This window comes from Streptomyces sp. NPDC033174 (genome assembly GCF_055577795.1).
In genome coordinates, this window is the sequence record NZ_JBVIPQ010000003.1 from 689093 (window position 1) to 739451 (window position 50359).

General features: G+C 69.9%; 43 protein-coding genes and 4 pseudogenes (1 of these 47 only partly in view). 23 read left to right on the top strand and 24 right to left on the bottom strand.

Going from position 1 to position 50359, the window contains the following annotated elements:
- Window positions 1–301, top strand: the 3' portion of a protein-coding gene (locus ACZ5VC_RS13255; protein ID WP_469120156.1) for a hypothetical protein. 65 nt of this gene lie to the left of the window's left edge; 301 of the gene's 366 nt are visible here — the last part of the coding sequence; its start codon lies off the left edge, out of view; the stop codon is at window positions 299–301.
- Window positions 302–313: 12 nt separating this feature from the next.
- Here ACZ5VC_RS13255 and ACZ5VC_RS13260 read toward each other — a convergent pair whose 3' ends face one another.
- Together ACZ5VC_RS13260 and ACZ5VC_RS13265 are read right to left on the bottom strand one after the other, a co-directional pair.
- A complete protein-coding gene (locus tag ACZ5VC_RS13260; RefSeq protein WP_469120157.1) occupies window positions 314–724 on the bottom strand; it encodes a VOC family protein in 411 nt (136 codons plus the stop codon).
- A gap of 210 nt (window positions 725–934) precedes the next feature.
- Window positions 935–1702 carry a dienelactone hydrolase family protein gene (locus ACZ5VC_RS13265; RefSeq protein ID WP_469120158.1) on the bottom strand — a complete coding sequence of 256 codons (768 nt, stop codon included), beginning with the start codon at window positions 1700–1702 and terminating at the stop codon, window positions 935–937.
- Between the two features lie 109 nt (window positions 1703–1811).
- On the opposite strand from ACZ5VC_RS13265, the gene ACZ5VC_RS13270 reads away from it, so the two are divergent.
- From ACZ5VC_RS13270 to ACZ5VC_RS13285, 4 genes are all read left to right on the top strand, one after another.
- Window positions 1812–2174 (top strand): transposase, encoded by a 363-nt coding sequence (locus tag ACZ5VC_RS13270; protein ID WP_469120159.1) that lies wholly within the window; start codon window positions 1812–1814, stop codon window positions 2172–2174.
- A 127-nt stretch (window positions 2175–2301) separates the two neighbouring features.
- A complete protein-coding gene (locus ACZ5VC_RS13275) occupies window positions 2302–2664 on the top strand; it encodes a MarR family winged helix-turn-helix transcriptional regulator (protein ID WP_469120229.1) in 363 nt (120 codons plus the stop codon).
- Entirely contained in the window at window positions 2661–4094 is a 1434-nt protein-coding gene (locus tag ACZ5VC_RS13280) for an MFS transporter (RefSeq protein ID WP_469120160.1), read from the top strand. The genes ACZ5VC_RS13275 and ACZ5VC_RS13280 overlap by 4 nt, the downstream gene beginning before the upstream one ends.
- 33 nt (window positions 4095–4127) lie before the next feature.
- A complete protein-coding gene (locus ACZ5VC_RS13285; RefSeq protein WP_469120161.1) occupies window positions 4128–4457 on the top strand; it encodes a DUF1330 domain-containing protein in 330 nt (109 codons plus the stop codon).
- Here ACZ5VC_RS13285 and ACZ5VC_RS13290 read toward each other — a convergent pair.
- Window positions 4382–6508, bottom strand: a complete 2127-nt coding sequence (locus ACZ5VC_RS13290) for an FUSC family protein (protein ID WP_469120162.1) — start codon at window positions 6506–6508, stop codon at window positions 4382–4384. The two genes, ACZ5VC_RS13285 and ACZ5VC_RS13290, sit on opposite strands and share 76 nt — an antisense overlap.
- Window positions 6509–7002: 494 nt before the next feature.
- Between ACZ5VC_RS13290 and ACZ5VC_RS13295 the strand changes: the two genes are divergently transcribed.
- The 3 genes from ACZ5VC_RS13295 to ACZ5VC_RS13305 all read left to right on the top strand — a co-directional run bounded on the left by ACZ5VC_RS13295 (window position 7003) and on the right by ACZ5VC_RS13305 (window position 9839).
- Window positions 7003–7554: a YciI family protein gene (locus ACZ5VC_RS13295; protein WP_469120163.1), complete on the top strand. Its 552-nt coding sequence runs from the start codon at window positions 7003–7005 to the stop codon at window positions 7552–7554.
- Between the two features lie 1125 nt (window positions 7555–8679).
- Window positions 8680–9267: a hypothetical protein gene (locus tag ACZ5VC_RS13300; protein ID WP_469120164.1), complete on the top strand. Its 588-nt coding sequence runs from the start codon at window positions 8680–8682 to the stop codon at window positions 9265–9267.
- A gap of 2 nt (window positions 9268–9269) precedes the next feature.
- Window positions 9270–9839 (top strand): OmpA family protein, encoded by a 570-nt coding sequence (locus ACZ5VC_RS13305; protein WP_469120165.1) that lies wholly within the window; start codon window positions 9270–9272, stop codon window positions 9837–9839.
- A 61-nt stretch (window positions 9840–9900) separates the two neighbouring features.
- Here ACZ5VC_RS13305 and ACZ5VC_RS13310 read toward each other — a convergent pair whose 3' ends face one another.
- Window positions 9901–11271, bottom strand: coding sequence for a (2,3-dihydroxybenzoyl)adenylate synthase (locus ACZ5VC_RS13310; RefSeq protein ID WP_469120166.1), 1371 nt, complete (start codon window positions 11269–11271; stop codon window positions 9901–9903).
- Between the two features lie 410 nt (window positions 11272–11681).
- Here ACZ5VC_RS13310 and ACZ5VC_RS13315 point away from each other — a divergent pair, with 410 nt between their 5' ends.
- Window positions 11682–12152: a hypothetical protein gene (locus tag ACZ5VC_RS13315; protein ID WP_469120167.1), complete on the top strand. Its 471-nt coding sequence runs from the start codon at window positions 11682–11684 to the stop codon at window positions 12150–12152.
- 833 nt (window positions 12153–12985) lie between these two features.
- Window positions 12986–14542, top strand: coding sequence for a M4 family metallopeptidase (locus ACZ5VC_RS13320; RefSeq protein WP_469120168.1), 1557 nt, complete (start codon window positions 12986–12988; stop codon window positions 14540–14542).
- A 123-nt stretch (window positions 14543–14665) separates the two neighbouring features.
- On the opposite strand, the gene ACZ5VC_RS13325 is transcribed toward ACZ5VC_RS13320, so the two are convergent.
- From ACZ5VC_RS13325 to ACZ5VC_RS13340, 4 genes are all read right to left on the bottom strand, one after another.
- Window positions 14666–15283, bottom strand: coding sequence for a hypothetical protein (locus ACZ5VC_RS13325; RefSeq protein WP_469120169.1), 618 nt, complete (start codon window positions 15281–15283; stop codon window positions 14666–14668).
- A 249-nt stretch (window positions 15284–15532) separates the two neighbouring features.
- On the bottom strand, window positions 15533–16294 hold the full coding sequence (locus ACZ5VC_RS13330) for a bestrophin-like domain (protein WP_469120170.1): 762 nt from the start codon (window positions 16292–16294) through the stop codon (window positions 15533–15535).
- Window positions 16295–16364: 70 nt separating this feature from the next.
- Entirely contained in the window at window positions 16365–16937 is a 573-nt protein-coding gene (locus tag ACZ5VC_RS13335) for a hypothetical protein (RefSeq protein ID WP_469120171.1), read from the bottom strand.
- Window positions 16938–17442: 505 nt separating this feature from the next.
- On the bottom strand, window positions 17443–17988 hold the full coding sequence (locus tag ACZ5VC_RS13340; RefSeq protein WP_469120172.1) for a MarR family winged helix-turn-helix transcriptional regulator: 546 nt from the start codon (window positions 17986–17988) through the stop codon (window positions 17443–17445).
- Window positions 17989–18149: 161 nt separating this feature from the next.
- Between ACZ5VC_RS13340 and ACZ5VC_RS13345 the strand changes: the two genes are divergently transcribed.
- Both ACZ5VC_RS13345 and ACZ5VC_RS13350 read left to right on the top strand, forming a co-directional pair.
- Window positions 18150–18803, top strand: a complete 654-nt coding sequence (locus tag ACZ5VC_RS13345) for an SgcJ/EcaC family oxidoreductase (protein ID WP_469120173.1) — start codon at window positions 18150–18152, stop codon at window positions 18801–18803.
- Window positions 18800–19591 carry an SDR family NAD(P)-dependent oxidoreductase gene (locus tag ACZ5VC_RS13350; protein ID WP_469120174.1) on the top strand — a complete coding sequence of 264 codons (792 nt, stop codon included), beginning with the start codon at window positions 18800–18802 and terminating at the stop codon, window positions 19589–19591. Before ACZ5VC_RS13345 ends, ACZ5VC_RS13350 begins: the two co-directional genes overlap by 4 nt.
- Before the next feature lie 297 nt (window positions 19592–19888).
- On the opposite strand, the gene fabV is transcribed toward ACZ5VC_RS13350, so the two are convergent.
- Window positions 19889–21103, bottom strand: a complete 1215-nt coding sequence (gene fabV / locus ACZ5VC_RS13355; RefSeq protein WP_469120175.1) for an enoyl-[acyl-carrier-protein] reductase FabV — start codon at window positions 21101–21103, stop codon at window positions 19889–19891.
- Window positions 21104–21415: 312 nt separating this feature from the next.
- Entirely contained in the window at window positions 21416–22456 is a 1041-nt protein-coding gene (locus ACZ5VC_RS13360) for a vWA domain-containing protein (RefSeq protein ID WP_469120176.1), read from the bottom strand.
- Window positions 22457–23509: 1053 nt separating this feature from the next.
- Between ACZ5VC_RS13360 and ACZ5VC_RS13365 the strand changes: the two genes are divergently transcribed.
- Window positions 23510–24280 (top strand): hypothetical protein, encoded by a 771-nt coding sequence (locus ACZ5VC_RS13365; protein WP_469120177.1) that lies wholly within the window; start codon window positions 23510–23512, stop codon window positions 24278–24280.
- A gap of 332 nt (window positions 24281–24612) precedes the next feature.
- Here the strand turns inward: ACZ5VC_RS13365 and ACZ5VC_RS13370 are convergent, their stop codons facing one another.
- Entirely contained in the window at window positions 24613–25077 is a 465-nt protein-coding gene (locus tag ACZ5VC_RS13370) for a hypothetical protein (protein WP_469120178.1), read from the bottom strand.
- Window positions 25078–25204: 127 nt separating this feature from the next.
- Window positions 25205–27271: an ATP-binding SpoIIE family protein phosphatase gene (locus ACZ5VC_RS13375; RefSeq protein ID WP_469120230.1), complete on the bottom strand. Its 2067-nt coding sequence runs from the start codon at window positions 27269–27271 to the stop codon at window positions 25205–25207.
- A gap of 877 nt (window positions 27272–28148) precedes the next feature.
- Between ACZ5VC_RS13375 and ACZ5VC_RS13380 the strand changes: the two genes are divergently transcribed.
- The 3 genes and pseudogenes from ACZ5VC_RS13380 to ACZ5VC_RS13390 all read left to right on the top strand — a co-directional run bounded on the left by ACZ5VC_RS13380 (window position 28149) and on the right by ACZ5VC_RS13390 (window position 30068).
- Window positions 28149–28355, top strand: a complete 207-nt coding sequence (locus ACZ5VC_RS13380; RefSeq protein ID WP_469120179.1) for a hypothetical protein — start codon at window positions 28149–28151, stop codon at window positions 28353–28355.
- Window positions 28356–28533: 178 nt separating this feature from the next.
- A pseudogene (locus ACZ5VC_RS13385) lies at window positions 28534–28760 on the top strand (lipase); the annotation flags it as partial.
- Window positions 28761–28844: 84 nt separating this feature from the next.
- Window positions 28845–30068, top strand: a complete 1224-nt coding sequence (locus tag ACZ5VC_RS13390) for a serine hydrolase domain-containing protein (RefSeq protein ID WP_469120180.1) — start codon at window positions 28845–28847, stop codon at window positions 30066–30068.
- Window positions 30069–30097: 29 nt separating this feature from the next.
- Here ACZ5VC_RS13390 and ACZ5VC_RS13395 read toward each other — a convergent pair whose 3' ends face one another.
- A complete protein-coding gene (locus ACZ5VC_RS13395) occupies window positions 30098–30490 on the bottom strand; it encodes a hypothetical protein (protein ID WP_469120181.1) in 393 nt (130 codons plus the stop codon).
- 103 nt (window positions 30491–30593) lie between these two features.
- Window positions 30594–31529: a LysR family transcriptional regulator gene (locus tag ACZ5VC_RS13400; protein ID WP_469120182.1), complete on the bottom strand. Its 936-nt coding sequence runs from the start codon at window positions 31527–31529 to the stop codon at window positions 30594–30596.
- 135 nt (window positions 31530–31664) lie between these two features.
- Here ACZ5VC_RS13400 and ACZ5VC_RS13405 point away from each other — a divergent pair, with 135 nt between their 5' ends.
- Window positions 31665–32978 (top strand): MFS transporter, encoded by a 1314-nt coding sequence (locus ACZ5VC_RS13405; RefSeq protein ID WP_469120183.1) that lies wholly within the window; start codon window positions 31665–31667, stop codon window positions 32976–32978.
- A pseudogene (locus ACZ5VC_RS13410) lies at window positions 32951–33519 on the top strand (HTTM domain-containing protein); the annotation flags it as partial. The gene ACZ5VC_RS13405 and the pseudogene ACZ5VC_RS13410, both read left to right, overlap by 28 nt.
- Before the next feature lie 24 nt (window positions 33520–33543).
- Here ACZ5VC_RS13410 and ACZ5VC_RS13415 read toward each other — a convergent pair.
- On the bottom strand, window positions 33544–34401 hold the full coding sequence (locus tag ACZ5VC_RS13415; RefSeq protein WP_469120184.1) for a helix-turn-helix domain-containing protein: 858 nt from the start codon (window positions 34399–34401) through the stop codon (window positions 33544–33546).
- 808 nt (window positions 34402–35209) lie between these two features.
- Between ACZ5VC_RS13415 and ACZ5VC_RS13420 the strand changes: the two genes are divergently transcribed.
- Complete coding sequence (locus tag ACZ5VC_RS13420) at window positions 35210–35551, top strand: hypothetical protein (RefSeq protein ID WP_469120185.1); 342 nt, start codon at window positions 35210–35212, stop codon at window positions 35549–35551.
- Between the two features lie 1279 nt (window positions 35552–36830).
- Here the strand turns inward: ACZ5VC_RS13420 and ACZ5VC_RS13425 are convergent.
- From ACZ5VC_RS13425 to ACZ5VC_RS13445, 5 genes are all read right to left on the bottom strand, one after another.
- On the bottom strand, window positions 36831–39083 hold the full coding sequence (locus tag ACZ5VC_RS13425) for a TerD family protein (protein WP_469120186.1): 2253 nt from the start codon (window positions 39081–39083) through the stop codon (window positions 36831–36833).
- Between the two features lie 470 nt (window positions 39084–39553).
- Window positions 39554–39961, bottom strand: coding sequence for a hypothetical protein (locus ACZ5VC_RS13430; RefSeq protein WP_469120187.1), 408 nt, complete (start codon window positions 39959–39961; stop codon window positions 39554–39556).
- 56 nt (window positions 39962–40017) lie between these two features.
- The gene (locus ACZ5VC_RS13435; protein ID WP_469120188.1) at window positions 40018–40917 is read right to left on the bottom strand and encodes an RNA polymerase sigma-70 factor; all 900 of its coding nucleotides are present in this window, start codon (window positions 40915–40917) and stop codon (window positions 40018–40020) included.
- A 132-nt stretch (window positions 40918–41049) separates the two neighbouring features.
- Window positions 41050–42159 (bottom strand): NAD(P)/FAD-dependent oxidoreductase, encoded by a 1110-nt coding sequence (locus ACZ5VC_RS13440; protein WP_469120189.1) that lies wholly within the window; start codon window positions 42157–42159, stop codon window positions 41050–41052.
- Window positions 42160–42734: 575 nt separating this feature from the next.
- Window positions 42735–43163 carry a MarR family winged helix-turn-helix transcriptional regulator gene (locus ACZ5VC_RS13445; RefSeq protein WP_469120190.1) on the bottom strand — a complete coding sequence of 143 codons (429 nt, stop codon included), beginning with the start codon at window positions 43161–43163 and terminating at the stop codon, window positions 42735–42737.
- A gap of 129 nt (window positions 43164–43292) precedes the next feature.
- On the opposite strand from ACZ5VC_RS13445, the gene ACZ5VC_RS13450 reads away from it, so the two are divergent.
- The 4 genes from ACZ5VC_RS13450 (at window position 43293) to ACZ5VC_RS13465 (ending at window position 47874) form a co-directional block, all read left to right on the top strand.
- Window positions 43293–44177 carry an MBL fold metallo-hydrolase gene (locus ACZ5VC_RS13450; protein WP_469120191.1) on the top strand — a complete coding sequence of 295 codons (885 nt, stop codon included), beginning with the start codon at window positions 43293–43295 and terminating at the stop codon, window positions 44175–44177.
- Between the two features lie 190 nt (window positions 44178–44367).
- Entirely contained in the window at window positions 44368–45795 is a 1428-nt protein-coding gene (locus ACZ5VC_RS13455) for an MFS transporter (protein WP_469120192.1), read from the top strand.
- Window positions 45796–46328: 533 nt separating this feature from the next.
- Window positions 46329–46850: an SMI1/KNR4 family protein gene (locus tag ACZ5VC_RS13460; RefSeq protein WP_469120193.1), complete on the top strand. Its 522-nt coding sequence runs from the start codon at window positions 46329–46331 to the stop codon at window positions 46848–46850.
- A 202-nt stretch (window positions 46851–47052) separates the two neighbouring features.
- The gene (locus tag ACZ5VC_RS13465; protein ID WP_469120194.1) at window positions 47053–47874 is read left to right on the top strand and encodes a hypothetical protein; all 822 of its coding nucleotides are present in this window, start codon (window positions 47053–47055) and stop codon (window positions 47872–47874) included.
- Between the two features lie 318 nt (window positions 47875–48192).
- Here the strand turns inward: ACZ5VC_RS13465 and ACZ5VC_RS13470 are convergent.
- The 4 genes and pseudogenes from ACZ5VC_RS13470 to ACZ5VC_RS13485 all read right to left on the bottom strand — a co-directional run.
- Window positions 48193–48778, bottom strand: a pseudogene (locus tag ACZ5VC_RS13470) (transposase); the annotation flags it as partial.
- Window positions 48779–48867: 89 nt separating this feature from the next.
- Complete coding sequence (locus tag ACZ5VC_RS13475; RefSeq protein WP_469120195.1) at window positions 48868–49644, bottom strand: alpha/beta fold hydrolase; 777 nt, start codon at window positions 49642–49644, stop codon at window positions 48868–48870.
- Between the two features lie 184 nt (window positions 49645–49828).
- Window positions 49829–50200 carry a hypothetical protein gene (locus tag ACZ5VC_RS13480; protein WP_469120196.1) on the bottom strand — a complete coding sequence of 124 codons (372 nt, stop codon included), beginning with the start codon at window positions 50198–50200 and terminating at the stop codon, window positions 49829–49831.
- A gap of 59 nt (window positions 50201–50259) precedes the next feature.
- Window positions 50260–50359: pseudogene (locus ACZ5VC_RS13485) on the bottom strand (IS481 family transposase); the annotation flags it as partial.

The window sequence follows — 50359 nt, forward strand, 5'->3', positions numbered from 1 at the left end:
CGAGCAACTCTCCGACGAGCACCTCTCCGACGGCGGCGGGACGGAGGCCGGTGGTGGGCTCGGGAAGAGGATGTGGACGGCGGCCTTGCGGGCCCCCGGGGCGGCCTTGGCGCGCCCCATTCGGGCGCCCGGCACGACTGGTCGGCGTGCGCGCCTCGGCCTCGGCGGCCGACATCGCGCGCACCTGTGCGAGGGGCCGGCCGCCGAGGCGGTGGTCGAGGGCAGCGGCTGGGAAACGCCGGCCGCCGTTTCTTTTCGGGTCGTCGTGACGCCGGCCATCACGGCCGAATGGATGACCTGACGGCTCAGCGAATCAGCGAAGCTCCTGGATGCGGACCATGTTGCCCGCGGGATCGCGGAAGGCGCAGTCGCGGATGCCGTACGGCTGCTCGGTCGGCTCCTGGACGACCTCGGCATTGCTGGCCTGCACCTTCTCGAACGTACCGTCGAGATCCCGGGTGGCCAGCAGGATCCATCCATAGGTGCCCTTGGCCATCATCTCGACGATGGTGCGGCGCTCGTCCTCGGTGACCCCGGGATCGGCGGCCGGCGGCGCCAGAAGGATGGACGTGTCGGGCTGGCCGACGGGGCCGACCGTGATCCAGCGCATCTTGCCCTGTCCGACGTCGCTGCGGACCTCGAAGCCGAGGGTGTCGCGGTAGAAGGCCAGGGACGCGTCCGGGTCGTCGTGCGGGAGGAAGCTCGTGTGAATGGTGATGTCCATGACGGTCAGGCTAGGTGCGGCCCCCTGACCCGCGCTTCTCGATTCCTGACCGATCGGCGGCCCCTTTCGGGGTGTGACCGAGATACGCGCCAAAGGGGCAACGGGATGATCTTGAAGCACTGATCCGCTCGGATTCACCTGTGAACGTCTCCGCGATCGAGTAACCGCCCGAATGCGTTTCTGCTGTGCTGACTTGAGGGGAGTGGACTGTCAGTGCCCGGGGCCAGCATGCTTACCTGGGTCATGCCCCAGATCCTCTGTCACGGGCAGGCACTCGGCGAGCAGGTCGACGACGTCGCGCCAGGCTCGCTGCGCGTGCCGTGGGTGGTAGCCGACGCCGGGGACCACGGGGTGGTCGACCGTCGGGTGGTGGAAGGCGTGCAAGGCGCCGCCGTAGACCGCGAGGCGCCAGTCGACGCCCGCGGCCTGCATCTCGGCGGTGAACGCGTTCCGTTGCGCGGGCGGCATGATCGGGTCTTCCGACCCGACCCCGGCCCACACCGGGCAGCGGATGCGCGCCGTCTCGCCCGGTCGGCCCGTGGTCAGTGCGTTGACTGTCCCGATCGCGCGCAGGTTGACGCCGTCGCGCCCGAGTTCCAGCCCGATGGCGCCCCCGGTGCCGTAGCCGACGGCGGCGATCCGGTCGGGGTCGGTCCGCGGTTCGGTGCACAACACATCGAGCGCCGCATGGCCGATGCCTCGCATCCGCTCGGGGTCGGCGAGCAGCGGCAGGCAACGGGCCAGCATCTCCTCGGGGTCGCTCAAATAGCGCCCGCCGTGGAGGTCGAAGGCCAGCGCTATATATCCCAGCTCGGCGAGCGCATCGGCCCGGCGGCGCTCGACGTCGCTGAGCCCCATGCCCTCTGGTCCGAGCAGCACCGCGGGCCGGCGGTCGACACCGGCCGGGAGCGCGAGGTGCCCGATCATCGTCAAACCGTCGGCCGGATACTCGACCGTACGCGTCGTAATCGTCGTCATGAGACTGGACTGTAGTGATCGTCGAGCCCGGTCCGGCCGGTGTTCTGCCGCTGGCAGAACAGCGCGGGTATCCCTCGCCCGGGCCGGCAACCCCAACGGCACCACTGCGATGTGGATCCGCGACCGCCTCGACGGCCTGTTCAGCGACGAGGACTTCACCGCCTGGTGCCCGCGCGACGGCCGCCCCGGGCTCTCGCCCGCGCAGCTGGCCACCGTCTGCGTGCTGCAGTACGCGCTGAACCTGTCGGACCGCCAGGCCGCCGAGGCGGTGCGCTGCCGCATCGACTTCACGTACGCCCTCGGCCTGGAACTGGAAGACCCCGGCTTCCATAACAGCGTGCTGTCCGACTTCCGCGACCGGCTCGCCGAGGGCGACCGCGCCGACCGGCTGCTGGGCCTGGCACTGACCCGGATCCGGCGGGCCGGCCTGCTCAAGGGGTGTGCCACCCGCGCCAGTCGACCATTTCCATAAGCTATGAATATAAAAATGCTATGCTTCGGGCATGAGTCGTCAAGACACCGCTCCTGGCGCGTCCGCCGCCATCGGGGCAGCCCTCTACGGCCTGGCCACCAGGGCCGCGAGACGCCTGCCCCGGGACATGAGCCTGACGTCCGCCGCCACCCTGGCCACCCTGGACCGGACCGGCCCGCGGCGCATCACCGATCTGGCCGCGGTCGAGGGCGTCACCCAGCCCGCGATGACCGCCCTGGTCCGGGTGATGGAGGAGTCCGGCCTGGTCGAGCGGCGGGGCGACGCGTCCGACAAGCGGGTCACGCTGGTGTGCCTGACCGAGGCCGGCGCCTCCTATGTCCGGACGCGGCGCCAGGCGGGCGTCCACGCGTTCGAGCGGTTGATCGGCGAGCTCACCGGCGACGAGGTCGAGGCGCTGGTGGCGGCCCTTCCGGCGCTGAAGCATCTGGCAGAGCTCGAAAGCCAGGACCGCGAAAGGTCGAAGCAGTGACCGGACAGCCGGTCGGCGGGGTCGTGGTGAAGGCGTTCCCGGTGGCGCGTTCCGAGGCGCGGCTGCTGGTCCCCGCCCTGATGTTCATCGCTCTGGTCGTGGCGGCGGTCGCCAGCCTCGGGACGCCGCTCATCACCAGCGTGGCGACCTCGTTCCACGTCTCGCTCGGCAGCGCGCAGTGGACGCTGACCCTCGCGCTGCTCAGCGGCGCCGTCGCCACGCCGGTCCTGGGCCGGCTCGGAGCCGGCCGGCACCGGCGGGCCACGATCCTCGCCACGCTGGCGGTCGTCGTCGCCGGCAGCGCGCTCACCGTGCTGCCGCTGCCGTTCGCGTGGCTGCTGGCCGGCAGGGCGGCCCAGGGCGTCGGGCTCGGGCTGACGGCGCTGATGATGGGCGTGGCCCGGGACCACCTCCCCGAGGAGCGCAGCGCGGCCGTGATCGCCCTGATCTCGGTGGTCTCGATCATCGGGTCCGGCGTCGGCTACCCGCTGGCCGCACTGCTCGCCGAGCTCGGCGGGGTACGGGCCGCCTACGGCCTCGGCCTGGTCGTCACCGCCGCCGCCCTCCTGACCGCGTGGCGCTCCATTCCCGAAGCCCCCGAAGGCCGCTCCGCCCACGTGGACGTGGCAGGCGCGGTCGTCCTGGCCGCTGCGCTGCTCCTGGTGCTGTTCCTCGCCGGCGAACGGAATCTGTGGAGCCGGCACCTCGCCGTGGCGACGGGCCTCGCCGTCGTCGCGGTGGTGCTGCTCTGCGTCTGGGCCGTCATCGAGCTGCGCAGCACGACGCCCCTGGTCGATGTGCGGGCGGTGCGGCACCCGGCGGTCGCCGGGGCGAACCTCGCCATGTTCGTCGGCGGGATCGGCATGTACCTCCTGCTCACGCTCATCACCCGGTACGCGCAGACGCCGCACGGCGCCGGCTACGGCTTCGGGCTGACGACCTTCGTCGCCGGGCTGGTCCTCATCCCGCTCTCGGTGCTGGGGTTCGTCGCCGGCAAGCTCACGCCGCGGGTCCGGACGCGGATCGCCGACCCCCTGCTCCTGGCCGGCAGCGCCGTCGTTGTCGGCGGCGGGTTCGCCCTGTTCGCGGCGGCCCGGTCGGACCTGGCCGAACTGTTCGCGGCGATGGGCGTGCTCGGCTTCGGCGTCGGCGGCTTCTCGGCCGCGATGCCCGGCGTCATCCTGGCCGTCACCCCCAAGAGCGAGACGTCGAGCGCCATGAGCTTCAACTACGTCGTCCGCAGCGTCGGGTACTCCCTGGGCAGCGCCATCGGCGGCCTGATCCTCGCCGCGGGCACCGGCCCCGGCCACCTCTTCCCCGACGACAGCGCCTACACCACCGCGGCGCTGGTCGGCATCGGCGCCATGGCGATCACGACGCTGACAAGCCTCGCTCTCGCCCGCCGACGCTCGTCCGAGACCAACCCGTAAGTCAGATGCACTCATCCCAACACTGGAGGTTCCATGCCCAAGGGCTACTGGGTCAGCGCCTACCGCACCATTTCAGACCCTGAGAAGCTGGCTGCTTACAACAAGCTGGCCGGTCCGGCCGTCGAGGCCGGGGGCGGTCGGATCCTCGCCCGTGGCAGTCGGGTCGTGGCGCATGACGCCGGAATCGCCGAGCGCACCGTCATTCGATTGCCGTACGGATGGGGCGGGGGCGGGCAAACGTACCACCCGCTCCTGCTTATCCGTTCCCGTACCTATCCGTGCCAGACCTATCGCTTCCCGGATGTGCCGGTGATCCGCTCCAGGTCGCTCATCAGCGAGTTCAGCCACGACACGGCCGCGTAGTACAGCCGCGGCGCGCCCGGCGGCTCCGTCGCGAAACCGTCGAAGGTCGGATCCCACCGCAGCACCGGCGCCTGCAGGGTGTCGCCGCGCGGGTCCAGGAACGCCGAGACCAGCAGCATCCTCCCGGCCACCCGGTCTCCGAGCAGAGTCAACGCCGCCGCCGGCTCCTGCCCCAGGGGCGGTGCGACGAGCTGTTCGGTAGGTACGAGCAACCGGCCCGCCCCCCACAGCGTGTGATGGCCGGCGATCAGCGTCGCCTGCCAGTCCTGCCTGCCGGGCGCCACCGCCAGCCCCTTCGGCTCGCTCTGGTACTGCGCGTAAGCCGACTCCGCCAGGATCAACGCGTGCTTCAGCGACCGGTGCCCCGGCGCGGTGAGCGACGGCTCCCGCACCCCGCCGGCGGAGACCTGGGCCGTCGTCGCCACCACGGTCTCCGCCGCGCCCCGCATCAGTACCGCCACCGACCGCCGCAGCTCGTCCTGCGCGCCCCGCGGCCAGGCGAGCAGCCCGAAAAGGGCGCCGACCGCGCTGCCGGTCAGCACGTCCAGCAGACGGAACTCCGCGAGCTGCCACGTCGCGGGCGCCAGCTGTGCGAACACCAGGGCGATCACCACCGTGAACATCGCCTGGGCCCATCCCACTCCCTTGACCGGCCCCAGCGTGAACGTGACCAGCATGAGCGGCGGCAACGCCGCCGCGTACACCGCGATGTCCGTCCCCACCAGGGCCAGCAGCCCGGCCGTGAGCAAGGCACCGACCAGGGTCCCGGTCAGCGCCACCCGCACGGTCGACCGGGTCTCCCGCGCGGTCGTCCGGGTCAGGGTCAAGGTCGCCAGCAGGACCCAGAACCCGTGCGGCAGCGTCTCCGCCCCGGCGATCGCCCGGGCCGCCGCCAGCGCCAGACCGATCCGCACCGCGTTCTGGAAGAACACCGACCGTTGACCGGCATGCCCCGACAGCCGCCACCACCACAACCGCGGCGCACGCATCCTCGCGTACCAGAACGGTCCCGGCGCCGCCCGCGCAGCTCCTGCCCGGCCCCGCACGGCGATCACTGCCGCCGTCGACATCGCCAGCGCGGCGTCCGCCACTTCCAGCAACGCCGCGTCCCGGCGGAGTACCGCCGGGGAGGCGTCCTCGGCCGGGCCGGCCGCCAGGGCTTTGCGGGCCCCGATCAGCCGGGCGTGCGCGTCACCGGCCGCCGCCCGGCCGCGCAGACGAGCGGCCGTCTCCTCCGCCACCTCCCGCACCGCGCACAGAACGTCCAGCGCTGTCCCGCGCGGCCGCGAGCGCACGAGGACCGGCGGCAGCAGCGCCAGCCTCGCCAGCAGGGTGCGGGTCGCCAGGCCGGTGTGGGCGAGGGACCGGTCCCGTACGCTCGGCCCGGCCGGTCGCTCGGCCGCGGCCACCTGGGAGGACCGCAGCCCGGTACCAGCATCCCGCGCCGCCCGCAGCGCCTCCTCGGACAGCGCGTACGGCGCCCCGGCCAGCTCGCCGGCGCAACTGCCCGCGATGTCGCCGGCCCGCGCGGCCAGCTCCCGGTACGGGACGGTCGGCGGATCGGGCAGCAGGAACATCTCCGCGAGTACGAGGAGCGCGACGCCCAACGTCGCGCCCGCCAGCCGTTCGCCCAGTGAACCGGGCTCGTAGGGCGGGAAGGACGGCAGGATGTACATCAGCTGCAGCCCCGGCGCGGCCCCGGCCGGGCGCGGCCCGCCCACGGCGACGAAGGCCAGTGCGAATCCGATCACCAGCATCCCCACGGTCGCGCTCCAGGTCCGTACGGACAGGTAGGTGCCGATCGTGATGAGCACCCAGCAGGCGGGCATCAGCCGCAGCAGCACCGCGGCGCGCTGCCGGCCGGTGCCGGGGATGTGTGACAGGCCCGCCAGTGCCACCGCGGCGAACAGCGCGTAGGTCGCGGCGACGGCCGAGCCGAAGCCGTACAGGAGCAGGTAGAACCCGGCACTGCCGGCCAGCGTGACCCGCACCGACCCTCGGGCCGCCGCCGCGTAGGCGGCCGGCAACCGCACCCCGGGAACGCGACCCATGCCACCAGGATGACCCGGCAACGGCCGCCCGGCACGCGGCGGACGGCGCAGCGTTCCTGCGGGGCCGGACGGACGGCCTGGTGCCCGCCCGCTCGGGTGGCGGCGGAAGTCACGGCCTGGGCTGCGGGGGCAGACCTGAGCGCCTGCGCGAAGACCACCTGAAGGCACGCGATGGCGAGGTGCGTGGCATCACTGGTTACGCGCTGCCGTCATGCCGGCCGCGCTGCGCGCGACCCGCGCACGATGCGCGCGAGGCGATCCGGAGTGGCCTGTCGGTGACACTGAAGGGCTCCGGACTCGAGGCGGACCGGAGCGCCTGTCTGCCGCCGGGGGAAGCGAAGGCGCAACCGATCCGTCGGCGTCCAAGCAGCGCCGGTGGACCGCGCAGTCCTGCTCATCCGGTCATCTGGTCATGCGGCCATCTGCTCATCCGGGCGAGAAGTAGCCCTGCACTATTGGATGGTTGCTCGAATGGTGATCGTCCATACTGTGGCATGGAGTTCTTCTGCTACCACCGCGATCGGCCCGACTCCATGGAGCTGCGCAGCGACATGGTGGAAGAGCACTGGTCCTACATGGACCGGTACGAGAAGGAAATGATTGCCCGCGGCCCGACTCTCACCAGCGACGGTGACGCGCCCACCGGCAGCGTGCACATCGTCGACCTGCCAGATGCCGCCGCCGCGCGCGCGTTCGTCTTTGACGAGCCCGGATACCAGGCCGGCGTGTACCGGGACGTGCTGCTGCGTCGATGGCGCAACATGCTGGGGCGCACCATGTGGGACTTCCCCGGTGGCCGGACCGGCGGCAACCGGTACCTGGTGCTCGGCCTGGGCACGGGGCAGGCCGTCGACCTCGCCGTGCCGCCCGACCAGGACGAGCTGATCGCGTACGGGCCGCTGCTTTCCGACGACGGCACCACCTGGCTGGGTACCGCGGTGCTGATCCGCGCGCCTGACCCGGAATCGGCACGTGCCGTCCTGACGCCGGACGGGTATGCGGACGTCGAGGTCCACAACTGGCAGTTCGGCGGCCGACCGTCCTGAATCGCGGACCTGTCGGTAGTGGGGCCGTGGGGGAGCGGTGCCCGGGGCTCGCCGTCGCGCAGGACCCCGTCGCGCAGGACCCGGAGCCACATGAGGTGTTGTCGGCCCTGGGACCGGCAGGACGACCATGACTGCCGCGGAGGTCAGTTCTCGCAGCGGAACCCCCGCGTTACGAGCCCACCGGCCAATGTCTTCCATTCCACGCCCGGAGGACGCTGAGACGAGCAGGGCTGCAGGGGTTCAACGGCGACTGGGTCGGGTCGCCTTGGTGATCCGGTTCGCCGCGGGCCCGTCGTGTGCCCCGTGCACGAAGCAGCGTGCGGGACGCGCAACCCGCCAGGTCAAATGGTCAGAACATGTCGTGGCTACTCCGGTCGCGGTTGCAGCGGGCGGGACAGGTCCACCCGCGCTTGTCCAGACCATCCCCGGATGACCCCGTGCCGAGGACGAAGGAGCTGGGGCCACGCACAACAACTGCCGCGCAGGTGATCGCGCCGGGATCGGACAGGGCTACGATGGCTCGGCAAACCGCTGGACTTTCGCTATGCAAACGTTCTATGTTTGCTGCAATGGGAGGTCGGCCGGACAACTGGCCGAACATTTTCAGGACCGGGGGGTCGTCCATGTCCGAGGCGTGTGCCGAGCGTTGGCGCGAGAGAAGCGTTGACGCCGACGGCGAGGGAGGGGCCCCGCCGACCACGCGGCAGCCGACGTCCCGTGGCATCAGCGACGACGTCGGGATGGCACCCCTCACCCGACCCAGCCCAGCCCAGCCGCAGGCCTGGCCGCCCCGCAGGCAGAAGGTCCGGCGCCACGGTTCCCTCAACTGCCCGCGCGAGGCCGCCACTTCAGGAGAGTTCTTCGCCGTCTGGGATCTCTCCACCGGCACATCACTCCCAGGAAGCTGACGTATCACTGTCTCGGCCAACACTGGACAGCACGTCACCACCCACCACAACCGACTGGTCGCCCGCGCGACACCCCTGGACCTCTGGGACGGCACCGCCGTGCGCGCCGCCAACCCGGGCCGCTTCGTCAGCAATAACGGCAAGAGCCGTGACGGCGAGGCCAATCACTCTGCGACCCACGACCGTTGACCCATCCGACTGCACCTCAAGGAAGCCGATGAACAGCACTACGCCCCGCCGAGCCCTGCTGGCCGCCGCAGCCGCCGTCCTCACCCTCATAGGCGCCTCCGCCTGCACGGCTGAAGGCACCGACAAGTCCACCGGGAAGGGCGCCCCATCCGAGAGCACCGCCCCGAACCAGGTCTCTTCCGACGGCAGCGTCGACCAAGCGCGGGCCGGAGGCCAGCCCCTGGCAACCGTCAAAGGGGCGGACGACCTGACCCTGCGCGTCACCGCCGCCCAGCGCAGCCAGCAGGGCAAGTGGGTGACCGTACGCGGCACCGTCACCAACGACGGCAGCAAGGACTTCTTCGGCGTCTCCTATTGGCACGGCGACGTCTTCGAGATGCGCAAGAGCCCCGACTCGGTCGCCGGCGCCACACTCGTCGACGAGGCGAGCATGAAGCGCTACTACGTTCTGCGCGACACCGCCGGTCTCTGCCTGTGCACCACCAACATCTACAAGGTCGAAGCAGGCAAGACCATCTCCTTCACTGCCCAGTTCCCCGCCCCACCCAAGGAGTCCACCGAACTCGGCTTCCAACTCCCCACCTTCCCCGTCGCCACCTTCCGGCTCGGAGGCTGACCATGACCCGCCGAACCGCCCTCCTCAGCGCCGCCCTGCTGCTCACGCTCACCGCCGGCTCCAGCCTCGCTCACGCCGACGAAACCGCCGCGCCCGATGTCAGCCTTCTCCAGCCGGGCGCCACACTGGCCCCTCCCGTCATCGAAGACCTGCGCATCGTCACCGCCCCCATCGCCACCGTCTCGGGCACCGATTCCGACCGCCGAGAAGACACCGCCGATCACGTCAAAGTCACTCTCGGCGCCAAAATCCTGTTCGGGAAAGACAGCGCCCAGCTCACCCCGGCGGCCCGAGCACGCATCCGCGACATCGCCCGCGAGATGCGCGGCCAGCACGTCCCCAGCGCCGCCATCGCCGGCTACACCGACAACCTCGGCTCGGCCGCCCACGGTCTGACCCTCTCCCGCCAGCGCGCCGAAACCGTGCGCGACGCACTCCGCGCAGAACTCGGCGCCGCCACGACGTACACAGTGCAGGGCTTCGGAGAAGCCAACCCCATCGCCGACAACAAGACCGAGGCCGGCCGGGAGAAGAACAGGCGCGTCACCATCACCTACCCCCGCCGGCGGTAACCGCTGGTCCATGGCGCAACGCGTAAATACGGCCATGTCGTCGGACCGGATCAAAGCCCGGTCAGCCTGCAAGCGGGACGTCCCCGAGCCGACCGCGGCCGGTCACCACCAGGTTGCCGTCCGGGGTGCGCCGCGCGAGTTTGCCGGTGCGGAAGTAGCCGTCAGTGGTGAAGGAGCGTGCGTTGAGTTCGGGGGCCCGGTAATAGCCTCGCAGGGTATATGGACCGCGGGCGAGGAGTTCGCCGGTCTCCCCGTCGGGTACGTCCTTGCCGTCGTCGTCGACAATGCGGATCTCATCGTCGGGCGAGAGCGGACGGCCCTGCGTGGTGAGCACGGTCTCGTCCGGATCGGTGGGCCGGGTGAGAGTGAGCAGCCCCTCGGGCATGTCGAAGACCTGCTGCAGGCGACAGCCCAGTTCGGGACCTACTCGTTCGGCGGTCGTCCGGTCCAAGGGCGCGCCGGCGATCTGCGTCAGCCGCAGACTGCTCAAGTCCACCTGGGTCGTGGGAAGTACGCCGAGCCACAGCTGGGCGACGGCGGGCACCGCCGACGTGATGGTGACCCGCTCACGTTCGATGACCTGAAGGCATTCGGCGGGCCCCGGGTCGTCGACCAGGACGACGGTGCCGCCGACGGAGAGGGTGCCGACGATGCCGGGGCAGCCGAAGGTGAAGTTGAACTCGGGTGGTAGCGCGGCGAGATACACGTCGTTCTCGGTGAGCGACACCAGCTCGGCGGCAGCCCGTGCCTGATAGGCGTAGTCGTTGTGGGTGCGCGGAATGAGCTTGGGCGCCGCGGGGGTGTCGCCGGAGGGAAGGAGGAACGCCACCTGGTCGGCGCTTTGCGCAAGCGCCGGCTCGGGCGCGGCGTCGATGGAGCCCAGCGGGGAGTACTGGCAGCCCGACGGGTCGGTCGTCAGGCCGCCGTACGGGGATGAGGCGCCCGGCGCCTCAAGTGTGAACACCCGCCGCAGGAAGGGCCATCGGGCCGCGATGTCCGCGGTCATCGCCGTGAGGTCGAAGCCCTCGTGCGTCGAAGGACCGACGTAGCCGACGGCCTGAGTGACCCGCACGAGGTAGGACACCTCGGACGCGCGGTACGAGAGCGGGCAGAGAACGGGGACCGCGCCGGCGCGCATCAGCGCGAACACCGTTGTGACGAACTCGGGAACGTTCGGTAGCTGGACGACGACCCGTTGCCCGAGCCGAAGGCCGCGCAGCCGGAATCCGGCGGCCATGCGGTCCACGCGCCGGTTCAGGTTCGCGTAGGTGATGCGGGTGCCGCCGTGCACGAGTGCGGTCCGCGGTCCGTACTGCAGGGCCCAACCGCGCAGCAGGTTGTCCAGCGTATTGCCACGCCAGTGCCCGACCGCCCAGTAGCGGTCGACGAACACCTCGGGCCAGGGCGTGCAGCCGTCGAGCATGGATGTCATTCGCTTCCTTCTGTACCAGTCTCTGAAGCGGAAGCCGCGCGCCGCGTGTTTCGCCGTGGCCGGGGGCGGGGCTGCGGCCAACTCGGCGACGGCGACGGCGACTGCGACTGGGGCTCCGTTCTCCATATCCGGCGCAGAGGCCACCGCCGGGATGCGGAAGCCGGTGTCGCCCCTTCTCAATGCCGGGGAGCGACCCCACCGTCTTGATCTTGGCAATCCAATCCGTCAACGCCCGCTATACGCAATGTGCTTTCCCAACCAGGGACGCCGAGTTCCATCAGCGGAATGTCCAATGAGCGCCGCTGGCCAGGAGCAGGCCGTGGTTTCCGGCCGTTGTCGGCGTCGCTGTCCGGACCACGACTGGCCGTTTCCCGGGCAACGGGAGGCCGTCCGGTGGCGTCTTCATGGGCATGATCGAGAACTTGGATCCCTCCAACCCCGGAAACTACGAAGAGTACGACGGCGAGGTGCGGCCCGGCCCCTGGTGGCGCCATGTGCTGTGGGTGGCCGGCGTCACCCTCCTGGGCGTCGGCCTCGGGTGGGCGACCGCCCTGTTCCGTATCACCCCCGAGGAGTACGGGCTGCCCCCTGCCGCTCCCGGAAACGTCTGGCCCTATCTGGCTGCCTGGACCGCGACTGGTGTGGCGGCGGCATCCGTGTTGCGCGCTGCCGCGGCGAGGGTTGCGGTGTTCGCCCCTGGCCGGATCGCCGCTCTCCTCACCGCCCTTGGCGTACGGCTCTCGCTGGGGTGGAGGCCGGAGGCGCCGGTCACGGTCGCCATGGTGGCTGCGGTCCTTACGGCGACGGTCGTCTGGGCCGTCCTCGCGCTGCGTTCCGCCTCCCGGGATGCCGGCGAGGGCCAACTTCCGTCCGTGGGCTGAAGCGACGGGGACGCCAGTCCGGAAACATCCGCTGCCGCAGCGCGTCCCGGGCATCCGGACGTGCGCCGCGGCAGCGCATCCCAGTTTCCTGCCGGTCCGACGTCGATTCACGAGGCGGGGGGCCGGCGAGCGCGTGAGCATCTCCTCCACTCGGTCGTCGGACAGCCCGGGCCAAGTGGGCGGGGCTTGTCGTGGCCCTCCACCTCCACCACGAAGGCCGGCACCATCTGCACACCGTCCCCTGACGTCCTCCACGGCCGCGACCGCGCCGTGCGCCGGATCGGGGCGCCGACCGGTATGGGGCCGGGGAAACGGCCCCGTCACCCACGCTGCCGACCTCGTCCGCCCGCGCGCACAGCGACCCGAACGCGGTCGGCCAGCGTGTGAACCGCAGGAATCGGCAGGAGTTCCTCGACCCCGCCGCCCCGCCGCCCGCCGCACGTACCCGACGTGGAACTGACGCCGCGCGTCCTGTTCCTGCTGACCCACGGCTACTTCATCTCCGCCGCCGGACGACCCCGGCTTCTGGACGGCCGAGGCCGAGCGGGCCGAGGGCCGGGCTGCCCGAGTACGCCGCCGTCGATGCGCTCATCGGGACTGACTCGGTCGCCACGGGCACGGGCCCGGCTGCTGCCGCTGCGCCGCAACTGGGCTACCGGAGAGGCAAGTTGCGCAAGTCGCCAGAGTCCGCCGGATAACGAACATCAATGTTTCCCAATCGGACAGAAATCGTCAGAGACTTGTGAGGTATTTGTTGGCACTCCGTCAAATTCGTTCATTTGGTGGGACGCTCGCTGCCGTCAACCCCCCACAGGACGAGCGATGGAGATCGCATGACTCCCCACAAGTACACCCGGCGCAGCGCTGCCCTCGTAGCCACGGCCGCCATGGTCGTCGTCGGCGTACAGACCGCTTCCGCGAACCCCGCGCCCGCGCGGGCGGACGGTCCCGGCCTCACCCCCACGAGCGCGTCCGCGCGCGCCGAGGCCATCAAGTCGGCCCAGGACGACGCTCCTTCGGCCGCCGGAAAGCTCGGCCTCGGAGCGCAGGAGAAGCTGATCGTCCGTGACGTGATCAGGGATGCCGACGGCACGGTGCACACGCGCTACGAGCGCACCTACGCCGGGCTGCCCGTGCTCGGCGGCGACCTCGTGACGCACACCGCGAAGAACGGCTCGCTCAAGGGCGTCGACAAGGCGAACGACGCGCGCATATCGGTGGCCACCACGGCCACCGAGCGCCGCGCCGCGGCCGGCGCCCGCAAGGTGATCTGGGCGCGCCACGGCAAGCCCGTCCTCGCCTTCGAGACGGTCAGGACCGGCGTGCAGAAGGACGGTACGCCCAGCAGGCTCCACGTCATCACGGACGCGGCCACCGGCCGGAAGCTGCACCAGTACGAGGCGATCGAGACCGGCAGCGGCACCAGCCAGTACAGCGGTGCGGTCACGGTCGGGAGCACCAAGGGCGGTTCCGGCTTCGACCTCGCCGACGGCGAGCGCGGCGGCCACAAGACCTACAACCTCGACCACGGTCAGAACGGCACCGGAACCCTCTTCAACGACGCCGACGACACCTGGGGCAGCGGCAAGGCGGACGACCCGCAGACCGCCGGCGTCGACGCCGCCTACGGCGCCGCGCTCACCTGGGACTTCTACAAGGCGGAGCTCCAGCGCAACGGCATCGCGGGCGACGGCAAGGCCGCCTACTCGCGGGTCCACTACGGCAAGGCGTACGTCAACGCCTTCTGGGACGACAGCTGCTTCTGCATGACGTACGGCGACGGCGACGGCGACAAGAAGCCGCTCACCTCGATCGACGTCGCCGGCCACGAGATGACCCACGGCCTGACCGCCGCGACCGCCAAGCTCGAGTACGCGGGCGAGTCCGGCGGGCTCAACGAGGCGACCAGCGACATCCTCGGCACCTCGGTCGAGTTCTTCGCCGCCAACAAGGAAGACGTCGGTGACTACCTCATCGGCGAGAAGGTCGACATACGCGGCGACGGCACGCCACTGCGTTACATGGACAAGCCCAGCAAGGACGGGCAGTCCCTGGACGCCTGGAAGACCGGCGCGGGCGACGTCGACGTCCACCACTCCTCCGGCATCGCCAACCACTTCTTCTATCTGCTGTCCGAGGGCAGCGGCAAGAAGACGATCAACGGCGTCGAGTACGACTCCCCGACCGCCGACGGCTCGACGGTCACCGGGATCGGCCGGGAGAAGGCCTACAAGATCTGGTACAAGGCCCTCACCGCGTACATGACCTCGACGACCGACTACAAGGGCGCCCGCGAGGCGACGCTGAAGGCCGCCGGCGACCTGTACGGCGCCGACGGCGCGGAGGCCAAGACGGTCGCCGCGGCGTGGGGTGCGGTCAGCGTGAAGTAGCCGGTCACAACCCACGGACCTCTTCCCGGCGCGGGCCGGGAAGAGGTCCGTGGTCGTTGCGCCGGCCGGCCCGCCGGTGAGGCGCCGACGCAGTGGGTCCGCAGTGGGTCCGGGGCCGGACGGTCAGTTCTTGACCGGCCACTCCAGCGGTTCCTTGTAGAAGCCCCGGGTCAGTTCCACCGCCGCCGCCTTCTGGCCCTCCGGGATGAGGAAGGCGGTGCAGATCTTCTCCGACTGGCCCGGGTTCAGCTGCTTCTCGCTGTCCGACGGCGGGCAGCCGGGCCACTTCGCCTCACCCATCAGGACGATGAGCGCACGGGTGCGCTGGCCCTTGTCCGTACGGACGACCAGGTCGTCGTCCATGTCGCCGACCTCCATGGCCTTGCCGCTCTTGTGGGTGAGCGTCGACCAGACGTAGACGGGGATCTGGGGCCCGTCCTTCTCGTCCTTCTTCAGGCCGGAGTTGTCCATGTCGGCCTTGGTACCTGTCTCCACCTTGGTGGGTGTGACCGTGTACATGGCGCCCGACGACTTCTGCATGTCGCTTTCCCGCTCCGGACTGGCCTCGCCCAGACGGAAGGTCCTCTTCTCGTCCGACTCGTCCGACTCGTCCGACTCGTCCGAACGGGCGCCGGAGCTGCCGCGCTTCTTCCCTGAGTCCATGTCATTGCAGCCGGTCAGTGCCACGGCCAGCGCCAGAGCGCCCGCCACCGCCGGAACGGCGCGCGTCCACGTACGCATCTCATCCTCACTTTCCCCGTTGCCATCACCGTCGCCCGGCCGGGGCGGGTGCCCGCACGGCCGGATCCTCGACGTGACGACGATCTTGCCAGAGCTGGATCGGCCGACGGCGACGAGGGGCGGACCGGCTTTCCCCACACCTCCTGAGCGCACGCCGCCGCCGTACCTCGGAGCTCTTTCGGCCCACGGAGCGATTCCCGCCGGCTCGCGCGGCCGACAGGATGCCCGCGACGCCCAGAAGAGGTGGTGTCAGGAGTCGGCGGTGAAGAGCTGCTGCAGAGGCTGGGCGGTGTCGTTGCCCGCGTGCCCGAAGGGGGCGTCGAAGCTCCACACCAGGAACAGCAGGAACACGATCAGGGCGCTGAACGTCGTGGCCAGGAGCAGTTCTCGTGGTGAGCGCCGGATCTGCAGGGTGTAGATGAGTCCGAGGGTGACCGCGCCTCCGGCGATCAGGCCGAACCACACCACCCCCGGCAGGGTCGACCCGCCCGTGTCCAGGCGCTGGTGACGGGCGTCGTCGGCAGCGGCGACCTGGTCCAGCAGTGGCTGATAGGCCTGGGCCTGCAGTTCGTCGCTGGGCGTGTGGTGGGCGAGGTCCGTGCGGATCTCCTTGAGAAGACCGGCTCCCTTGGCGTCGACCTCGTCGTCGTTCTTCAGTGCCGGCCACTCGCTGGTGACGGCGTGGCGGGCGTAGGCGTGGATCCGGTCCCGGACGTGCTCGCGGAATGCGGCGGGGTAGACGTCCAGGCGCTGGTCGATCTCGTACAGCGCCTGGGCCTCGCGCTGGACGGTGTCCTCCGCCGCGCCGCGGGCCTCCCAGACACCGGCGATGGCGAGCCCCAGGACGATGGCGTAGACGACGCCCACCATCATCACCATGTACTCGAGGACGTCCGGGGTCTCGGAGGTGTCCTCGTCGACGGCGGCCCTGCGGTGACGCATGACCGTGGCGGTGACCACGAGGGCGCATACCAGGACCGAGGCCAGGGTGTAGATCAGCCATTCCGGCACAGCACAACTCCAAAGCGGACGCGGGGGGATGAGGGGAGGAGGAGCAGTCGTTCAGCCGTTCCGACCACGTTCAGCCGTTCTGGCCGCGGCGCCGGGAGCCGGGGCGCAGGGCCGCGGCCGCCAGGATCGCCGGGATGGTCACGACGGTGGCCGTCGTCGTCATCGGCAGACCGACGGGCGCCGGGCGCGACGAGCGACCGCCGTAGCGGAAACGCGGAGTCCAGCGGAACCCCGGCGCCGGGCCCGCGGGCTGCGGCGCTACGGCTCGTGGCGGTACGTCCGGTGACGGCGTGTCAGCGCGGGCGACCGGCGGCGGCGCCGTGTGCGGGGCCAGTGCACGGCCGGGTGTGGGAGCGGCGGCCGGCGGCGCGGGTGACGCCACCTGGTGCCCGGCCGGCGCGGTCGGTCGTACGGAGGGCGCGAGGGGCGGCGACGGATCAGGTGTCGGGGGTGGTGTCGCCGGGGGTGCCGTGGGTGTGGGCTCGACCGATGCGTGATCGACAGTGACCCAGGCGTTCCCCGCACACACCACCATGTGCGACGCGGCGTGCGAGTGGTCGACGACGACCAGCGCGCCGGAGTGGCCGGATACCGGGCACAGCACGGCGGCGGCCCCGAGACCGATCGTCATCCAGCCGCTCACCAGGGTGTTCCTCTCCGCAACGGCACAACGCCCGCCGGGTAAGAGCAGGACCTGCGCCGGATGTGATGTCTGGATGTGTGGGCCGTCGAACCGGACGCCGACGTTGCGAGAAACGATCAAGGCGGTGCGTGGTTACGGTGCCACGCCCCATGCGCGCGGCACAGGCAGCCCCGGTAGCGCGCTTGCGGGCGCCGAGGTGGGACATCGGTGGAGGACTGAGCCCGGGCCGGTGAGCCGCGGCCGGCCTGCACCGTGCGCTGGTGGGCGACGGCTTCCGCGGCCCGCCGCCCACGGGATCACGTGCCTGCGGCAGGCGGCGATGGGGCGTCCGCGGTGGGCGGGGCGTCGTGGTCGCCGGTGACAGCCCACCGTGCGCGGGTGGCGGGTGCTCGAACGGGCAGGGCCGATCTGCGGGCAAGGCGCAGCGGCAGGGGGTGTTCGAGGGGTCGGGGAACGGGGCTCCGCGGGAGTCCCGGGCCGTCGGTGTTGCGCTGCGCTTCGAGGACTAGGAGCCGGGCTGGTTCTGCCGGCCGCGTGACGCGGTCCGGATCTGCTCTGTCGCCTCGCGGAAGGCGGGTGTCGCGCGGGTGAAGTAGTCGAAGAGCAGGTCGAGTTGTTCGGGGGTGTAGTCGGCGAGAACGTCGGCAACGCGGCGGCGGGCGGGTGCCACCACGCGCTCGATGGCCGCGAGGGAACCGGGTACGGCTTCGACGACTACCTTGCGCCGGTCGGCGGGGTCGGTGGTGCGCCGTACGTAACCGGCGCGTTCCAGGCGGTCGATGAGGCGGGTGGTGGCACCCGTCGTCAGACCGGTTCCGACCGCCAGTTCCCCGGAAGTCAGCCCGCCTGCCAGGGTGATTCGGCTGAGCGCGTACCACTCCGATGCCTGAAGCCCGGCCGCTTCGGCCCCGGCCAGACCGTGGAGTCCGACAGCGTCGATGTAGTCGCGGAAGACGGCCCGGCGGGCGTCCCGCATTGCCGATTCACCTTCCGGGCTCGCCGCGGCGTCCGCTCCGGCGCTCGTCTGCTTGTCCTGCCGCGCATCAGTCATGGTCCGTCCCTCTTCATCACCGTGGTGCCGTTGATGCTCCAAGGTTACCTGCCCTTGCACATTATCTGCGCGTGTGCAGATAATGCATGTGTGCAGCTATTGCACGGCCTGGTCAACGGGCGGCGCTGTCGCCTGTTATCGAAACGAGGAAGAGGCACCCCATGACCCTTCGGACTCCCACTGCCGCCCCCTCCAAGTCCGGCACCGTCGCGCCCGGACGCCGGCGCACGATGAAGCGTGTTGCGCTCGGGGCTGCCGCTGTTGTCGCTCTCGGCGCGGCAGGTACCTACCTTTATCTCGACACCACCTCCGGGATTCGGCACGTCGGCGAGTCCTCCTGCGCGGAGGTCGTCCCCGCCGGCGCCAACCCGGCCGACGGCGCGGCGATCTGCGCCACCCTCGAGGCACTCACCGGCGCATGGAACCGCGGCGACGCCGACGCGTACGGACGCCAGTTCACCGAAGACGCCACCTACACCACGTACGTCGGCAGCCACTACGAGGGCAGGACCGACATCACCGAGGGCCACCGCGCGCTTTTCCAGGAATTCGTCAAGGGCACCAAACTGGCGGGCACTTACCTCAACCTGCGATTCCTCGGCAAGGACGCGGCGATACTGACCGGCCGCGGCGACGACTACACCGGCAGTCGGCCCGCGGACGGCGAGCTGTCCAAGGTGCAGACGTACACCCTGGTCCGGGGCGTCGACGGCGTGTGGCGTATCGCCGCCTTCCACAACACCAAGCGCCAGAACGTCATGGAACGCCTCTCGTTCCTGTACGCGCCCGCGACGGCGCCGAAAGCCGAGCAGTGAGCCCGGCCCGCCCCCGCGCCCTGGTCACCGGCGCCACCGAAGGCATCGGCCGCGCCCTGGCCTTCGCCCTCGCCGCCGAAGGGCACGCCGTGACCGCCGTCGCCCGCACCCCGCACCGCCTGGACGAACTGATGGTCGCGCTGACAGCCGGCCAGCGGGAAGGGGATCGGGGCCACCGCTCCGTCACCGCCGATCTCGCCACACCTGCGGGCCTGCGCAGGGTCGCGGCGGAGCTCACCACCGGCCCTCCCTACGACCTGTTGGTCAACAACGCCGGCACCATCCGCCACGGTCCCTTCCACGACGTTCCGCTCGACGAGCATCTCGCGGTGACCCGCCTCAACTGCGAGGCGGTCATCAGCCTCGCCCACGCCTTCCTCGGCACGGCACAGCCAGGCGCCGCCCTGCTCAACGTCTCCTCCACCCTTGGCTTCAGCCCCAAACCGGACGAAGCCGTCTACAGCGCGACCAAGGCATTCGTCACCTCCTTCTCGCAGACCCTGTGGTACGAGCACCAGGAGCGCGGCGTGTACGTGGCCGCCCTCTGCCCGGGCCCCACCGCCACCCGCCCCGGCCTGCACGACGCGACCCCCTCCTGGCTGGTCCAGCACCCCGACGCGGTCGCTGCCCGAGCGCTGGCGGCTCTGCGCCGGCGTCACCGGCCGGCGGTCCTGCCCGGCTTCGCGAGTCGCGTCCTCACCGCGGCCCTCCGTACCCTGCCCCGCCGGACGGCACTCGCCCTGCTCGCGGAAGAAGCCCGGCCACGCCGCTCGTCGTCACATCAGTAGCCCCGGGTCCGCGGGAATCGGGTTGTGCCACGGATTCCTTCGAGGGGGCGTGATGATGGGGCGTAGCGGTGCGGCGGCAATTGCCTTGGCGTGTTTTCTCGGCGCAGCGGCGAACGCCGGTTTCTGGGATGGAGAAGGCGAACACGAGGCCGGGGGCGTGGTGCCAGGTGCCGTCCCAACGGGGCGAGTCCCTGGTCCTGCCGGTAGGCATGGCGTACGTACTCGACGTCGGGCGCGATGGATCCGCTCGCATCGCTGATGGCCCGCGGTGTCGCCCTGCGTCGTCGGCGTCCTTCCTCACGCAGTGTGGTCGGGCCAGGGGACGTCGGTCGCGACCGGCGCGGTGTAGTCGATGCCGCGCACGGAGAATCCGTAGAGGCGTCGGACCTCAGCGCGGAACCAGTCGAGGTCGGCCAGGTCGGCAATGGTCGCCGTGGTGGCGGTCTCCCAGCGTTTGGCAACGGCCGCCTGGACGTCGTCGGTCAGTTCGAAGGTGTCCAGACGGATGCGGCCCTCATCGTCCAGGGCGAGCGGGGCGGCGCCGGTGAGCTGGTCCCACAGGGCGGCGAGTTGGCGGATAGGCGGGACGAGGTCCTCTCCGAGGACGCCGCGCAGCAGGCCGGTGTACAGGGCGATGCCGGGGATCGCGGTGGAGGACTGGGTGACGGCGGCGCCGTTGACGGACGTCACGGCCCGCCCGCCCACCGTCTTGTCGAGGCGCTCGTTCAGGATGCGGGCGGTGGCCTCCAGATGGGCCTTGGCCGCGCCGATGGTGCCCTGTCGGTATATCGCAGCCGTCAGCGACGAGCCGATGTAGGACAGCGCGGCGGTGGCGAACTTGTCGGCGAGCAGTCCCCGCCCGGCGAGGTGGTCGATCCAGCGCTCCCAGTCCGCGCCGCCCATCACGGCCACGGTCTGCTCCACGTCGTCGCCCTCGGCCGGCCCGGTCTCCACCTCGCGGACCTCGGGAACACCCTCGTCGTCGAAGACGAGGGTCTTGGTGCGGTTCGCCTGACCGATCGGCTTGAGGACCGAGGCGTAGGTGGTACCGGTGGCGGGGTCGGTGCGCCGGGGCGCGGCCACCGAGTAGATCAGGTAGTCCAGCCGACCGCCGAAACGCTGCTCGATGAGATCGGCGACCTGGTCCTTCATCGTGTCGGAGAACGCGTCGCCGTTGAGGAAAACCAGGTCCCGTCCGGCGGTGCGGGCGATGTCGGCGGTGGCGGCGGTGCGGTACCAGCCGGCCGTCGCGGTACGCCGCACGGTGGGGGCTTTCTCGAAGGACACCGCGATACCGCGGATACCGGCGCGCTTGAGCCCGGCGAGCGTGGCCGCGAGACCGTATCCGGCGGAGGAGCCGATGACCAGCGCGACCGGCCCGTCGCCCTCCGGCACGACGACAGGGGCGGGGCATTCCCGCCACATGTCGGCCACCAGCTGCCGGCAGCCCGCCGGGTGGGAGTCGAGGAAGAGGAAGCCCCGGTTGCGGGGGGTGAGAACGCGCTCGTTCACGAGGGTAGTCCTTGGGTCGGCCGGGACAGGGGCGCGGCGGCCGGCCGGGCCACCGCGCCCTGCAAGTCTGCGCCAGCACGCGCGCAAGCAGTGGCCCTGCCAGGGACAATGATCACGAGCCGGTCTTGGAGTGTTCCACCACTTCCACCGAGCAAGAAGCGGCCACCTGCTGGGTCTCGCCCTTCAGCACATCCCCGGGTGCGCCTGCCTCAGCGATGTCTCTCCAGAACCTGCTGTGCCGCTGCGTTCAGCGGCACCTCAGCGTCAGCCCGCGCCCTCCAGTCTTCGTGTCGGGGAAGGCTCTTCGAGGGGTCAGATCATGAGCAGCAGCCGCGTGTGCGGTACGAGCTTCCGGTTCACACTGGTGCTCTGTACGAAGATCGTGAAGTCGTCGTTGTGGTCCGGCTTGACGCGAACTTCCGTGCTCGGCAGGCCGAGCAGGGCTCGGGCTTCCGGCCCCGTGTACACCCGGTCCGTCTTCTTCTCCAGCACCGCGATCTGCTTCTGCGCCTGGATCTTCTCCGACTTGCTCAGCTGATAGAACGCACAACCGGTGCGGTAGGTGTGTCCGGATTCGATGGCCCAGTCCCGTATCGCCGCGTCACGAGCCACCGGGATCAGCTGGTACTCGGACGGATTCACCGGGGTGAGACCGGCTGCCTTGATGGTGTCCTTGTTGACAGTCTCGGCACCCGTGGAGAATACCGCCCGCGATCCCCGGATTCCCTGGGTGCGGCCCACCATGAATTTTTCGGTGGCCTGCTGAATGACTTGCCCGGCTTCCTCAAGACCCTGTGTGCTCGTGGCGTCCCAGATGGCGATGTTGTTCTTCGGGAAACCGCACTGCATGGCCTCGCGCTTGCCCATCTGGTCCGGCACGAGGACGGCCAGCGTCCAGTTGTCCTCCTGCGTCTCGACCATCTTCGCCACGGCCTCAACCAGTTCACGTGCGTTCCTGGTAGGGGCATCCGGGCAGCGATGACTTGCGTTCTCCTGTCCGTCAGTCAGAACGAACGTCAGGAAGCTGTGGTCGCCGTACAGTTGAGCCGTCTGGGCCAACTCCTGCTGCGACTTCAGCGCGGCCGCCAGCAGAGCCGTCATTCCACCGACCCGGTACAGCTGCTTCAGGGACGGCATCCGCAGCACGTCCTTGTCGTAGATGACGCACTCCACCTTGTCCGCGAAGACGTACACCGTCACGCGGGTTTCCTGGTCCAGTTCCTCTGACCTGCGGGCCAGATATGCAATCTGCTGGTCGGCGACTTCGACGACCTTGCGGCTCAGGTGTGACATGGACGAACTGGCATCCAATACAAGAGCAACGTGATTGATGTAGTTCTGGTTTCCGGACATGACAGCTCCCCCTCATTTCCGACTCGATGCTTCTATCGTCTCACCCACCACTGACAATCGATCTTGGATTCCAGGCTGGACGCGGAGCCCACGTCACCACGGTGCGAGCGTGCTACGCAGCCAGGGCTGCTCGCCGGGCACGAGATCGTGCGCCTGAGCGACTCGGCGTCCTTCACCTGCCCGACGAGGGCAACGGACCCTGCGGCGCGACGGCTGACGCCGACCAGTAGGGAGGGAGGCTTCCCCCTCCTCGAGGAGGAGGGCGACGGTGCCAAGCACGGTCTGGATCTGCACACCCTGTCCCGGCCCACGCTCCAAGACCCCGAGCCGATCCCGCCGGGGCCTGGCGCTGGTGCCGCGCACCAGTCGTGCTGAACCATCCCCACCATGATGCGAGCAGTAGACGGCCCGAGCTCGGCGCACATCGGGCCCGACCCTTCAAGTGACCAAGAAATGGGCCCGGCAGCTCCTCGCCGCAGGCGAGTGACGCCTGTCCTCGGCGGACGCCGAGGCGCCGGTGGCTGTCCTTACCCGCCTCACCGCTCCCCTCCCGGCCGGCGGGGGACAGCTGCGCGGACCCGGGCGACGGACCGGGACCGACGGCTTCAACGCATACTCCGGACTACCGTCCACCACGTCGACGCCGGTGCTGTCAGCCCGCCTGCCGCCGCCCTCCCGGCCGCCGTCGCCCGCGCCCTGCTGCCTTGGCACGCTGCCCCGAATCCGCCGGGGCCCTGACTGAGCATCCGAGTCCGTGCGGCTCGCGGGCGGCCCAGGCGCCGGACAACGAGGGCGTCCTGCCGTCCTGGAGGCCGTCGGCCGCTCGGCCCAACGAGTGACCCCTGACCACTGACCTGGCCGGACGGGCCAACCAAAACGGTCCGTAAGAGGTTGTCAGGGCCGCGCACTGAGTGGAAAGGGCATACGTGAACTTGACGATGCGCGCCGAGGGATGGGTGAGGGATCCCGGTTCTGGTCTCCTGCGCCTCATGCTGCACCGCTGGGGAGCACAACCCAGCTGTGAGGCGTTGCACCGTTGAAGGGAGGATCTTCTTGCACACACCGCACTACCCGCATGACGAGGAGGACCCGATGAGCGCGGTCGACGAGGGACGGCAGTGGCCGGACGAGGTCAGCGTCGACAACGCGAGGACGACGCTGCTGCAGCTTCTCGCGCGGGCGGGGGTCCCTTCCGATGACGCGCGGGAACTGATCGGGCTCGTCGAGGCGGGTGCACTGGCTCGTGTGTACGACGAGCTGAGCGGCGATGGCCGGAGCGCGCCGGGGGACAAGGGCGAGGCGTACGAATCGGGATGGCTCGACGGTGCCGGGGACCTCCTGGAAAAGCTCGGCGCCGTTGCCGAGCGGCATCTTCTACGGGTTGTAGGGCCGAAGGGCCGGCCGGACGAGGCCGGCGAGCGTCCGCGGGCCGGGCGTATGGAGGTGGAGCGGGCGCGGGTGGCGCTCACCCCGCTGTACCTGTCGTTCACCGTGGCCTCGGAGCTGGATCCGGAGGTGACCGAGGAGGTGCTCGCCGCCGTCCTCGCCACCATGAGCCTCCGGCAGCGGGCAGGGTACGCCGGGCGGCTGACGGAGTTTGCCGCTGTCCACCGCGCCCGGCTGGAGCGGCTGTTCGCGGCATTCGGGCCGGGCAGCCCCATCACGGTGCACGGCCGGTATTCGCTTCTCCACTCCGCCACGAGCGTTGCCGTGCTGGAGCGGCTCGTCGCCGCGCCGCAGGCGCTGAGGGAGGAGTGGGACGTCGCGGAACTGCCGCCCGCATGGCTGGACGGGCTGACGACCGCCTGGAACGCCCCCGCCTGACTGCGCGCACAGACGGTCAGCGCGGCAGTGCTGCGAGCGCCGGCCACGCTCGTCATCGGTCCGGGACAGATGTGTCCGGCGACGTGGCTCTCGGCCGCAGGGCCGGCCAGAGTGGGGGAGCTGGGTTCAGCCGCTCGACCGCGTCCAGTATGGCCATCTCTGTCCTGCTGGGCGGATCGTCGTGCGCGAGGCCTCGTTCATCTGTCCCAGCAGAGACCGCGCGCCCACGCGTGTGGCCCTGCTCCGGCTCCCGGCAATGAGGGGCGCCATGCGCTCCCACGCCGCATCCGTCAGCTCGGCACGACCACCACAAGATCAATTATTGGGCAGGTTCAATGCCGTGGATAGGTGGTGTAGATGGTGGCCGGCTCGGATGGCAGCGGCCGATCAGGGCAGAACTGAGGCAGATCGTAGCTAGGTATCAGGAAACTGCTGTAACTGGCAGGGGCGGAGCTCTCCGCCCAGAACACCCCGCCGGCGATCACGTGGCCGTTGCTGCCGGGCCCGGCCTCCAGAATGAATGCGCGCCAGTCGTGCCAAGGGCGCGGATCCGCAGCCCGTAGTTGTTCCTCCTCCAGTCCGGAGGCCGGCCGTATGGTGAGCGACTGGTAGTGATCGCGGATCGAGAGTGCGCCGACATCCGTGAACAGAAGCTCCAAGGTGGTCGGCAGCCCGGCGTTGGTGTCCGGCTCACCACGAAACAGCACCTGACTGTGCCCGACGATGTACGTGAAGAGGCGCAGGGGTCGCTCGAAGGAAACCGGCAGGTCTACCAACTCGGTCCGTCGCCCGGCCACACGAGCCTCCACCTCTGCATTCGCCGACACCTCGTCTTCCGGGTCTCTGCCCGGGGAGGTGAAGCGGCGTCACTCTACCGCTGGACGCCGGGAAGCCGCTAGCCAATGATCATTCGTCAGACAGGTCCTAGTGCTTGACATGTTCGAGGGGCAAGTCCAGTTCGAACCAGACCACCTTGCCCCGGAACGTAGCGTCAGCTCCCCATCGCTTGGCCAGCGCATCGACCACGGCAAGTCCGCGCCCGCTCTCATCGCTGTCCCGCGGCCACACCCGCACAGGCAGATACGGGGAGTCGTCGCCCACCTCGCAACGCAGGGCGTCCGCCTTGAAGAGCCGCACACTCACTGGCCGCTCCGCGTGGCGCACCGCGTTCGTCACAACCTCGCTGATCAGCAGCTCGACCGACTCCGAGAGCTCCTCCAGGCCCCAGTCGGCGAGCGCCTGCCGGGCCAGACGCCGTGCCCGGCCCGGTGACGCCTCCTCCGTCGCCAGGAACCAGTACGCCACGGCACTGGACGCGATCCCGTCGAGCCGGGCCGCGAGCAGCGCGACGTCGTCGTCCCGGTCACCCGGGCCGAGCATGTCCAGGACGTCGTCGCACAGCGTCTCCAGCCGCGGCGAGTAATCCGGGCCGGTCAGCTGCCCCGTCACCGCGAGGCGCTCCCGCAGCTGCTCGATCCCCGTCCACGCGTCCCGCAGCCGGGACTCGACCAGTCCGTCGGTGTAGAGCACCAGCGTCGCCCCGGTCGGCGCTTCCAGCTCGACCGCCGTGAACGAACCCCCGAGCTCGCCCGCACCGATGGGAGGGCCGGGCGGAACTCGCAGTACCTCCGCGTGACCCCCAAGGTGGAGCAGTACGGGCGGCGGGTGCCCGGCACTTGCTACGACGATTCGCTGAGCAATCGGGTCGTACACCGCGTACATGCAGGTCGCCATCCGGTCCGGGCCGAGCCTCTGCGCCTGTTCATCGAGCTGCTTCAGTACACCGTGCGGCGGCAACCCGAGGCCGGCCAGTGTCTGCACGGCAGTGCGCAGCTGGCCCATGATCGCGGCGGAGGTCATGGAGTGCCCCATGACGTCCCCGACGACCAGCGCGACCCGGCTGCCGGGCAGCGGAATCGCGTCGTACCAGTCGCCGCCCACCCGGGCGGTATCGGCGGCCGGCAGATAGCGCGACGCGAGCCGTACGCCGGTCGGCTGCGGCAGCGTGCCCGGCAGCATCGTGCGCTGGAGCTCGTCGGCGATGTACGCCTCGCGGCCGTACAGCACGGCCTTGTCGATGCTGAGCGCGGTGTGGGTGGCCAGCTGGGCCGCCGCCAGGAGGTCGTTGGGCTCGAAGCCGGGGCGCTCGGGGCGGCGCAGGAACACGGCGGCGCCGATCACCCGGCGCCGGCCGCGCAGTGGGGCGAGGATCGCCCGGCGCCCGCCCGGCACCGGATGGTCGGCGCCGAGCAGCTCGGGCAGCGCCTGTTGGGCGGCGGGTGAGTCGCCGAAGACCGGACGCACTCCGCGCAGTACGTCGGCGAGCGCGCCGCCGGCGCGGACCTCGCACAGCTCGGCTGCGGGCGCCGGGTCGGAGTCGGGAACGGGGACCACCTCCCCGCCCCCCAGGTCCGTTGAACGGAGCCGGTCGGTGCGGCGCAGCCGCAGCACGAACGGCCTCACCGGCCGCTCGGCGCCCACCGGAATGGGGTCGCGCAGATAGACCAGGATCGTGTCGGAGAAGGTCGGCACGGTGGCCCGGCACAGGCCGAGCACGATCTCGTCCAGGTCCATGCCGCGGTTGATCCGACGGGTAGCCGCACCGACGAACCGCATGATGTCGCCGGTTCGCCGGACCTCGACTTCCGAGCCGACCCCATTCCCACTGGTGGCGGGGTTGTTCGTAGTTGTACGGAACAACTCGCCGTCAGGCGGTTCGGCCGCAGCGCTGTCCGGTGCGCTCCGTACGACTTGGCCGGGGACGACTCGGTCGGCGGGCGGGCCTTGCACGACCTCCGCACTACGCCAGCCCACTTCTTCGGCTGCCTCCTGAACCGCCTCGTGCTCACGGTCCAGGACATCGCGGGCCTTTCGCAGGGTCGCGTCAACCTGGTCGAGCGCCGCGTCGTCCGCACCACGGGCTACAGGGCCGGGGATCTCGACGCCGGTTCCGTGCAGCGACGAGGTGGCGTCTCCCACGCTGCCTCGCAAGTGCTGCAGCTCGTCTTCCAGCGTCTTGATCTGACGGGCCGCGTGATCGGCGACCTGCTGCGCGGTGTCGCGTTCCGCCTCGGCTCGTGCGAGCTGCAGGCGGAGATCCTCACTCTGTGTCTGCGCCCGTCCAAGCCGGTTCTCGGCCCTCGCTTCGTCGTAGGGGCGTGGATCGGTGGAGGAGCGGATGGCGTCCAGCTGCCGTGTGAGGTGGGCGACTTGCGCCTGCGTCTGGCCGAGCAGGGCGAAGAGGACGGTGGCGACCTGTAGAGCCTGTTGCCGTGCTTGTTCACTGACCTCGTAGGCCTGTCGGACGCGGTTCAGTTCTTCCAGGGCAGCGATGGTTCGCTGCTGTGCTTCGACCAGGTCGTACGTCGGCCCGGCGGGGGTGGGGGCGTCGACAGCAGCGGCCCACAGCGGCTTGACCTGGTCAAGCCGTTCGGCTGTCTGCCGTCCCGTTTCGGCCGGGAAGCACACGTCCGCAACGGCTTCGGCGAGTTCCCAGGTCAGCCCGACACCGTTGAGTTGTTCACGTAGGCGTCGTAACGGAGGAATCTCGCCGCTGCTGAAGTGCTCCTGGGTGAGAAGTCCGTGCAACTTGGTCACGGACACATTGGAGGCGTCGAGCCAGCTCCGCAGGACCTGGACGAGGTCGTTGATCTCTTTGCTTGAGCCGCGGGCGTTCGCCCATGGCCGTCCCGGCCGTTTGGCTGTCCCCACGCCATCTCTCCCTCGGACAGGGGTTGTTCGCCGGACAACCCCACGTTGTTGTGAGAACAACATCCAATCGGCTCGCCCTGGCGAGTGGGGGGTGGATCGTTGAATCGCCCCGGTGCAAACCGCACCGGATCCACGAAGAGACCTTGGAGGGGGACTCGTGAACGTCACTCACACCGCGATGTTGCTCATGGCGATCGGCCTGGCGGTGGTGTTCTCGTTCCTGGTGGCCGGCGCCGCGTTCGCTGTCACACGGTGGGGCGGAAGCCCGGTGCCCGAATGCGTATCCAGGTCCGGCAAGGCGTTCGCGACGACGCTGACAGTCATCAGCGCTGTTCTGGTGGCTGCCGTCACGGTCCTCAAGTAGCCGAATCTCAGGTCGCCCGGCAAGGGCTTCCCGGGCGCGGGTCCGCGCAGGGCCGGCGGCCCCCCGCGCGACCTCTACCGGTACGCGGGCCCCGGCCCCGGCTCCGGCACCATCGGCATGACATGTCAAAGGTTCCGTTGCGCGGACGGCCGGAGCTTCAGCCGCCGGTATGCCCGGCAACGGCAGCTGCTCTGCAGGTCTCAGTGAGAAGTCCCGCGCCGCCCTGAACGCCGCAGTCGACGACATCAACGCTGTCACGGCCAAGCGGGCCGCCGACCATGGTTTCGCCTTCGGCGACGTCAACACCACCTTCGCGGACATGCGATCTGCTCCTCCGACCCGTGGCTGCGCAGCGTCGTCTTCCCCGTCGATGAACCCGGTCGCACTGCGGTAGCGGGATCGTGAACTCTCAACTCGGAAGCCCATGGTTGGCGTCATCTGCATCAAGGGAGCAGGCGCTGCCCCTTGATGACCAGGAGGCACAAAACCATGAGGCATCGGTCTGTACTCACCGTCTCACTCCCTCTGGCCGTGGCGTTATTCGGAGGAGTGGTGGCACTCGCCCCGTCCGCACACGCGGCGCGGTCGGAGCGCGGCGGCCACGAGGCGACCCGGACCGCACTTCGTGATCTTGTCGAGAAGGGCGGACTCCCCGGCGTGGCCGCCAAGGTTCGGGACCACAAGGGCAGTTGGTTCGCGGCATTCGGTTACGCGGACACCAGCACGGGCCGTAAGCGTTCCCCGGGTGATCACTTCCGTGGGGCCAGCATCACGAAGACGTTCGTCGCGACCGTCCTGCTCCAGCTGGAGGCGGAAGGGAGACTGCGCCTGGACGACACGGTCGAGGCGTGGCTGCCCGGCTTGGTGCAGGGCAACGGCTACGACGGCAACAAGATCACTCTGCGTCAGCTCCTCAACCACACCAGCGGCATCGCCAACTACACCGCGGATCCCGCATTCATCCACAATGCCGCCGGTCCCGGCTTCCCGGAGCACCGGTACGACACCCATACGCCCCGGGAACTCGTGGCGACAGCGCTGAAGTACCCGCCACGGCCCAATCCGGAGAAGGCTCCGCTGTACTCGAACACCAACTTCGTGATCGCCGGGCTGGTCATCGAGAAAGCGACGGGCCATTCGTACGCACAGGAGGTCAAGCGACGCATCATCAAGCCGCTGAAGCTGACCGGGACGTCCTTCCCCGGCACGACACCACAGTTGCCGAACCCGCACCCCGTCGGCTACTCCCGGCTCCATCAGGAAGGCCCCGACGCCGAGATCCATGACGCCACCGAGCAGAACATGACCTGGCTGGGCGCGGCCGGTGATGTCATCTCCACCAGTGGCGACCTCAACCGTTTTCAACATGCCTTGATGACTGGGCAGTTGCTGTCCACCGTGCAGATGAAGGAGATGTTCGACGAGGTCGGTGCGGGGGACGGGATCGGGTACGGGCTCGGTGTCGAGTTCGCGCAGTTGTCCTGCGGAGAGAAGGTGGTGGGCAAGAGCGGCCGTACGAACGGCTCCCTGTCCGCGATGGTCGGCACGCTGGACGGGAAACACCAGCTGACTTTCAACGTCAACGGCGACTGGCTGCAGGATGGATCGCTCTACGTGAATGTCATCGAAGCGGAGTTCTGCGGCAAGGTCCTGTCCACGACCGACAGGCCTTCGCCGTTGTCGGAGCTGGTTCGCCTGGATCCACAAGCCTGACGCCGACTTCGAGTGTGCGAGGGGTGTTCTCAGTGGTCCCCGGCGTGCGGTCGCACGGGGCGTGGCAGTGGCTGACGCCGTTCGCCCAGCGTGGTGAGGAGGAACTGGCGTGCCAGAGTCCGTATATCGTCCCAGGCCGGATCTGAAGTCAGGGCGCTGGCCCAGCGACCGGCGCGACCGGCGGCATCGATCTCGCCGAGGCGACGGCCGATCGCCTGAAGGTCGCGTAGATTCGCGGGTTCGAAGGTTCCGCGCTCCGTAAGTCCTTCGGCAATGCGGCAGAGGAGCTCGATCTCCTCAACGACGGTCCCTGTCTCCACCTCGCGCTCGCCCAGCCAGGCAAGCTGATCTCCGGGGTCGGCCGCGAGGAGGGCCAGAAAGCGCATTGTCCAGGTGCGCAGTTGCGCATCAGCGAGGTTCATGCGCGCAGGATCGCACCGAACCTCCGTCAGGCTGTCCGACGGGCCTCGGGACCCCTCCAGCCCGAGCCACGGTCCGTCGTCCGGCCATCATGATCGGCGGCGTTCAGCGCGGAATCACCCAGCCCGGTGCCCAGGTCCCGGCGGTGTGGTGGCCGGCCGCTGTGGCGGTGAGGTGGGCGCGGAGGGTGGCCAGCGCCGGGTGGGGGTTGTCACGGTGCCAGAGGAGCGAGTGCGGGTAGACGGGTGTCGGGTCGGTCACCGGGATTCGGCGCAGACCGTGGTCGGCGGGCCAGACGAGTCGGGTGTGCTCGCCCATGAAGGTGGCCAGGGCCGGGGTGTCGGCGATGGTGTCGAGGAGTGCGTCCGAGCCGAAGTTGGGGCCGGTCGCCTCAATGGTGAGTTCGAACTCGGCGACGAGGTCGTCGTAGTAGGCGGCCCACTCGGTACCGGGGACGATGCCGGGCATCCAGATCCGGTGCCCGGCGAGTTGAGCGACGGTCACCGACTTGGCGCCCGCAACCGCGTGGGCGGGGCCGGTGAGGAGTTGGAGCGGCTCGTCGAGTACCCGGACGGACTCAATGTCCTCGGGAAGGGGTCGGCCGGGCGCGGCGACGGCGCGGAAGGACGCGTCGATCTCACCGGACCGGATGGCGGTGACGGCCGTCTCGATGTCGATCAGCATCACCACGTCGAGGTCGATCTCGGGGTGCGCGCGGTGGAAGCGGCGCATCAGGCCCGACGGCGCAACGCGCGAGGCGATCACGTCGACGCGTAGTGGACGGTGGCCGGGGCGCACGGACGCGACGGCGCGCTCGGCGACGCGCAGCAGCTCGCGCGCGTGGGGCAGGAACGCCTGCCCGTCGATGGTGAGCTCGGCGCCGCGCGCGGTGCGGATGAACAGCCGCACGCCGAGGTTGCGCTCCAGCGCGGCGATGCGCTTGGAGACAGCCTGCTGGGTGACCGCCAGCTGGGCGGCAGCCTCCTGGAACTGACCGGCATCGGCGGCGGCGACGAAGGTGCGGACGGTGTCGAGGTCCATCCCGACACCCTATGGGCACAACCGTTGGTTGTACCCATAGGGTCACACGGTTGTTTGATCCCCGGGTGGGGTGCTCGCTTTGATGTTTCCGAACGCGGATCGGTTGTGCGGTTGAGTGGCGAAGGGTGGGCGGGCATGAGGAGCGGGCGCCGGCTGGGACATCTGCTCGGACGTCGGCTGGGGCGCCGTTTCGGTTGGCTCTGGGGAGCGTACGGAACCAGCGCGCTCGGCACCTGGCTCGCCTTCGGCGCGTTCCCGCTGATCGCCATCCGGGTGCTGCACGCCGGACCGGCCGAGGTCGCCGCGCTCTCCTCCGTGGGGGCTGCGGTGGGCGCGGCCGTGGCGGTGCCGCTCGGCCCGTGGGTGGAGTTCCGCCGCAAGCGGCCGGTGCTGATCGCGATGGATCTGGTGCGGTTCGCGGCGCTGCTGACGATCCCGGCCGCGTTCGCGCTCGGCGTGCTGACCTTCCTTCAGCTCCTGTTGGTCTCGGTCGTCGTCGCGGCGGCCGACATCACCTTCCGCGCCGCCTCCGGCGCGTACCTGAAGACGCTGCTGCGGGCCGAGGACCTGCTCGTCGCCAACGCCCGGTTCGAATCCACGGCCTGGACGACCACGATCGTCGGTCCGCCGCTGGGCGGCGCGGCGATCGGGCTCCTCGGTCCGGTGGCGATGGTGGTGGCCGACGCGGTCAGCTATCTGCTCTCCGCCCTGGGTATCCGCGCGATGGGCGGGCACGAGCCGCGGCCCGAGCACCGGAAGGCCGCGCGCGTGCGGGCCGGGGACCTGCTCGACGGTTGGCGGTACATCCTCGCCGACGCGACGCTGCGACCGCTGTTCTTCAACACCGCCTTGTTCAACGGCCTGGTGATGGCCGTCCAGCCACTGCTGGCCGTCCTGATGCTCGGCCGGCTCGGGTTCGCACCGTGGCAGTACGGCCTCGCCTTCGCCGTTCCCTCGATCGGCGGACTGCTCGGCTCGCGGCTGGCCCGACCGCTCGTCACCCGGTTCGGACAACGCCGGGTCCTCGTCGTGGCCGGGACGCTGCGCGCGATCTGGCCCGTCGGCCTGGCCTTCCTGGGGCCGGGCACCGGAGGGCTGCTGTTGGTGATCGGCGTCGAGCTCGGACTCATCTTCTGCTGCGGCGTCTTCAACCCCGTCTACACCACCTACCGCCTCGAACGCACCGCAACCGACCGGGTCACCCGCACTCTGTCCGCCTGGGCGGTGACGACCAAGGCCTCGACCGCGCTCCTGACGGCCGTCTGGGGCGTGCTGGGCGGCCTGCTCGGCTTGCGTACGGCCGTCGGCCTGGCCGGTGTGCTCCTGCTGGCGACCCCGCTGCTGATCCCCCGCGCGGCACCGCACCGCCGACCATCCGGCGGCCCCCTCCGCTGGTGCCGGCCACGGCCGCGCTCCGGGCCCGGCTGCGCGACGCGCGACTGGCCGTGATCACCGCTCTGCACAACTGCGGCATGTTCGGCATCGCTGCCCAGGTCTGCTTCCTCTACGGATGCGCGGGGCTGTACAAGGTGCAGGGCGGCACCTGGGGCAACGGGACGGCCCTGCACTACGTCCTCACCCTGGAACTGTTCCAGCCCTGGCCCGCGCTGTCGCACATGGCGGACAATCCATGACGTGCTGGTCGCCGCCGCCGGCTGCCTCACGGTACTGCTGCAGGTCGCTTTCCCGTTCGTCCTGTTCGGCAGGCTCAAGTACCCCGTTGTACATGCTGCTGAGCATGCACGTGGGGATCGCGGTGCTCATGGGACTCCCGCTCTTCTCCGCCGCGGTGATCGTCGCGGACGCCGTGTTCCTTCCCGATCGCTTTTGCGCTCTGGGACGGGTGTGGCGACACGCCGCGCGGCGCGCCGGCGTCACGGTTCGCAGGGACGTGTCAGCGCCGGAACCCGCACTCGTACCCGCGCAGCCCGGACCGCCCGTCGAGGGCATGCCGGGCTGCGTGCCGGAGACGGCGGCCGAAGGGGCATGACTGAGAAAGGGTGCCGTACCGGGTCTACCTGCCGGTGTAGGTCTTCGTGATGTCGACGAGTAACTGCCGGGTATGGTCCGGGCTGAGGGCCTGGGCCTGCAGATGTGCGTACATCACGCGGTAGGGGTCCACGTCGGATCGTTTCTCCAGGTACACATCGCTGGTCAATCTCTCCAGGTACACCACACCCGTGTCAGAGGCGTCGGCGACGTGAAGGATCGAGAACTGTCCCAGAATGCCCGGGTGTCCCACCTCGTGGGGGAGCACTTGCACGGTGATGTGCGCCTGGGTACTGAGGCAGCGCAAGTGCTCCAGCTGTTCGCGCATGATCTCGGGGCTGCCGACGACCCGCCGCAGCGCTGATTCGTCCAGCACGACCCACAGGCGCAGCGTGCGGGCGGGATGGTTGGCCCGGTGCTGGCGGCCCATCCGTACCTCGAGTCGGGTGGCGGCCTGCTCGGCAGTGGCGGGAGGGATCGTTTCCTCGATGACCGCACGGGCATAGGCGGGAGTCTGCATCAGCCCCGGAATGACCAGGGGATCGAAGGAGTGGATCGAGGCGGCTTCTGCTTCCAGACCGACGTAGACGCTGTACGGAACATCGCCGTAGACGTTCCACCACCCCTGCTGGCTCGATTCCCTGGCCATCTTCCTGAGGGAGTTGACGAGCCGCTCGTCGGTGACCCCGTAGACCTCGCACAGGTCGCGGATGTCGCGGGCGCTGACGGGACGGCGGCCGGTCTCCATGTGGCTGATCTTGGCCTGGGAAACCAACAGAGCCGTCGCCACCTGCGTACCCGTCAGACCACTGGCCCGACGAAGCCGGCGAAGTTCCGCTCCCAAGCGGCGTCTCCTGACGGTGGGGTTTCCATTCGCCGCCATCGGCGGTGTACCTCCGAATCCATTCCCCTTGCACCGCCCGCAAACCGTGGCGGCAGTTTCCTTGATCGCATTTTGGAGTCCGGCGTCCGGAGCCTGCCCAAAACGCGCACGATTGCGCGAAAGCTGCACCTATCCGGAGCAACGAGCCGTAACTCAGCCACTTGACGGGCGTTGACGAACGCCGACACGAACTCCAGCGAGCCGACCGTCGCGCCCGGCCGGACCTCCCCGGCCTCGAGCACAACGCGAAAACCCCGTCCGTATGGGCCGCCGCTCCGGCGAGGGCCGCGCAGATGCGCGGTGAGAATGGGGGCGGTGGTGACGGGTGGATCACGGCCCGCCACGGTGTCCGGCATAGGCTCGTTGGGCTGGTCATGGACCCGAGAACCGTTCCAGCGCAGAGGAGTTTCGCCGATAGGAGGGCGGGCGGTGGGCGGGTTTCGGATTCGCCGATCTACGACGCGATTGAGCGGCAGTGGCTTCTGGAGGGACGGGAGATCCCCGGGGGAGAGGGGCCCGCGCCCAGAGGTAGGCATCGGTCAGGGGATCGAGACCTGTTCCACCGCGACTGACCGGACGAACGGTTGAAGTCCGCAGCCGGCCGCGAGCTCAGGCCGGAGGTGGCCAGGGGGAGTTCACCCGCCGCCTGTGGAAGCCGCGAACCCCTCGATGGCGTCGCGCATCGGTTCATCTCTTTTGTGACGAGATGGGATAGGAGGCATTTGGGTGGTAAAGGCCGCGCACCGCAACTGCCCTTGGTGCCTGTGCGCTCTTCTTCTCCAGTTGCACGACAACAGAGGAGGCATTCATGGCCGGGTTGCAGGGTTTCACCACGGGCACGACCGCGCTGCTGGATCTCGACCCTTACCGCTTTCCCGCCGTGTTCTTCATGGACGGCTGCCTCGGCGAGACCCAGGCTGCCCAAGGCCTTGAGGAATCCGGCGACTACCTGCTGCCCGCACCGGAGTTTTCCAGCCGTCTGCTGACTGCTCTGGAGCCGGCGGACCGTCGCCGCCTCGAGCTGCACGCGGCCCTCACCACGGCGGGGATCGCACCACTGCCGGGCGACCTCCACGCCATCGAGGCCCTGTGCACGCTGGACGACATCACCCACGTAGCACTCCAGCGGTGGATCAACCGCACACCATGACCGGGGCAGGACCCGAGGCGGATCCTCATAGGGGCACCCGGTTGCTTTTCCTCGTCCCGGATCGAGGCGTCGGCAGCGTTGAGGCGGGGCGGCAGGCTCTCGATCTGAGGAGCCGGGTCCGGCAGCCGTCTCGAGATATTGGCGTCTTCTGGCGGCAAGTCGGTTCACCGGGACGGGGAATGGTGCCGCTCCAGCGGCCGCGGCAAGGGCGGCCGAAGTGGCTGCCTCCATGGCGGAGAACTCATCCCGTTCCAGGTTCTGGCAACGCCTGACAGATCGTAAGAATTGGCGGGCTGAATCCGCCACTCTCCGCCTCCCTGCCCATACCGCTATTGGTCCGGGATAGTCGGCCTCTTCACCGACTGGTCACGGGATGGGGTAGGGGAATGAAAAAAAATTACTCTTTGCGCTCGGCTCGGTGGCTGGCCTCTGTCTGCGATGACCCGATCGCGTGTCTGCGCGAGTGGAGACTGGGCGAACGGGGCGTGGTGCTCTTGCCGGTGGGCCGGCTCTGGGATGCGGTGGCGGTGCCGGACACACTGGGGCGCAGTCTCCTGGATGGTGTCGCGCGGTCAGGGCTTTTGGCCACCGGCCCGGTGCTCTGCGACAGCAGGCGTCAGGAGCTCGTGCTGCTGATGGCTCCGGGGAGCCCTGCCATGAGACTGGTGGGGGCAGCTCGCTATCTGACACTCGGCACCTGGCTGGCCGTACCCGACCCCGGCCGGAACGTGCCGGGCCTGTCCTGGCTCGTCCCGCCCGACGGAACCGGAACGCTGTTCTCCCCGGCGGACGTGTACCCAGCCCTCGCGCCGCGACGGTCGCTCAGAGAAGAACGTGAGAGAGGGAAGCGGTCATGGCTCCGAAGGCGAAGTTGGCTCATCCTCTGACTGCCTGGTTTCCGCAAGCGCGACGGCACAGTCAGAACTTCCTGTACCAATCGAAGGTATCCACTTCCGCGATATTTTATGGCTTACTGCATCGCATGGCCTGGGGTGCCTGCAAGGACATCTACCGGCTGAGAGCCAGGCCATGTGACCCTTCAGAGCCTCAGTGCTGCCCGGGTGCGCCCCCGGCAACGCGCGAGGACGCCAGTTGACTTAGGCTCCCCGCCCGCAGAGGGAGGCGATTCCTGACGCATTCCTGCCCGGGGCGGAGGCTGTGGTTCCGCCGTGATGCGGTCAAGGCGAGCGACACAGCTGATCACGTGACCGAACGGGCCTTCTCCGATCACGCCAGGCTGGTGGTCGCTACTTCCGCTCTCCGGGCCTGAAGGGGCCGGTCAGCGGCGAACCTTCAGGCTCCATTTCTCGGAGGTGCGGACCCCGATCAGGCCGGGCGGGACCAGGTAGACCCCGGGCTCCCGGCACAGCTGCTGCTCGGGGCGCAGGTACGCGTCCATGGTGGCCAGCACTATTCCCTCGGACTCGGCCCCGGGGTCGACCCGTACCTCCACCTTCGCTGCGGAGCCGGTCATCTCCACCAGCTCCCAGCCGTGGCCGGACAGCTTCCGCTTCAGCTCGCGGACGTCGTCCAAGGGGAGTACCTCCAGCTTCCAGGAGGCCGCGTGGTCCAGCTTCACGACCACGTGGCACCAGCCCTTGGGCCCGACGGCGAGCGGGCCGGTCATCGGCAGCCGGCTGCCGATCCGTCCGACCCTGTCACTCGTGCCGTCCGGCTGGACGGTGTGTACATAGCTGATGATGTCCTCGGAGCCGTCGCACGTGGCCCGGATCAGGGCGGGCGGGCCCGCATAGCGCAGGACGGCCTGCCCCCGCCCCTCGGCGCACTTGCCCAGAGCCTCCACCGTGTCGAGCGGGCGGACCCGGAGCCGCCAGTCGCCGGAGCCCTCGACCCTCACCCGCACCTCGGGCTCACCCTTGGCGAACGCCAACAGCTGCCCCCGCGCGTCCCTGGTGGTGGAGTAGATGCTCAGCTGGTCCACCTCGCCCTTCTCGTCGAGCCGCCAGATCCAGAACCAGCTGTGCCGCTTGGGCACCCTGGTCCGCTCGAACTCCACCACCGCCGGCCGGCCGGGCTCCGGGTTCACCACGGTCAGCTCCAGCGTGCCGCGCCCCTCGTAGACGCCGGTGGCCAGGGACCGGGCGCGGGCCCGCTCGGCCTCTTGCGGCGTGCGGTGGTGTCCCGGCGCGGGCGTCAGCCCGGCGGTCCAGCCGGCCACCGCCGACACGAGCACCAGCAGCGGCCCGGCCGGGACCGGGTGGGTGGCCTCGACCCGGCCGTCGTCGTCGGCCAGCGGCTTCCGCTGCGCCGGCTCCACACCGTCGAGCCGGGCCGTGGCCGCCTCGAAGCGGGCGGAGCGCGGTCCGTGGTGGCTCAGGATCAGGTCGGCGGCCGGGCCGTCGTGCAGGAGTACGTCCGGGCCGGTGCCGGAGACGGTGCCGTCCAGCGGGCGCGCGGCACCGAGCGACAGCACCCGCAGGGTCCAGGCGCCCGACGTCTCGACGCGCAACCGCAGGGCGCGCTTGCCGCGGACGGCCAGGACCCGGGCCTCTCGGACCGGGGCGGTGGTGTCGAGGAGGACCTGGTCCTGCGCGTCCTCGCGGTCGAGGGTGGCGACGGTGAAGCGGCCGCCGCCGGCCGCCGACATCTCGATGATCAGCGGGCCCTTCGGGGCCGGCCGGCCGAAGGAGAGGACCTGGTCTCCTTCGCCGTGCACCTCGTGGAACACCTCGCCCGCGGGGACGGGCGCCGACCCCTGCTCCGACCCGGCCGCCGGGCCCAGCACCTTCGCCAGGGAGGCCGCCAGGGACGCGGCCTGCGCTGCGACTTGGGCCCCGCTCGCCGGCACGCCCCGCGCCACGGCCGGTGCGGGGCTCGCGGCCGGGCTCCCGCCTGCGTCCTGGCGGGCCCCGGCCGGCGCCTGGCCGGGGCCGGCCGCCGCCGGGGCCCCACCCATGACGGTTTTGCCCGTGGTCAGGGCGGGGGGCGGGGCGGACTCCTTGTGGACCTCGGTCATCGCCGGGCCCGGCACCGGCGCGGCAGGAAGGGCCTCCGCGGGTATGCCGTAGTCGGCGGCGAGCGCGGCCGGTCCGGCGCTGTAGCCCTGGCCCACGGCGCGGAAGCGCCAGGCCCCGTTGCGGCGGTAGCACTCGCCGAGCACCAGCGCGGTCTCCCCGCCGGCGTCCGTGACCTCGTACCGCGCCACCGGCGGGCCCTCGCCGCCGGCCACCTCCACGGACAGCCCGGCGACCGCGCCGAACGTCCCGCCCGCTGTGAGGACGGCGATCAGCACCCGTTGTACGGCGGGTTCCACCGCCTCCTCGTCCACCTCCAGCCGCTGGACCAGGAGCCCGCCCTCCGCCCCTGCGCCCAGGTGCCGTACGGAGCCCGAGGGGTGCGAGGGCCGGTCCCCCCGGACCACGTCGGCTTCACCGCGGACCCGGCCCGCCGCGTCCAGCAGCACCGCCGTGGCGGCCACCAGGGGGGTACCCGGCCGGGCCTCGCGGGCCACGGTGATGCGGAACGGACCTCCGGGCAGCGGGGTGTTGGCCCCCTTGATGATGATCGTCATACCGGCATCCTGGCACCGGCCGCCATACGCAGTCGATGAATTCCGTCGGACTCCGAGGGCAGGCGACCCCGGCATGCCGAAGGGGCCCGTTTCCGGGGGCCATGAAACGGCCCCCGGCTGATCGGCGAGCGCCGTCCCTCTTCCAAGTCCGGGTGAAAGCCCAAAAGGAGCACGCCCGAGGCATTCGACAAGGGATTCAGCGAGCACGAAGCCCTCAAGAAGCAGTACGCCGATCTGCGGCAGCACTGCGCCGGCCTCGAGGAACGTTCGTGCGTCTAGGTAATCTCGGGCTCCATGGGCCCGGGCACGGCTGCGAATTGCGACTCGATCGCTGCCGCAGAGCGACGCCGACGATGACGGTCCGGAGTCACACCGGGCATCGGGGCGCCCGGCCGGCCGTTGCCGAGACGGCTCTCGTGGCCGTTGGCTCGCCGTCGAGATCGCCATCCACGGCGGTTCACAGACGGCGGCTACGACGTGGCAGCGGGACGCAGCGGCAAGCGCGGAGACAGTGTCTGGACCAGGGCCAGGGTGCTGAGGGCGAACATAACCACACCCAAGGGGACATGGAACGAGGGAACGTGCGCGACGCCCAGCGCGACCTGCGCCGAGGCGAGGAGGAGGAAGCCGGTGGCGTACAGGACGGGGCGGGGTGATCCGCCACCCGGGCGCCAGGCCAGGATCGCGGCGAGCACGTACAGCATGGCGGCCGCGTACATCACCTTCGATCCGACGTCGTGCATCAGATAGCCGTGGGACGAGGTCAGCAGCATTCCCGCAGTGACCGCCTGGAAGAAGAGGGTCAGGGTCTGCAGGGCTATCGCGGTCCTGAGGAAGGGGAGGCCGCGCGGCGCGGCGGCCGTCATCTGTCTGGTCATGGTGTGGTCCCTCTTGTGGTGTGCGGCAATGGGCGGGTGTTTCCGAGGCGTTGGCGTCAGCGCAGGGTGAGCGGGGTCTCGGACGTGACGCGGGTCAGCTTCTCGGGGTTGCGTACGAAGTAGAGGCCGGTGATGCGGGCGTCCTCGACACGGACGGCCATGACGCTGTCGAACTCGCCGCCCATGTATACGGCGAGTCCTGGGCTGCCGTTGACCACGGTGGGCTCGCAGGTGATCGTGGCCTCGATCTTGGCGGAGCCGCCGAGGTAGAAGCGGACGATCTTCTCGGCGCCGATGACGGGCCTGAGCGCGGCGCGTTTGACGCCGCCGCCGTCGCTGAGCAGAACGACATCGGGGGCGAGAACGTCGAGGAGGTCCTGCGGGTTCCCGGTCTCGAGGGCGCGCTGGAAGGACTCCAGTGCCGCCCGGGTCTCATTCGGAGAGGCCGTCCGGCGGGGCCGGCGGGCGTCGACGTGCCCACGGGCGCGGTGCGCGATCTGCCGTACGGCCGCCGGGGTCTTGCCGACGGCCTCGGCGATCTCGTCGTAGTCGACCTCGAAGACCTCGCGCAGCACGAACACCGCCCGCTCGGTGGGGGAAAGACTTTCCAGGACGAGCATCATCGCGATCGACATACTCTCGGCGAGTTCGATGTCCTCGGCCACGTCCGGCGTGGTGAGCAGCGGCTCGGGCAGCCACTGGCCGACGTACGCCTCCCTGCGGCGCTTCATGGTGCGCAGCCGGTTGAGCGCCTGACGGGTCGTGATCCGCACGAGGTACGCCCGCTGGTCGCTCACCTGTCCCAGGTCGGCCTTGACCCAGCGTAGCCAGGTCTCCTGGAGGACGTCTTCGGCGTCGGCCGCCGAGCCGAGCATCTCGTAGGCGACGGTGAACAGCAGGTTGCGGTGGGCGACGAAGGTGTCGGTCGCCGTCTGGGCGGTGGTGTGGTCGGTCATCTTTCGGTTTCTCTCCTTCGAATGCGTGGTCAGAATGCCCGCCCGCGATGGCCGATGCCCCGCGCGTGGCCTGCGGCGGTTGCAGGCGGTGCTCGCCCATCGGGGCAGGTGTGCACGACGAAATCGGGGTTCTCAGCCATGGGTGACTCCTCCGTTTTCCAGGGGTCGGACCATCTCCTCGACGGACAGATCCGGCGCGGCGGCCAGGCGGCGCTTGCGTTTGGGCAGGCCGAAGGCCGGGTGCGAGGTGGTCCACAGCGGCATCTTGAGGATGCCCGCCTTGATCCGCGCGGCTTTCCGGCCGCCCATGTACGTCGGCTTTGCCTGTCCTTCGTGGTTGACCATCTGCAGGATCCCGTCCCGCCGCCCGAGGCTGAAGTGGTTGCCCGGGTAGACCAGCTTCGTGTGCGGGATCTGGCGGCCGGTCAGGCGTCCCACGATCGCGGCCGTGGCCTGCATGCCGGTGTAACCGGCCGAAGCGCAGGACATCGGCAGCGGCCGGCCGTTGGCGCCGATGGCATAGACGCTGCCGCCGGCGGCGTAGACGTTCGGGTGCGAGACCGACCGCACAGTGCGGTCGACGACGATCCGACCGTTCTCGGTGACCTCCAGCCCGCCGGCGGCGGCGATGGGGCTGACCGCGAACCCGGCCGTCCATACGGCTGCGCCGGACGCCAGGGCCGTGCCGTCGGCGCACAACACCCGCGTCGCTGCGACGGCTTCGACGCTGGTGTGCTGGACGGCGATGCCCAGCCGGTCGCAGGCGTGGCGCAGGTGGCTGCGGGGTCCGGTGGAGAGCGGGGCGCCCAGCTCTCCGCGCGCGACCAGCGCCACCGACAGCCCGGGCCGGGATTCGGCGATCTCGGTTGCGGTCTCGATGCCGGTCAACCCCTCGCCGACGACCACCACACTCCCGCCTTCCCGCAGGCCGTCCAGACGCTCGCGCAGGCGCAGCGCCGAGGGCCGGGCGGCGACATCGAAGGCGTGCTCAGCCACACCGGGGACGCTCCGGCCGTCACCGTGGCTACCGAGCGCGTAGAGAAGCGTGTCGTAGCCGAGGTCCTCGGCGCCCTCGGCGCCGGCCACGGCGACGACCTGGCGCTCGGGGTCGAGGGCGGTGACACGGGCCAGGCGCAGCCCTGTCCTCCCGGTGAGTTGAGTGGAACGGCACCCCGATCGCTGACGTGAACTGACACCTGCGTATCCGCTGCCGATCACGACCGTCTCGATCGTCTCGGTCATGCTGTCTCCTCTGTCTCAAGGGGTTCGGCCTCAAGACACCGCGCGACTGGTCGCTGTGACAGCTTGTGAGGCAGATCACTTCGCAGGTGTGGGCTCGGCACGCGACGTCCTCACCCACCTCCACACGAGCCCGCGTTCGGGTCGGCAGGCACCGGCCGGAGCTCACCGCTGACCAGGCCGCACTCGCCCAACGGCCCTACGTAGAGCGGGAGAGGACCGTCCAGCAGATCGCGACATGTTCGGCGTGCCGAGGCCGACGGTGTACGGGCGCATCCTCGGGAATACCACGACCGTGCCGCGCCTATCGAAGAGGACTCAACAACAGGCAGAGGACGGGAGGCAACCACGGAGCCCGATCCGCTGCTTCGAGGCATCGGCGACGACGCGGATGGACACGCCTCGGGTCCCGGAACATCAGCGGCCGCTGGCCCAGAACGGTCGCCGTGCTGCACGGAGCCGTCAGGCACTCACCGCCGCGGCCGCGAGCGCGGTCCTGGCGGGCGGCCCGACGATGGGCCCCCGGGCGGCGACGCCCCCGCGCTCACGGCTGTATCCGGTTGCCGCGCGGACGCGTCTCACGGACGGGTCACGGCCTGCTCCAGCAGGCTGTGAAGGACGCGCTGCTCCTGCGGGGTGAGGCCGGACAGCGGGGCGTCCACGGCGAGGAGTTCGAGGAGACGTTCGCGCAGTGCGGTGCCCTCGGGGGTGAGGACGAGGTGCTTGGCGCGGCGGTCCGTGGGGTGCGGGTGGCGCTCGATCAGGGTCTGCTTCTCCAGCTTGTCGACGACGAAGGTGGTGTTGGAGGGCTCGCAGCTCATGCGCTCGGCGAGCTCCCGCATGGTCATCGGCCCGCTCATCTCCCGCAGCGCGGTCGCCTGGGGCGCGGTGAGGCCCAGGGTGGCGGCACACTCCCGCACGTGCTCGGCGATCCGCTGGGCCAGTCCGTTCACCAGGCTGCACAGCTGTCGCTCGGCGATGGCCTGCGCCTGAGGGGACGTCGTCATGCCACCACTCTAGCAAGTCCCTCAAGCAGAAACATTTACAGCTTGAATGATTCGAACTTGATGCTTATGGTGGGCTCGCCGCCGCGGGATCCGCGGCGCGACCTGAGCACGACTCACAGGAGTGAACACATGGCTGACTTGACGGTGGATCAGGGCGGACGACTGCGCCGGCCGGCGGGAATCCGCTCGATACGGCTGGGCGATACGAAGGTGTCGTACGTGCCGGACGGCGATGTGCGGCTCCGGCCGCTGCAAGTGCTCCCGGACACCACCGACGAGGTGTGGGCCGCGCACCCCGAATACCTGGACGCCACGGGCCACCTCGTCGGGAGCGTCGGCGGTCTGCTGGTGGAGCACGGTGACCGCGCGCTGCTGATCGACGCGGGCTTCGGCCCGCAGAGGCTGGAGGCTCCGGACGGCCCCATCGGCGTGATCCACGGAGGTGCGCTCGCGCACAGCCTGGCCGAACTCGGCCGCGGTCCCGAGGACATCGAAGCGGTGGCCTTCACCCACCTCCACGCCGACCACCTCGGCTGGGCCTGCCATCCCGCCCCCGGCGGTGACCAGCCCGTGTTCGCCCATGGCGAGTACCTGATCTCCCAGGCCGAGTGGGACCGGCGCGACCTCCTGGAGGCCCAGGGCATGACCGAGCACGTCGCGGCCCTCGCGGCGCGCGTACGAACGATCACGGACGGGCAGGAGATCTTCCCCGGAGTGCGCGTGCGGATCACCCCCGGCCACACCGTCGGGCACGCCGAGTACGTCATCACCGGGGGCGGACGGCGTCTGATCGCCTTCGGTGACGCGGTGCATTCACCGATCCAGATCGATCACCCCGACTGGTCCTCGGCCTTCGACCACGACCCCGCCCGGACCGCCGACCACCGCCGCCGCCTCGTGGCCGAGTTGGGGGAGCCCGGCACGATCGGCTTCGGCGTCCACTTCGCCGACGTGGTGTTCGGACACGTCCGGCAGGGCGGAGACGGCCCGGCTTGGCAGCCCCTGGACGCCTGACCCGCCAGGGCGGCGGGGTCGCAGCGGCCGGCACCGGCAAGCCAGAGGCACGAGACAGGAGGCACGAGACAGGAGGCACAAGGCCCGGCAGGCAAGCCTGCCAACCTGGGCCGGGCCCGTGCCCCGGACCGGTCCGCCACCTGGACCGGCCCGGCTGGCGGGCCGTCCGCACCGCAGATCTGCTGGGGGGATGAACGCGACGACCACGGATGCTCCGCCGGCAGCCTCGAAGAAGCGGGCCGGGGCCTTCACCGCGGTCTCGATCGCCCTGTTCTGCATCCAGGTCGACTTCTTCGCGCTGAACCTGGCCATCCCCGGTGTCGCCGAAGAACTGCACGTGACCATCTCCGCCGCCCAGTGGGCCTTGTCCGCCTACATGCTCGCCATCGGCTGCCTCTTCGTGGTGGGGGGCCGGCTGGGCGACCTCCTCGGCCGCCGACCGGTGCTGCTCGGCGGCATCGGCCTGTTCGGCGCGGCGTCCGTGGGCTGCGCCCTCGCCCCCACCCTGGGCGTCCTCGTCGCGGCCCGTGTCGTGCAGGGTGTCGGCGCGGCGCTCGTCTTTCCGGTCTCCGTCGCCGTGATCACCAACGCCTTTCCCGAGGCGACCCGGGCCCGTGCGCTCGGCGCGGTGTTCGCCGTCGCCAACGTGGGCACCGCCGCCGGGCCGTTCGTCGGCGGAGGTTTCACCGACGGTCCCGGCTGGAGGTGGATCTTCTGGCTGCTGGCACCTCTGAGCGCGATCGCCCTGCTGATCGCCCTGTGGTACGTCCCCGACTCCCGCGACGAGACCGCTCCTCGCCAGGTCGACCTGCCCGGGTGCCTGGCCGTCGTGACCTGCCTGGCCGCGCTGACGATCACCGTCGAACGTGGCAGCGCCTGGGGCTGGGACCACGCGCGCACCCTTACCCTGCTCGTCGTCGCCGTCGTGAGTGGCGCCCTCTTCGTGCTGCGCGAGCGCACCTGCCGCCACCCGCTGGTCGACTTGCGGCTCTTCCGCAACATCCCCTTCGACCTGATCACGGTCATGGGATCGGTCTGCAACATGGGCTACGCCGTCACCGTCTTCCTCGCCACCCTGCAGCTCCAGCAGGTGCGCGGCCTGTCCGCCCTGTTCGCCGGGACCGTCTTCCTCGCCCCGGCGCTCATGGTGGCCTGCGCCGGCCCACTCGGCGCCTGGCTCTCGTCCCGGATGCGTCCCACCACCGTCATGGCTCTCGCCGGAGCTGTCGCCGGCTCGGGCATGATCGGCCTGAGCCTGGTGTGGGCCTGGTGGCTCTACCTCCCGGTCCTCACCTGGTGCGCCCTCGGTCTCGGCCTCGGCTGGACCTTTTCCAGCGTCGCCACCCAGCAGATCATCGAGCCCGCCCGCGCCGGCGAAGCGTCCGGTGTCGTCCTCACGGCTCTGGTCGTCCTCGGCGCGATCGCGCTCGCCGCCACTGCGTCGGCGATCGCCGCGCTCACCCCCGAGACCGGCCCGGAGGAGGCCTACGACGCGATCCTGCGGACCGGCGGCGCGACCATCCTCGCGGCCGCCGTTCTCGTGCTGCTGGTCAGCCACGGGCCGGCCGTCCGGGCGCGTGTGCCGGGACACGACCGTACGGATGCCCGGCCGGCGTGACGCTGCCCGCGATCCGACCCTGATTGCCGCGTACTCCGTCGTCATGCGGCCGAGGCGCGGCGGCGGTACGGGTGCTGAACCACCACGCCGCAGCACGCGCCGTGGCCACCGGGCGGTTCGACTGTCCGGTGGCCACGGAAGGCGCCACCGTCCGACCACCGAAGTGGGCGGCGTGGTGGGGGAACCGCCACGATTTGTGAGCTTGGCGGGTGACGGCGGCCGCAGGGGAGGAGGGGGCGACTCGGGCGGGCAGGTCCACTCCATTGCCGCCGGCAGGATCCGCGTGCAGGTCGACCAGGTGCTCGACGCGGGTATCTGCGACTTCTGGGTGAGACCCCGACGACCTCTTCTTCTACGACGATCCGGTGGACACCGCGACCGCGATGTACGGCACGGCGAAGCAGGTGCCGCCGAGCGCACCGGTGCCAGACCTGGCGCCTGTCTCCGTGACCGGGGGGGGCGAGGATACTTTCTCCTGTACTGCGGTCAACTCCAAGACATGCATCGGCTCGACGCGCTAGAAGGACCTAGTAGTGGCAACGCTTCCAGAGATAACAGCCCTGTTGGGCGAACCCCGGTTCAACTGGTCGAATCCGGCGCCATGGATCGCACTGGAGCAGGAACTCGGTATCGAATTCCCTGCGGACTTTCGTGAGATCGTCGACGCCTATGGTTCGATCACGGTCAACAAGCAGTTGTATCTGAAGCATCCCGCCGGCCGTCTTCTGCACGATCTGGGAGCAATGATCAGGGGTGATCTCGATCTCTGGCGCGAGGAGGACATGGCGGAGTTCCTGCCGAGTCCGGTGGGGGCGAACCCCGGGGAACTGGTGCCGGTGGCGTCGGCCACGACGGGTGAGGCGGTTTTCCTTCGCATTCCCGACAACCGCCAGTCGCCCTGGCGTGTCGTGGTCCAGGAGTTCGACAGTCCGGCCTGGACTCTCTACGAGATGACGTTCAGTGAGTGGCTGCTGGCTTACCTCAAGGGCAGGGACGTGACGCTGTGCTCTCGAAACTTCGCGCCTGACGGTCCGTTCTACGAATTCCTGCCCTGAAGGTGACGGCGGGAACAGCCGTTCCGTTCGGTGTCCGGCGCGACTGAATGGAAAGGGTGAACCACGACGTTCCGGGCGGGGGGCAGGAGGTCTTTGCCCGTCGATTATTCAGCGTCGGCGTGCGTCATCGTGACCAAACTGTCGTTGACAGCCACCTTCGGCGGCGCGGAGGGTGTCGGCTGGGACGACTGGGGTGGGGAACGTGGAGCAGAAGCAATACCTGGAGCGGTGCTCCGAGCTCTTTGAGGTAGGCGGATTCGCCGCTGTGAGAGACACGGCGGAGGCCGGGCTCGAGGAACTTGGGCCCGATCCCGTTCTCCTTCGCTGGCTTGGGCGAGCACATGCAGCCGAGGACGAAGACGATCATGACTCCGCTGCTGAGACCGCGTACCGCCGGGGTTTGGCTCTCGCGCCGAATGATCTCGGTCTTTTGGTGTCGTATCTGGAGCTGTGCCTTCGTTCCGACGGCTTCGACTACCCGGGACGCGCGAGCCGCGCGGTGGCGCTGCGGGAGCAGATCGAGACTCTGGCACCGGCCGGGTCCGTCGAACGACAGCGGGTCGATGCCGCGAACGGCCGGGCCGGTCGCAGTCATTGGGACGATCCAGAAGGCCGTCGTGGGCACCACACAGCAGTATCGGAGCAGGGCGCCCTGGTCACTGACGCCCTACGACGAGCTGCCCGCGGCGATTTCGACCAGGATCCTGGAGAAGACCTCCACGCCGCCGAACTGGCTGCAGCGGTCGAGCTCCTTCAAGGGCGTCGAAACGCACTGCTGCGCCTGCTTCTGGCTCATCGATCGGCGGCGTATGCGTTGACGTTCGTCTTTTCAGTCGGCCTCAACGCGGCGCTGGTACGGAGCGGAGCGGTGGACTTCAGCTTGTGGGGCTGGCTGCTCTGGATACCGCTGCTCGCTGCGGAGGCTCGTCTTCGACAGGCCAAGCAGCTGGCTCGCGAACGCGTCATCGCCCGAATGCAGGAACGCCACCGGCAGCAAGGCAAGCCTGAAGCGCTCTCGCCCTAGAGTCACGTCCTCCTACTGGCCGGCCGACTTGATCCGCGTTGGAACGCGCCTATCGCTGGAATGGCGTCGGGGAGCGTGGGACAACTAGCCTTCCCGTTTCACTTGAGTTGGCTGAGCTGGGCTGATTGTGATGGGCCATGGCTGTCGGCGGGTGGGCACACCTGGGCCCGGCGCTCGGGTCGGGTGCTCCGGTTCCTCGGGTTGTGGGTGAGCAGAGACAGCGCCGTTGGTCGGGTGGCTGGCCTCGGTAGGGCCGCGAGGCAGGCGAAAGCGTTCGCCAATTCATGTCGCCAAGGCCAGGTGGCGGCCATCCGCAGGTGTGTTGTCCAGGAAGCACAGCAGCGGATGGAAGCCGAAGCCGTGTTTGTGGGTGGCGGCTGCCTGTTCCTTCTCGGAGTGGCCGGTGACGAGGGTGGCGTCGAGGTCCAGGATTAGGCCGGGCAGGTCGCGTCCGCCCGCGCGGGAGACCGGTGTCGCGCACCGGGTCTCGGCGGCCTGCAGCCAGGCGGTCGCCCCGGGCGGCGGCGCGGGCCCTGCGCAGTGCCGCGAATGTGGTGGTGTCGATGTCGGCCAGGACGCGCCCAGGCGGTGGGAGTGGAGGCAACCGGGCCGAATTCCTCGCGCTGGTCGCGCAGAAGGGCCAGGTTCGGCGATTGCCTCGCCGCCGTCGGCGAGCATCACCGCCAGGTCGACCGCTACACGCCCGGCATCGTGGCCGGTGCCGCGCGGCCGCAACCGGTGCAGCGCGTTGGTGAAGGCGTTGGTCAGGCCGTGGCGTCGGCGAGATCGGCCGGCACGCGGGATCCGGCGTGGCTGACCACTCCCGACCGTCGGCCGAGACGACAAGCTTGGGACGCGACCCGGTCGTGTGCACGCAGAGAGTGCCTTCCCGCTGTGAGGACAGAGACCTTCGACACGCCTCATCACCCCAGTTCAGAGGGCGCTTTCGCTTTCCGGGTCAAGATCCGGACACAGCCGCAAATGAAAAGCGGGCTAGCGGCCCAGGAATCTCTCGACCACTGTCGCCAGAGCCTCTGGGCTCTCATCCGGGGCGAAGTGGCCGGCGTCGTTGAAGATCTCGAGCTCAGCGTTCGGATACCACTGCAGCCAGGTGGACCGCATGGTGTCAGGGCCCATCGCCGGGTCGTTCGCACCAGCCACGACAAGCACCGGGGTCGGATTTCCCTCGAGCCGCTCGTGGATGTCGGAGCCGCGAGTCCAAGATTCGAGGTACGAGCGCAGGGCCGCCGACGAGGAGCGTTCCGAGCCGCTCACCCTGGCGTCCAGCCACGCATCGTCGTGCCGACCGCCGGTGGTGACGTCAAAGATCGTCCTGCGGTTGCCGGAATCCTCCACGGCTCCGGCGAACAGCTCCCACATCTCCCCTTCGAGCGGGAACCCGGACGCAGGTACCGGCGAGATGCCGACGATCGAGCGGACCCGCGAGGGGGCGTCCAGCAACATCAGCTGGGCCGCCTTGCCGCCCATGGAGTGACCGATCACCGAGAAATTGTCCCAGCCCAGGTCGTCGCTCACGGCGAGAGCGTCCGCCGCGACCTCCTCCATCGTGTACGTCCCAGGGATGTCCATCGCCTCGCCGTACCCACGGCAGTCCACGAACGCGTAACTGAACGCGCTCCCGTCCAGGTACCGCCGCAGATGGCCGAAGCTCGACCTGTCGCTGAGCCAGTGGTGGAGTGCGAGGACCCGCTCCGGACCGTTGCCCTGTACCTCATACGGAATTGCATGTCCTGCTACATGACCTGTCACAACGCTGGGTCTCCCCCTCCGGGCCGGGCCCGAAATCCCGTCGGCTTGGGGCTTCGCTCCAACGGCGTAGCAAGCAAGCGAGCGGGCGACCGGCGGCGTCGCAGGCCAGATGAATCTTGCCGGTGGGGCCACCCGGCCCGGAAGTTCCCTTCGATCCCGTGAGGCCACCCGGTCGTCCAGCCGCTTACGGCCACGCAAGCGCCTCGCCGGTGTTGGCCAGGGAGCACACCAGCGGGCGGAACCCGAAACCGCCCTTGAGGGTGGGTGCGGCCGCCTCCTTCTCGGAGTGGCACCAGCGTGACGTCGAGGTCCAGGACAAGGCCGGGCAGTATGCGTCCCGTCGTCCGGGCGGCGGATACGCTCTTCCGGCTCGGCGGCCTTCAGCCAGGCGACTTCCCGAGCCGAAGCGCGGCCGAGCGCAGAAAGACAGTGCCCGCTTGTCAACGTCGGCGAGCAGCCGCCAGGCCGTCGGTGTCGAGGCGACGACGCCGAACACTTCGGTCTGGGCCCGCAGCACGGCGAGGTTCGCAAGGGTCTCGCCGCCGTCGGCGAACATCCGGTCAGGTCGGTGGCGACCCGTCCCGGATCATGTCCGATCCCGCGAGGCCGCAGCGGCTAGATGTATTGACTCGCAGCGTTGTTGACGCGGCTGATCGGTGGCTTGCCTTCGAGTGCGGTGTGGCAGCGGTGGTGGTTGTAGGTGTGGAGGAAGTCT

What these genes read in the sequence shown, in the direction of transcription:
- ACZ5VC_RS13260 (WP_469120157.1), bottom strand. Translation starts at nt 724, where the DNA reads ATGGACATCACCATTCACACGAGCTTCCTCCCGCACGACGACCCGGAC.
- ACZ5VC_RS13265 (WP_469120158.1), bottom strand. Translation starts at nt 1,702, where the DNA reads ATGACGACGATTACGACGCGTACGGTCGAGTATCCGGCCGACGGTTTG.
- ACZ5VC_RS13270 (WP_469120159.1), top strand. Translation starts at nt 1,812, where the DNA reads ATGTGGATCCGCGACCGCCTCGACGGCCTGTTCAGCGACGAGGACTTC.
- ACZ5VC_RS13275 (WP_469120229.1), top strand. Translation starts at nt 2,302, where the DNA reads ATGAGCCTGACGTCCGCCGCCACCCTGGCCACCCTGGACCGGACCGGC.
- ACZ5VC_RS13285 (WP_469120161.1), top strand. Translation starts at nt 4,128, where the DNA reads ATGCCCAAGGGCTACTGGGTCAGCGCCTACCGCACCATTTCAGACCCT.
- ACZ5VC_RS13290 (WP_469120162.1), bottom strand. Translation starts at nt 6,508, where the DNA reads ATGGGTCGCGTTCCCGGGGTGCGGTTGCCGGCCGCCTACGCGGCGGCG.
- ACZ5VC_RS13295 (WP_469120163.1), top strand. Translation starts at nt 7,003, where the DNA reads ATGGAGTTCTTCTGCTACCACCGCGATCGGCCCGACTCCATGGAGCTG.
- ACZ5VC_RS13300 (WP_469120164.1), top strand. Translation starts at nt 8,680, where the DNA reads ATGAACAGCACTACGCCCCGCCGAGCCCTGCTGGCCGCCGCAGCCGCC.
- ACZ5VC_RS13305 (WP_469120165.1), top strand. Translation starts at nt 9,270, where the DNA reads ATGACCCGCCGAACCGCCCTCCTCAGCGCCGCCCTGCTGCTCACGCTC.
- ACZ5VC_RS13310 (WP_469120166.1), bottom strand. Translation starts at nt 11,271, where the DNA reads ATGACATCCATGCTCGACGGCTGCACGCCCTGGCCCGAGGTGTTCGTC.
- ACZ5VC_RS13315 (WP_469120167.1), top strand. Translation starts at nt 11,682, where the DNA reads ATGATCGAGAACTTGGATCCCTCCAACCCCGGAAACTACGAAGAGTAC.
- ACZ5VC_RS13320 (WP_469120168.1), top strand. Translation starts at nt 12,986, where the DNA reads ATGACTCCCCACAAGTACACCCGGCGCAGCGCTGCCCTCGTAGCCACG.
- ACZ5VC_RS13325 (WP_469120169.1), bottom strand. Translation starts at nt 15,283, where the DNA reads ATGCGTACGTGGACGCGCGCCGTTCCGGCGGTGGCGGGCGCTCTGGCG.
- ACZ5VC_RS13340 (WP_469120172.1), bottom strand. Translation starts at nt 17,988, where the DNA reads ATGACTGATGCGCGGCAGGACAAGCAGACGAGCGCCGGAGCGGACGCC.
- ACZ5VC_RS13345 (WP_469120173.1), top strand. Translation starts at nt 18,150, where the DNA reads ATGACCCTTCGGACTCCCACTGCCGCCCCCTCCAAGTCCGGCACCGTC.
- ACZ5VC_RS13360 (WP_469120176.1), bottom strand. Translation starts at nt 22,456, where the DNA reads ATGTCCGGAAACCAGAACTACATCAATCACGTTGCTCTTGTATTGGAT.
- ACZ5VC_RS13390 (WP_469120180.1), top strand. Translation starts at nt 28,845, where the DNA reads ATGAGGCATCGGTCTGTACTCACCGTCTCACTCCCTCTGGCCGTGGCG.
- ACZ5VC_RS13395 (WP_469120181.1), bottom strand. Translation starts at nt 30,490, where the DNA reads ATGAACCTCGCTGATGCGCAACTGCGCACCTGGACAATGCGCTTTCTG.
- ACZ5VC_RS13400 (WP_469120182.1), bottom strand. Translation starts at nt 31,529, where the DNA reads ATGGACCTCGACACCGTCCGCACCTTCGTCGCCGCCGCCGATGCCGGT.
- ACZ5VC_RS13405 (WP_469120183.1), top strand. Translation starts at nt 31,665, where the DNA reads ATGAGGAGCGGGCGCCGGCTGGGACATCTGCTCGGACGTCGGCTGGGG.
- ACZ5VC_RS13415 (WP_469120184.1), bottom strand. Translation starts at nt 34,401, where the DNA reads ATGGCGGCGAATGGAAACCCCACCGTCAGGAGACGCCGCTTGGGAGCG.
- ACZ5VC_RS13420 (WP_469120185.1), top strand. Translation starts at nt 35,210, where the DNA reads ATGGCCGGGTTGCAGGGTTTCACCACGGGCACGACCGCGCTGCTGGAT.
- ACZ5VC_RS13425 (WP_469120186.1), bottom strand. Translation starts at nt 39,083, where the DNA reads ATGACGATCATCATCAAGGGGGCCAACACCCCGCTGCCCGGAGGTCCG.
- ACZ5VC_RS13430 (WP_469120187.1), bottom strand. Translation starts at nt 39,961, where the DNA reads ATGACCAGACAGATGACGGCCGCCGCGCCGCGCGGCCTCCCCTTCCTC.
- ACZ5VC_RS13435 (WP_469120188.1), bottom strand. Translation starts at nt 40,917, where the DNA reads ATGACCGACCACACCACCGCCCAGACGGCGACCGACACCTTCGTCGCC.
- ACZ5VC_RS13440 (WP_469120189.1), bottom strand. Translation starts at nt 42,159, where the DNA reads ATGACCGAGACGATCGAGACGGTCGTGATCGGCAGCGGATACGCAGGT.
- ACZ5VC_RS13445 (WP_469120190.1), bottom strand. Translation starts at nt 43,163, where the DNA reads ATGACGACGTCCCCTCAGGCGCAGGCCATCGCCGAGCGACAGCTGTGC.
- ACZ5VC_RS13450 (WP_469120191.1), top strand. Translation starts at nt 43,293, where the DNA reads ATGGCTGACTTGACGGTGGATCAGGGCGGACGACTGCGCCGGCCGGCG.
- ACZ5VC_RS13455 (WP_469120192.1), top strand. Translation starts at nt 44,368, where the DNA reads ATGAACGCGACGACCACGGATGCTCCGCCGGCAGCCTCGAAGAAGCGG.
- ACZ5VC_RS13480 (WP_469120196.1), bottom strand. Translation starts at nt 50,200, where the DNA reads ATGTTCGCCGACGGCGGCGAGACCCTTGCGAACCTCGCCGTGCTGCGG.